The 54,243-nt window shown below is 71.3% G+C and carries 51 protein-coding genes and 1 pseudogene; 23 read left to right on the top strand and 29 right to left on the bottom strand.

What is annotated here, in order from left to right; all coding sequences use genetic code 11:
- Nucleotides 1-936: 936 nt before the first annotated feature.
- A complete protein-coding gene (locus ACIBLC_RS38830) occupies nt 937-1,380 on the top strand; it encodes a DUF4913 domain-containing protein (RefSeq protein WP_399216200.1) in 444 nt (147 codons plus the stop codon).
- A gap of 234 nt (nt 1,381-1,614) precedes the next feature.
- On the opposite strand, the gene ACIBLC_RS38825 is transcribed toward ACIBLC_RS38830, so the two are convergent.
- Nucleotides 1,615-1,764, bottom strand: coding sequence for a hypothetical protein (locus ACIBLC_RS38825; RefSeq protein ID WP_399216199.1), 150 nt, complete (start codon nt 1,762-1,764; stop codon nt 1,615-1,617).
- A 488-nt stretch (nt 1,765-2,252) separates the two neighbouring features.
- Between ACIBLC_RS38825 and ACIBLC_RS38820 the strand changes: the two genes are divergently transcribed.
- The gene (locus ACIBLC_RS38820) at nt 2,253-4,802 is read left to right on the top strand and encodes a discoidin domain-containing protein (RefSeq protein ID WP_399216198.1); all 2,550 of its coding nucleotides are present in this window, start codon (nt 2,253-2,255) and stop codon (nt 4,800-4,802) included.
- 164 nt (nt 4,803-4,966) lie between these two features.
- Here the strand turns inward: ACIBLC_RS38820 and ACIBLC_RS38815 are convergent, their stop codons facing one another.
- From ACIBLC_RS38815 to ACIBLC_RS38805, 3 genes and pseudogenes are all read right to left on the bottom strand, one after another.
- Nucleotides 4,967-5,323, bottom strand: a complete 357-nt coding sequence (locus ACIBLC_RS38815) for an alpha-L-rhamnosidase C-terminal domain-containing protein (protein WP_399216203.1) — start codon at nt 5,321-5,323, stop codon at nt 4,967-4,969.
- Nucleotides 5,297-5,773: pseudogene (locus ACIBLC_RS38810) on the bottom strand (hypothetical protein); the annotation flags it as partial. The pseudogene ACIBLC_RS38810 and the gene ACIBLC_RS38815, both read right to left, overlap by 27 nt.
- Before the next feature lie 443 nt (nt 5,774-6,216).
- Nucleotides 6,217-7,383 (bottom strand): serine hydrolase domain-containing protein, encoded by a 1,167-nt coding sequence (locus ACIBLC_RS38805; protein WP_399216202.1) that lies wholly within the window; start codon nt 7,381-7,383, stop codon nt 6,217-6,219.
- A gap of 23 nt (nt 7,384-7,406) precedes the next feature.
- Here ACIBLC_RS38805 and ACIBLC_RS38800 point away from each other — a divergent pair, with 23 nt between their 5' ends.
- Nucleotides 7,407-7,904, top strand: a complete 498-nt coding sequence (locus ACIBLC_RS38800; RefSeq protein WP_399216197.1) for a DUF6207 family protein — start codon at nt 7,407-7,409, stop codon at nt 7,902-7,904.
- 99 nt (nt 7,905-8,003) lie between these two features.
- On the opposite strand, the gene ACIBLC_RS38795 is transcribed toward ACIBLC_RS38800, so the two are convergent.
- Entirely contained in the window at nt 8,004-8,612 is a 609-nt protein-coding gene (locus ACIBLC_RS38795; RefSeq protein WP_399216196.1) for a hypothetical protein, read from the bottom strand.
- A gap of 415 nt (nt 8,613-9,027) precedes the next feature.
- On the opposite strand from ACIBLC_RS38795, the gene ACIBLC_RS38790 reads away from it, so the two are divergent.
- Complete coding sequence (locus tag ACIBLC_RS38790; protein ID WP_399216195.1) at nt 9,028-9,687, top strand: hypothetical protein; 660 nt, start codon at nt 9,028-9,030, stop codon at nt 9,685-9,687.
- A gap of 973 nt (nt 9,688-10,660) precedes the next feature.
- Here ACIBLC_RS38790 and ACIBLC_RS38785 read toward each other — a convergent pair.
- Nucleotides 10,661-11,872 (bottom strand): hypothetical protein, encoded by a 1,212-nt coding sequence (locus tag ACIBLC_RS38785; protein ID WP_399216194.1) that lies wholly within the window; start codon nt 11,870-11,872, stop codon nt 10,661-10,663.
- 1,180 nt (nt 11,873-13,052) lie between these two features.
- Between ACIBLC_RS38785 and ACIBLC_RS38780 the strand changes: the two genes are divergently transcribed.
- Both ACIBLC_RS38780 and ACIBLC_RS38775 read left to right on the top strand, forming a co-directional pair.
- Nucleotides 13,053-13,382 carry a MerR family transcriptional regulator gene (locus tag ACIBLC_RS38780; protein ID WP_399216193.1) on the top strand — a complete coding sequence of 110 codons (330 nt, stop codon included), beginning with the start codon at nt 13,053-13,055 and terminating at the stop codon, nt 13,380-13,382.
- Between the two features lie 427 nt (nt 13,383-13,809).
- The gene (locus ACIBLC_RS38775; RefSeq protein WP_399216192.1) at nt 13,810-14,019 is read left to right on the top strand and encodes a hypothetical protein; all 210 of its coding nucleotides are present in this window, start codon (nt 13,810-13,812) and stop codon (nt 14,017-14,019) included.
- 14 nt (nt 14,020-14,033) lie between these two features.
- Here the strand turns inward: ACIBLC_RS38775 and ACIBLC_RS38770 are convergent, their stop codons facing one another.
- The 7 genes from ACIBLC_RS38770 to ACIBLC_RS38740 form a co-directional block, all read right to left on the bottom strand.
- On the bottom strand, nt 14,034-14,933 hold the full coding sequence (locus ACIBLC_RS38770) for a helix-turn-helix transcriptional regulator (RefSeq protein ID WP_399216191.1): 900 nt from the start codon (nt 14,931-14,933) through the stop codon (nt 14,034-14,036).
- Between the two features lie 172 nt (nt 14,934-15,105).
- Nucleotides 15,106-15,573 (bottom strand): cupin domain-containing protein, encoded by a 468-nt coding sequence (locus tag ACIBLC_RS38765; protein WP_399216190.1) that lies wholly within the window; start codon nt 15,571-15,573, stop codon nt 15,106-15,108.
- Nucleotides 15,570-16,010 (bottom strand): nitroreductase/quinone reductase family protein, encoded by a 441-nt coding sequence (locus ACIBLC_RS38760; protein ID WP_399216189.1) that lies wholly within the window; start codon nt 16,008-16,010, stop codon nt 15,570-15,572. The genes ACIBLC_RS38765 and ACIBLC_RS38760 overlap by 4 nt, the downstream gene beginning before the upstream one ends.
- Nucleotides 16,011-16,330: 320 nt before the next feature.
- Nucleotides 16,331-16,708: a PIN domain-containing protein gene (locus ACIBLC_RS38755; RefSeq protein ID WP_399216188.1), complete on the bottom strand. Its 378-nt coding sequence runs from the start codon at nt 16,706-16,708 to the stop codon at nt 16,331-16,333.
- Nucleotides 16,705-16,968, bottom strand: coding sequence for a hypothetical protein (locus ACIBLC_RS38750; protein ID WP_399216187.1), 264 nt, complete (start codon nt 16,966-16,968; stop codon nt 16,705-16,707). Before ACIBLC_RS38750 ends, ACIBLC_RS38755 begins: the two co-directional genes overlap by 4 nt.
- A gap of 248 nt (nt 16,969-17,216) precedes the next feature.
- A complete protein-coding gene (locus ACIBLC_RS38745; protein WP_399216186.1) occupies nt 17,217-18,029 on the bottom strand; it encodes an LLM class flavin-dependent oxidoreductase in 813 nt (270 codons plus the stop codon).
- Entirely contained in the window at nt 18,026-18,880 is an 855-nt protein-coding gene (locus tag ACIBLC_RS38740; protein WP_399216185.1) for an alpha/beta fold hydrolase, read from the bottom strand. Before ACIBLC_RS38740 ends, ACIBLC_RS38745 begins: the two co-directional genes overlap by 4 nt.
- 96 nt (nt 18,881-18,976) lie before the next feature.
- Here ACIBLC_RS38740 and ACIBLC_RS38735 point away from each other — a divergent pair, with 96 nt between their 5' ends.
- The gene (locus ACIBLC_RS38735) at nt 18,977-19,882 is read left to right on the top strand and encodes a LysR family transcriptional regulator (RefSeq protein ID WP_399216184.1); all 906 of its coding nucleotides are present in this window, start codon (nt 18,977-18,979) and stop codon (nt 19,880-19,882) included.
- Between the two features lie 358 nt (nt 19,883-20,240).
- On the opposite strand, the gene ACIBLC_RS38730 is transcribed toward ACIBLC_RS38735, so the two are convergent.
- On the bottom strand, nt 20,241-20,636 hold the full coding sequence (locus ACIBLC_RS38730) for a hypothetical protein (protein ID WP_399216183.1): 396 nt from the start codon (nt 20,634-20,636) through the stop codon (nt 20,241-20,243).
- Between the two features lie 372 nt (nt 20,637-21,008).
- Here ACIBLC_RS38730 and ACIBLC_RS38725 point away from each other — a divergent pair, with 372 nt between their 5' ends.
- A complete protein-coding gene (locus ACIBLC_RS38725) occupies nt 21,009-21,614 on the top strand; it encodes a sugar O-acetyltransferase (RefSeq protein ID WP_399216182.1) in 606 nt (201 codons plus the stop codon).
- Nucleotides 21,615-21,936: 322 nt separating this feature from the next.
- Nucleotides 21,937-22,314 (top strand): hypothetical protein, encoded by a 378-nt coding sequence (locus ACIBLC_RS38720; RefSeq protein WP_399216181.1) that lies wholly within the window; start codon nt 21,937-21,939, stop codon nt 22,312-22,314.
- Between the two features lie 347 nt (nt 22,315-22,661).
- Here the strand turns inward: ACIBLC_RS38720 and ACIBLC_RS38715 are convergent, their stop codons facing one another.
- Nucleotides 22,662-23,636 (bottom strand): GlxA family transcriptional regulator, encoded by a 975-nt coding sequence (locus tag ACIBLC_RS38715; RefSeq protein WP_399216180.1) that lies wholly within the window; start codon nt 23,634-23,636, stop codon nt 22,662-22,664.
- 135 nt (nt 23,637-23,771) lie between these two features.
- Between ACIBLC_RS38715 and ACIBLC_RS38710 the strand changes: the two genes are divergently transcribed.
- The 3 genes from ACIBLC_RS38710 (at nt 23,772) to ACIBLC_RS38700 (ending at nt 26,126) form a co-directional block, all read left to right on the top strand.
- Entirely contained in the window at nt 23,772-24,410 is a 639-nt protein-coding gene (locus ACIBLC_RS38710; RefSeq protein ID WP_399216179.1) for an HD domain-containing protein, read from the top strand.
- 335 nt (nt 24,411-24,745) lie between these two features.
- On the top strand, nt 24,746-25,672 hold the full coding sequence (locus tag ACIBLC_RS38705; protein ID WP_399216178.1) for an NADP-dependent oxidoreductase: 927 nt from the start codon (nt 24,746-24,748) through the stop codon (nt 25,670-25,672).
- A gap of 184 nt (nt 25,673-25,856) precedes the next feature.
- The gene (locus ACIBLC_RS38700; RefSeq protein WP_399216177.1) at nt 25,857-26,126 is read left to right on the top strand and encodes a GlsB/YeaQ/YmgE family stress response membrane protein; all 270 of its coding nucleotides are present in this window, start codon (nt 25,857-25,859) and stop codon (nt 26,124-26,126) included.
- A gap of 109 nt (nt 26,127-26,235) precedes the next feature.
- On the opposite strand, the gene ACIBLC_RS38695 is transcribed toward ACIBLC_RS38700, so the two are convergent.
- Nucleotides 26,236-27,762, bottom strand: coding sequence for an alpha/beta fold hydrolase (locus tag ACIBLC_RS38695; RefSeq protein ID WP_399216176.1), 1,527 nt, complete (start codon nt 27,760-27,762; stop codon nt 26,236-26,238).
- A 93-nt stretch (nt 27,763-27,855) separates the two neighbouring features.
- Here ACIBLC_RS38695 and ACIBLC_RS38690 point away from each other — a divergent pair, with 93 nt between their 5' ends.
- Both ACIBLC_RS38690 and ACIBLC_RS38685 read left to right on the top strand, forming a co-directional pair.
- On the top strand, nt 27,856-28,803 hold the full coding sequence (locus ACIBLC_RS38690) for a MerR family transcriptional regulator (protein ID WP_399216175.1): 948 nt from the start codon (nt 27,856-27,858) through the stop codon (nt 28,801-28,803).
- A gap of 31 nt (nt 28,804-28,834) precedes the next feature.
- The gene (locus ACIBLC_RS38685) at nt 28,835-29,116 is read left to right on the top strand and encodes a VOC family protein (RefSeq protein WP_399216174.1); all 282 of its coding nucleotides are present in this window, start codon (nt 28,835-28,837) and stop codon (nt 29,114-29,116) included.
- On the opposite strand, the gene ACIBLC_RS38680 is transcribed toward ACIBLC_RS38685, so the two are convergent.
- Nucleotides 29,068-30,015, bottom strand: coding sequence for an SDR family NAD(P)-dependent oxidoreductase (locus tag ACIBLC_RS38680; RefSeq protein WP_399216173.1), 948 nt, complete (start codon nt 30,013-30,015; stop codon nt 29,068-29,070). The two genes, ACIBLC_RS38685 and ACIBLC_RS38680, sit on opposite strands and share 49 nt — an antisense overlap.
- Nucleotides 30,016-30,124: 109 nt before the next feature.
- Between ACIBLC_RS38680 and ACIBLC_RS38675 the strand changes: the two genes are divergently transcribed.
- From ACIBLC_RS38675 to ACIBLC_RS38665, 3 genes are all read left to right on the top strand, one after another.
- On the top strand, nt 30,125-30,790 hold the full coding sequence (locus ACIBLC_RS38675; protein ID WP_399216172.1) for a TetR/AcrR family transcriptional regulator: 666 nt from the start codon (nt 30,125-30,127) through the stop codon (nt 30,788-30,790).
- 383 nt (nt 30,791-31,173) lie between these two features.
- Nucleotides 31,174-31,914, top strand: a complete 741-nt coding sequence (locus ACIBLC_RS38670) for a VWA domain-containing protein (protein WP_399216171.1) — start codon at nt 31,174-31,176, stop codon at nt 31,912-31,914.
- Nucleotides 31,911-32,153: a hypothetical protein gene (locus tag ACIBLC_RS38665; RefSeq protein WP_399216170.1), complete on the top strand. Its 243-nt coding sequence runs from the start codon at nt 31,911-31,913 to the stop codon at nt 32,151-32,153. The genes ACIBLC_RS38670 and ACIBLC_RS38665 overlap by 4 nt, the downstream gene beginning before the upstream one ends.
- Here ACIBLC_RS38665 and ACIBLC_RS38660 read toward each other — a convergent pair.
- The 5 genes from ACIBLC_RS38660 to ACIBLC_RS38640 all read right to left on the bottom strand — a co-directional run bounded on the left by ACIBLC_RS38660 (nt 32,134) and on the right by ACIBLC_RS38640 (nt 36,111).
- Nucleotides 32,134-32,568, bottom strand: coding sequence for an SRPBCC family protein (locus ACIBLC_RS38660; RefSeq protein ID WP_399216169.1), 435 nt, complete (start codon nt 32,566-32,568; stop codon nt 32,134-32,136). The genes ACIBLC_RS38665 and ACIBLC_RS38660 overlap by 20 nt on opposite strands.
- A 61-nt stretch (nt 32,569-32,629) precedes the next feature.
- A complete protein-coding gene (locus ACIBLC_RS38655) occupies nt 32,630-33,211 on the bottom strand; it encodes a TetR/AcrR family transcriptional regulator (protein WP_399216201.1) in 582 nt (193 codons plus the stop codon).
- A gap of 22 nt (nt 33,212-33,233) precedes the next feature.
- Nucleotides 33,234-34,067, bottom strand: a complete 834-nt coding sequence (locus ACIBLC_RS38650) for an alpha/beta fold hydrolase (RefSeq protein ID WP_399216168.1) — start codon at nt 34,065-34,067, stop codon at nt 33,234-33,236.
- Nucleotides 34,068-34,516: 449 nt separating this feature from the next.
- A complete protein-coding gene (locus tag ACIBLC_RS38645) occupies nt 34,517-35,299 on the bottom strand; it encodes an enoyl-CoA hydratase/isomerase family protein (protein WP_399216167.1) in 783 nt (260 codons plus the stop codon).
- Nucleotides 35,296-36,111: an SDR family NAD(P)-dependent oxidoreductase gene (locus ACIBLC_RS38640; protein WP_399216166.1), complete on the bottom strand. Its 816-nt coding sequence runs from the start codon at nt 36,109-36,111 to the stop codon at nt 35,296-35,298. The genes ACIBLC_RS38645 and ACIBLC_RS38640 overlap by 4 nt, the downstream gene beginning before the upstream one ends.
- Nucleotides 36,112-36,345: 234 nt before the next feature.
- Between ACIBLC_RS38640 and ACIBLC_RS38635 the strand changes: the two genes are divergently transcribed.
- The 5 genes from ACIBLC_RS38635 to ACIBLC_RS38615 all read left to right on the top strand — a co-directional run bounded on the left by ACIBLC_RS38635 (nt 36,346) and on the right by ACIBLC_RS38615 (nt 45,007).
- Complete coding sequence (locus ACIBLC_RS38635) at nt 36,346-37,452, top strand: 3-oxoacyl-[acyl-carrier-protein] synthase III C-terminal domain-containing protein (protein WP_399216165.1); 1,107 nt, start codon at nt 36,346-36,348, stop codon at nt 37,450-37,452.
- Nucleotides 37,453-37,694: 242 nt separating this feature from the next.
- A complete protein-coding gene (locus ACIBLC_RS38630; protein WP_399216164.1) occupies nt 37,695-40,367 on the top strand; it encodes a LuxR C-terminal-related transcriptional regulator in 2,673 nt (890 codons plus the stop codon).
- A gap of 186 nt (nt 40,368-40,553) precedes the next feature.
- Nucleotides 40,554-41,171: an RICIN domain-containing protein gene (locus tag ACIBLC_RS38625; protein WP_399216163.1), complete on the top strand. Its 618-nt coding sequence runs from the start codon at nt 40,554-40,556 to the stop codon at nt 41,169-41,171.
- 68 nt (nt 41,172-41,239) lie between these two features.
- Nucleotides 41,240-42,607 (top strand): calcium-binding protein, encoded by a 1,368-nt coding sequence (locus ACIBLC_RS38620; RefSeq protein WP_399216162.1) that lies wholly within the window; start codon nt 41,240-41,242, stop codon nt 42,605-42,607.
- A gap of 801 nt (nt 42,608-43,408) precedes the next feature.
- Nucleotides 43,409-45,007 carry an alpha/beta hydrolase gene (locus tag ACIBLC_RS38615; RefSeq protein ID WP_399216161.1) on the top strand — a complete coding sequence of 533 codons (1,599 nt, stop codon included), beginning with the start codon at nt 43,409-43,411 and terminating at the stop codon, nt 45,005-45,007.
- A 118-nt stretch (nt 45,008-45,125) separates the two neighbouring features.
- Here the strand turns inward: ACIBLC_RS38615 and ACIBLC_RS38610 are convergent, their stop codons facing one another.
- Entirely contained in the window at nt 45,126-46,049 is a 924-nt protein-coding gene (locus tag ACIBLC_RS38610; RefSeq protein ID WP_399216160.1) for an RNA polymerase sigma-70 factor, read from the bottom strand.
- Nucleotides 46,046-46,969, bottom strand: coding sequence for an NAD-dependent epimerase/dehydratase family protein (locus ACIBLC_RS38605; RefSeq protein ID WP_399216159.1), 924 nt, complete (start codon nt 46,967-46,969; stop codon nt 46,046-46,048). Before ACIBLC_RS38605 ends, ACIBLC_RS38610 begins: the two co-directional genes overlap by 4 nt.
- Nucleotides 46,970-47,395: 426 nt before the next feature.
- On the opposite strand from ACIBLC_RS38605, the gene ACIBLC_RS38600 reads away from it, so the two are divergent.
- Nucleotides 47,396-47,776 carry a DoxX family protein gene (locus ACIBLC_RS38600; RefSeq protein ID WP_399216158.1) on the top strand — a complete coding sequence of 127 codons (381 nt, stop codon included), beginning with the start codon at nt 47,396-47,398 and terminating at the stop codon, nt 47,774-47,776.
- Between the two features lie 66 nt (nt 47,777-47,842).
- Here ACIBLC_RS38600 and ACIBLC_RS38595 read toward each other — a convergent pair whose 3' ends face one another.
- The 5 genes from ACIBLC_RS38595 to ACIBLC_RS38575 form a co-directional block, all read right to left on the bottom strand.
- A complete protein-coding gene (locus ACIBLC_RS38595) occupies nt 47,843-48,592 on the bottom strand; it encodes a sigma factor-like helix-turn-helix DNA-binding protein (protein ID WP_399216157.1) in 750 nt (249 codons plus the stop codon).
- A 417-nt stretch (nt 48,593-49,009) separates the two neighbouring features.
- Nucleotides 49,010-49,351 carry a hypothetical protein gene (locus ACIBLC_RS38590; protein WP_399216156.1) on the bottom strand — a complete coding sequence of 114 codons (342 nt, stop codon included), beginning with the start codon at nt 49,349-49,351 and terminating at the stop codon, nt 49,010-49,012.
- 164 nt (nt 49,352-49,515) lie between these two features.
- The gene (locus tag ACIBLC_RS38585) at nt 49,516-50,586 is read right to left on the bottom strand and encodes a polyprenyl synthetase family protein (protein ID WP_399216155.1); all 1,071 of its coding nucleotides are present in this window, start codon (nt 50,584-50,586) and stop codon (nt 49,516-49,518) included.
- Between the two features lie 487 nt (nt 50,587-51,073).
- Nucleotides 51,074-52,468 carry an MFS transporter gene (locus ACIBLC_RS38580; protein WP_399216154.1) on the bottom strand — a complete coding sequence of 465 codons (1,395 nt, stop codon included), beginning with the start codon at nt 52,466-52,468 and terminating at the stop codon, nt 51,074-51,076.
- 124 nt (nt 52,469-52,592) lie between these two features.
- On the bottom strand, nt 52,593-53,864 hold the full coding sequence (locus ACIBLC_RS38575; protein WP_399216153.1) for a cation:proton antiporter: 1,272 nt from the start codon (nt 53,862-53,864) through the stop codon (nt 52,593-52,595).
- Between the last annotated feature and the right edge of the window lie 379 nt (nt 53,865-54,243).

Here is a 54,243-nt window from a genome sequence, read left to right as displayed (position 1 = left end):
GGGGGGGGGGGGGGGGGGGGGGGGGGCGGGGCGCCCCCCGGGCGGGGGGGGGGGGGGGGGGGGGGGCGCCGCCGCCGGGGGGGGGGGGGGGGGCGCCCCCCCCCCCCCCCCCCCCCCACCCCCGGCTCCTCGTGGGCGGTCCGGGTGGTTACTTCCTCCCTGGCGACTTGGGCTTGGTCTGCGTTGACGCGGTGGGGGGCGGTGTGGTGGCGGTAGTCGTACTCGTGGTGCTGGTGCGGCTCGGGGGCAGGGGGATGTTCGTCGGGTCCGCGACGGGGTTCACCGGGCCCGGGGTGGGGGACTGCTGAGAAGGGGGCTGCGGAGCGGTCTGGGTCGTACCCCGTCCGGTGAAGTAGTCCCTCGTTTGCTCACCGGTCTCGCCCACGGCCAGAGTGGTCGTCAGCACGGCGTCTCCGAGGGCCTCGTTGCCCATTGCGCTCCGGGCCACCCCTCCAAACACGTTCGCCGCGGAGGCGCCGGCGGTCTTGGCTGCATCCAAGGGGTTTTCGGTGAGCTTCTTCGGCACCTGCAACGCCCCACCGAGCGCTGTCATCTCCTGACCCGCCGTAGCAGCGTGCTCAGCACCCGCTACTCCTTGGGATTCAGCGTACTTCGCTCCTGCGAAGGTGGCTAAGCCGGCGGTGTCCACGGCCTTGCCCGTCGTGGCCAATTTGTCGACGATTCCCGGCTGTCGTGGATTGTCCCGGCCGGACTCGGGGTCCTGCGGGTTGTTCGGAGGGGTTGGTGTCGCCACAGTGATTCCTTTCGCGTAACGGGTGGATCGCCTTGCGTCAGCACAACGAGCTCGGGGTGGTTCGGGTTCACTGCGGCATGCGTCGGCCGCCGGGCACGGCCGGCGGTGAACCGCGAGCGCTACCGCGCCGTTGCTGTTCTCTACGCACGGCGCACGGCCGTGCGCAGAGAATCGGGAGAATCATGACCACCGAGATCGCGGACCAACGTGCCGGGCCGGCCGAGCAGGAAGAGCAGCTCAGCCCGTCGCACTTCCTCCTCTACAAGCAGGGTCCCGAGTACGCGGTAGAACTGCGGCAGCTGGCGCTGTGGGTGCACCTGGTACTGCTGCCGGTGTACGGGCGCGAGCCCACCTCGACGTTGCCGTGGTGCTCCTCCTGGTGGGAGCACCCTGAGGCCATCGCCCAGCTGCACGGATTGTGGCTGACCTGGGCCGAGTTGACCGGCCCCGGCTCCGGGATGAGCGGCGCCGCCAACTGGCACCGTGACTACCTGGGGCAGGTGATGACGTCGCTGCGCGATCCGCAGGGGACGTTCGCGGGCTGCAAGCCCACTCGGCACCGGGCGAAGGAGGTGTTCCCGGTAATGGAGATCGACCCCTTCGGGCCGCTCGGTTCCGCCGTGTGACCCTGGACGAGTAGATCAGAAGCTCGTTCGGCTGATCGTCTCTGGCCGCGGGCATGAAGGCCGGGCCCCCTTGGCGGCTCGGGATCGCGGAGCCGACCGGGTTCCGGAAGCCTCTGGTGACGTACCTGTACGCGCTCGCGCCGGTGGAGTTCGACTCAGCCTCTCCGTCGCGTGATTGCGCCGCTCATCGGTTCGGAAGCGCAGCCGATGACCCGGCCCGTACGCCGGTCCTGATCACCGGGATGGCGCGCCCTGCGGCAGCAGCCTCGGCCTCTTCCTCGCCGTGACGTCCTCGGCTCGGCCGAAGAGCGCGATGGCGATCCAGACCAGCACCCGGCCGATGGCGAACATGAACCACTGGCTCTCCGGGGTCAGCCACTTCACCGGCGGCGGCGACGGTCTCAGCCGGGGCGATGAAGGCTCACGGCTGCGCTGGGATGCGGGATCAGTATGTTCTCGACGCGCTCGCGGGGCTTTGCGGAGCGTCGGTTCTCCGCTGCGCGCTCTCGCGCTGTCCGACCACAGGCGTCCGCCGTCCCGCCGTCTGGCGTCGACTTCGCGTCGGAGGCCGGCGCGTTTCCGGGTGGTCGTCGGGTGTCCGGCGCGGAAGGCGGCGTCCGGCTGGGGGCACGGGGCGCGGGCGGCGGCGTAAAGAAGCGGCGTAAAGAAGTTGTGTCCGACGGGTTGCCCGACAGTTGATTCATTACTTAAATCAACATCTGAACTAAGCGTCGTCTCAATGGTTTTGGGCTTTTTCAGGCCTCCCGGGCTTCACCCCGGAGGTCTCTGCATCGCGCGCTCACCAGCCTCATGCTCCTGCCCTTCGGGTCGCCATGGCGGCCCGCCCTTCCTCACCCGCACGGAGTCAACGTATGAGACTCAGATCCCTGGGGGTCGCGCTCGCCACAGCGGCGGCGCTCGTGACCATCCCCTCGCAGATACCGGCCGCCGCGGCCGAAGTACCGCTCTCCCAAGGCAGAACCGCCGCCTCCTCCTCCGACGAGAACGCCGGGACCCCCGCCGCCGGCGCGGTCGACGGTGACACCGGGACCCGGTGGTCGTCGGCCCGCAGCGACGCCCAGTGGCTCCAGGTCGACCTCGGGGCGTCGGCCACGCTCAGCAGGGTCGTCCTCAACTGGGAGGCGGCCTACGGCAAGGACTACAAGATCCAGGTCTCCGACAACGGGACCTCCTGGGCCGACATCAGGTCCGTCACCGGCGGCGACGGCGGCACCGACACCCTCGACGTCTCGGGGCAGGGCCGTTACGTCCGTATGCAGGGTGTGTCCCGTGCCACCGAATACGGCTACTCCCTCTGGGAGTTCCAGGTCTTCGGCACCTCCGGCACCGGCAATCCCCCGGCCGGTGACTGCGCGGCCGCCAACGCCGCCCAGGGCAAGCCGGCCACCGCGTCCTCCACGGAGAACGCGGGCACGCCCGCCGCGAGCGCCTTCGACGGCAACACGGGCACCCGCTGGTCCAGCCAGGCGTCCGACCCCCAGTGGGTACGGGTGGACCTCGGCTCGGTCCAGGACATCTGCAAGGTGGACCTCAGCTGGGAGGCCGCCTACGGCAGGGAGTTCACCATCCAGGCCTCGGCCGACGGCCAGGACTGGACGACTCTCAAGTCCGTCACCAACGGCACCGGCGGCACCGTCTCCCACGACGTCAGCGGCTCGGGCCGCTATGTGCGGATCAACGGGACGGTCCGCGGCACCGGCTACGGCTACTCGCTGTGGGAGGTCGCGGTCCACACCGGCACCGGAGGCGTTCCTCCTGTCGAGGGCGGCGGTGATCTCGGCCCCAACGTCATCGTCGTGGACCCGAACACCCCTGATCTGCAGGGCAAGTTCGACCAGGTCTTCGCGCAGCAGGAGTCCAACCAGTTCGGCTCGGGCCGCTACCAGTTCCTGATGAAGCCGGGCACGTACAACGGCATCAACGCGCAACTGGGCTTCTACACCTCGATATCCGGGCTCGGCCTCAACCCGGACGACGTGAGGATCAACGGTGACATCACCGTGGACGCGGGCTGGTTCAACGGCAACGCCACCCAGAACTTCTGGCGTTCGGCGGAGAACCTGTCGCTCAAGCCCGTCAACGGCACGGACCGCTGGGCGGTGGCCCAGGCCGCGCCGTTCCGCCGGATCCATGTCGAGGGCGGCCTCAACCTCGCCCCGGCGGGCTACGGATGGGCCTCCGGCGGCTACATCGCCGACTCGAAGATCGACGGCACGGTCGGCCCGTACTCGCAGCAGCAGTGGTACACCCGTGAGAGCTCGGTCGGCGGCTGGACCAACGGCGTGTGGAACATGACGTTCTCCGGTGTGCAGGGCGCCCCGGCGACGAACTTCGACTCCGGTCCCTACACGACGCTGGACACCACACCGGTCTCGCGCGAGAAGCCGTTCCTGTACCTGGACGGCAACGACTACAAGGTGTTCGTGCCCGGCAAACGGACGAACGCCCGGGGCGTGTCCTGGCCGGCGAACGCGGGCGGCACCTCGCTCCCGCTCAGCCAGTTCTACGTCGTGAAGCCCGGTGCGACCGCCGCGACCATCAACGCGGCACTGGCGCAGGGCCTCAACCTCCTGTTCACGCCCGGGGTCTACCACCTCGACCAGACGATCAACGTCGACCGCGCGAACACCGTCGTCCTCGGGCTCGGTCTGGCCACGATCGTCCCCGACAACGGCGTGGACGCGATGCACGTCGCCGACGTCGACGGGGTCAGGCTGGCGGGCTTCCTCATCGACGCCGGTGCCGCCAGGTCCGACACCCTGCTCCAGGTCGGCGCGCCCGGCTCCTCGGCCGACCACGCCGCCAACCCGACCACCGTGCAGGACGTGTTCATCCGTATCGGCGGGGCCGGGCCCGGCCTGGCCACCCACTCGATGGTCATCAACAGCGACGACGCCATCATCGACCACACCTGGATCTGGCGGGCCGACCACGGTGAGGGAGTCGGCTGGGAGACCAACCGCGCCGACTACGGACTCGAGGTGAACGGCGACGACGTCCTCGCCACGGGCCTGTTCGTCGAACACTTCAACAAGTACGACGTGGTCTGGAGCGGCGAACGCGGCCGGACGATCTTCTTCCAGAACGAGAAGGCCTACGACGTGCCGAACGCCGCCGCCGTCACCCACGACGGCATCGTCGGGTACGCCGCCTACAAGGTCGCCGACAGTGTCGACGTCCATGAGGCCTGGGGCCTGGGCAGCTACTGCAACTTCACGTCCGACTCCTCGATCGTCCAGCACCACGGGTTCCAGGTGCCGGTCAAGCCGGGCATCAGGCTGCACAGCATCCAGGTCGTCTCCCTGGGCGGGAAGGGGCAGTACGCCCACGTCGTCAACGACACGGGCGCACCCACCTCGGGATCGGACACCATCCCCTCGAAGATCACGAGTTTCCCGTGACCCCCGGCCGTACCCGCACGACCGCACGACCGCATGACCGTGTGACGGCATGACGGCCGGCTGAACAGCGCGCACCTGTGGCCCGCCCTCCCGGCGGGCCACAGGCATGTGGTGCCCGGCCGCAGTGCACGTTGTCGTGGTGCCCGCGGGCGGTGCTCCCGCGGCTATGAAGCGGTCGAGCGGAAGGTCCAGCTGCCCGAGCCGGCCTCGTACACCGCCTCCTCCTGTCCTGTGCGCACCAGGCGTGCCCCGGCGGGTGCCCGGGCCTTTCCGCCGAACAGCGGGACGTGTATCTCCGCCGTGCTGCCCGCGGGCACGTCCACGGTGAGGCGGAACCGGCCGGCGTCCCGCTTCCACTGGGTCCGTGCGACGCCGTAGGGGGTGCGGTAGGAGCCGGACGCGGAGGTCATGCCGCCCTCGACGGCGGGGTCGATGAGCAGTTCGGCGTAGCCGACCGAGTCGGAGGTCTGTCCGATGCCGGCGACCCGGGTGGTGAACCAGGAGTCGATGGCGCCGAGCATGAAGTGGTTCTGCGACTGGCCCGGTCCGCCGTCCCAGGACTCGCCGAGCGTGGTGTTGCCGACGAGTACCTGGTAGCCGTAGCTCGGGCTGGTCGTCCGGGTGGCGATGGCGTGGACGATGTCGTCGCGGCCGTTGGCGGACAGGAGGCGGAAGGCGGCGGGCAGGGAGATCTCGCCGAGGTTCAGGTGGTGTCCGGCGTCCTTGACGGCGGTGGTGAAGTGGCCGAGCAGGCGGTCCTTCTCCCCCGCCGGGTAGGCGCCCATGTCGAGGGCGAGGGCTTCGGCGCCCTGGCCTGCGCCGCCGAAGGTGCCGGTGGCCGGGTCGTAGTACTTGGCGGCGAGGGCTTTCGCACTGGCGTCGGCCTGCGCCCGGTAGGTGTCGGCCGCGTCCTGGTCACCGAGGACGGCGGCGGTCTTGCCGAGGGCGTCGAGGACCCGCCAGTAGCCGTAGGTTCCGGCGACCGCGCGCGGGAAGGTGCGGTCGGTACGGCTTCTCCGACCTCGGGCTCACCCGAATCTTCGCCCAGACCAAGGCCGTCAATGCCGCCTCCCGGGCCACCATGGCTTCTTCCGGGCTCACTTTCACCCGAACGTTCATCTCCGCTGAGCCCGACGACAACACCCCGCCCGGCACCAAGCCGGCCGGGGTGGAATACGAGATTACTCGCACCAATTGGGAGCAACGCCAGGTTCGGCCGACCCGCGGACCGGAGTCCTGTGGCATGCCCGACCCGGCAGGGCGGACCTGACCGGGCCGACCTGACCGGGCCGACCTGACCGGGCCGACCTGACGGGCGCGGTCGAAGACCGGCACTCCCGCGGGCGGCCAGGAAACGCACCCCAGCGCCTTCTGTGCACGTCGGCCCGGCAGTTGTTCCGCCCCCGCCTCCCGCTTACTGCTTACGCAGCAGCGCGCAGACGAGGTTCTCCTCCACGGTCCGCAGCCGCTCCAGCAGTTCCGGCTTGTTCGTCTTGTTGACCTGGGTGGTGAGGGAGACGGTCAGCGACCGTTCGCCGTCCGGGGTGGCTGCGACCAGCTGCGTGTAGCCGGGGAAGTTGCCTGTGTGGCCGTACACCACGCCGCAGCGGGTGGTGTACCGGAAGATCGCCAGACCGGCGTCGTTCTTGCCGGGACCCGCGGGTTCGGATGCGCCGTTCACCCAGTTCAGCTGCTGATGGCGGGTCCGGTCGGAGATCAGCTTTCCGCCGGCGTAGCCGCGGATGAAGGCCGTCATGTCCTTCGGCGTCGAGATGATGCCGCCCGACGCCCACACGCCCGACGCACTCAGTACCTCGCTGATGTCCTCGGGCGGGTTCGGCGGGGTGACGTCGTAGCCGTGCATGTACGGCCCGGGCATCCGGTAGCCCTGCGGCAGGCTGGTGCTGCGCAGATCCAACGGGCGGTACACGAGCTGGGCGAGCAGGTCTTCGTAGCGGCGGCCTGTCACCGCCTCCGCCATCAGTGCCACGGCGATGTTGTCGGAGTTGGAGTAGGTGTACCGGGAGCCCGGGCGGAACACCAACGGCTCGTCGGCCACGAAGTCCAGCAGCCGGCGGGAGTCGAAGTGGCGGCGCGGGTTCTCGGTCACCAGGGCCAGGAACTCCGGGTCCGCGCTGAAGTCCGGCAGTCCGCTGGTGTGGTTCAGGAGCTGCCGCAGCGTAACCCGATGCCAGGCACGCGGCAGCCGGGGAAGCACCTTGCCGATGGTGTCGTTCAGACGTAGCTTCCCGCGGTCGACGAGCTGGAGGGAGACCGCGCCGCTGTACGCCTTGGCCGTACTGGCGATGCGCATGTGGTCGGTGACCTCGATCGGACGTCCGGTGCCGGTCTCGGCAACGCCGGCCCGGTAGACCTCGGTGCGGGACCCGCGCTTGAGGACGGCAATCGCTCCGGGCGGTCCGCCGGGCGCGGTGGTCAGTTCCTGCAACTGCCGTCGCAGTGCGCGGCTGTCGTCGGCGGGAACATCCGCGGCCTGGGCCGGGGCATGTACCAGGGCGGCGATGCAGGCGGCGGCCAGCAGAGCGACAAGGGGCAGGCGGACCTGCGGGGAGCTGGGCACCAGCACGGAGGGACTCCTGAGGCGTGAGCGCAGTGGGAGATCCAGCTTCACCCGCCGGTCAGGAACCCGCGCGCGGCTCTGCTCCAACCAGCGGAGCGGTACGCGGGCGACGCCGTGCAGGAAGGCCGATCAACGAAGCACCCGTGGCGGAGCCGGGGCCGGCCGTGGTGGAGACCGGCGCTGCCGACGGCGCCGCCGTGTTCGCCGTCCAGGAGGTGCTCGCCGCGCGACGGGCAGGCTCCGGGGCTTCACCGGAGTCCGTCGGGGGCAGCGCGGCCCGGGCACGCGTCATGTCGGCCCGGGCACAGGTGAGGCAGGCCATGGCCTTGGTGATCGCGGCGACCCCCGTTGCGGCGCCCGAGGCAAGTCGAGCGATCGCCACGATCACCTGCGTGGTCTCCGACGCGTCGAGGGCCTGTGCGACGGCCCGGGCATCGCACCGCACTGTCCCCGCACCCGGGCCTCCACGGCCGTCAACAGCCGCTACTGCCGCTCATCCCGATGCGGGAGCAACACCGTGAACTTCACGGCGGGTTGGTGACAAGCCTCGTCCGGGATGCGCGTATACGACACCAGCGAGCGTCAGGACGGGAGGCAGCATCTTGATTGGCTGCTAGCCCTCAGCCAATGTTGAAGTCGAGATTCGTCACGTACCAGGAGTCCTCGATCTTGCTGGACTCGACGTTGATGTCCAACTGGTCCGCCTCCAGCCCGGTGGAGTGGGACAGGACGATCGCGTCGAGGGTCTGCCCGTCGACAGTGATCTTGTCGGCGGGGATCTCCGTCTTGTCACCGGTGGCCGCGGCCGGCTCGATTTCCACCTTGGGGTCGTCGGTGGGTGGCTTGGGCGTGAACGACTCGCGGAACCGCCCGAGGTTCTCATCCATCTCCTTTCTCTCGGGCACGTCGTCGCCGCACGTCTCCTCACTGCCGACCTTCGCGGGCGTCGAGCCGGAGGCCGGTTCCGCCATCACCAGGCATGCCTCCTTGGGCTGGCCCTTGATGACGGCGGTGACCCACGCGGCGACAGCCCCCTCCGCCGTGGACTGGTCGGCGACCGAGGCCGGCGGCGACGCCGTGGCGTCATCGCCCGACTTCTCCACGTCGGCTGCGGGCGAGCCGCTCGCGGACGACTTCTTGTCCGCTGCGGAATCCGTATCGCTCGAGCAGCCCGCGAGACCCATGACCACTGCCACGGCGACCCCCGCGATCGAGCCGGTCCTTCTCACCCTCTGATCCACTAACACCACTCCGAACTGTCCTTCCTGTGAACGTTCATACGCCTCAGCGGCATCACGAGTAACTCTCGTCGTACTTCCGCTTCAAACATCAGAACGGGACAGAGGGCCAAACGGTTCTTACTCGAAACGATCATTCGAGTGCGGAACATGATCAGATTCGGGTCTGCCGCGTTCGCATCGGGGATGTCGTCTGCAGAGTTGGGCAAGGTTCACGCCCGTGACGAAGCCGGCCTGACGGCCGAGGGAAAAGGGGCCGCCTCCGCAGGGCTCGCCGGTGGTGGGCAGCGAACTCGGCTGGACTTCCGCAGCTGCCAAGGGCACAGCATCTGCAAATCATGGCCTGAATGACACGAGGTACCATCCGGCTCCAGCACCACACACTGCACGAGAAGAGGAAGCTGTCATGTCCGACGTCGAACCGACGAGCACGGAACTCAAAGCACAGTACGCCGCCAAGGTGACCGCGGATCTTGAGCTCAACGCCAAGGAACAGGAACGAATCGGCGCCGAAGTAGCCGCACTCCAGGAGCAGTTGGCCGCCCTGCACAACGACCGGACCTTGCTGGCGAACCTGCAGCGGACACTGGGCGGGCAAAGCCCCACGACAACCGGCGCAGAGCCCGAAGAGCCTGCCACGGCTGTCCCCTCCCTGCCGCGACAGGCTTCAGCGAAGGCGAAGGCGAAGGCGGCCAAGCCGAGGAAGGCCGCTGCCGCGAACCCGGCGAAAACGGTAGCCAAGAGCAGCGCGGAGACATCCACACCGACGCCGGCACCGGCACCGGCACCGGCAGCGAAGCAGCCCACCCTCGTCGAACTCATCCGCGGCCATCTCGGCCAGCAGACCGAACCGCGCTCCGCCGCGGAGATCACCGCCGCGCTGGCCCAGGAGCACCCCGACCGCGACATCAAGCCCAAAGTCGTACGCGTCACGGCGGAAGGACTCGTCGCCAAGGGATCGGTGCACCGCGCCAAGCAGGGCAGCTCCGTCTTCTACACAGCCTCCGCGACCGATCCGGCCGACACCCCGGCCGAGACAGAGCAGAAGGACCCGGCCGCCGTCTGACGGAGCGGGCATGCGCCCCGCACAGGTCGGCATGTCGATCGCACGCGCCACGCACCATCAGGGGCCCATACGGTCTGAGCTGCCGGCTGACCACCGAGCGGCCCTCCCGAACCGGGGCGCGAATCCTCCGCCGCGCAGGAGCGTGCAGGCCTGCGCGTCGCAGAGGTGCAGGCGGTCACCTCAAGTACGGGCGCGTCGGCCGGATGATGAGGAGGTAGTCCTCCACCGGTTCCATGCTGGCCTTGTCCGGGAGCGTCGCCCGTCCCTGAGCGTGGACTCACAGCCGGTACCTGCCTGCCCTGACGGGCTCAGGAGTGACGGCCCGTCCGGAAAACGGGTCCGTCTGCGAGTGACTCGACATGCAGCCGGCCTCCGGGGCATGCACGCCGACTTCGACGATCTCTTCCCAGCGGCCCCCTGCCGCCCTTCGGGCGCAGCGTCCTGTGCGACGACCCTCACCCACGTTGTGCGAGTCAGTCATCGTGGATCTCCCCGCCGGTCTCCCACCCGTCGCGGGCAGGGTGTCACGCGGCAACAGCAGCACGTGCCTGTTCGTCTGACGTTACCCAGTTCACACACCGCAGAGCGCCAACCCCGGAACAAGCAGGAGCAGTTGACGGTTCATCTGTATGTGGCTGCGGAGGGGACAGTGTCCCCGGGCCTCACCTATAGCCCATGGGGACGATCGTCCGGCTGAAGCCCCATGGAGCCTTCCGCCGCGAGGCGACCGCCCTCCGCACGCCACCACCGCCCCGGCTGGCCTCCCCCGTCCAGCCGGGGCTTCGTGTTGTCCCACTGCGGCACATCCTCGCCGTCCCGTTGGCGCCGTTACTTGGCGAGTATGTCCGTGACGAGCCCGACGCAGCACGGGAGGACGGCGGCGGGAGCCGTCGCACATCCAGGCCATGACGGACTCCTGAACTCACCGGCATCGAGCATGCCGACTGGAGCTGCGGAAACTGCGGTGGGGCTGTCACCCGCCGAGGAGGCCGGAGACGGCGTCCACCAGCCCGTCGAGAAGGCCGGTTGCGGGTGTCGCCGTCGGGGCGGGTTCCGTCGGGGTGCTCGGGGATGAAGGAGTGGCGGAGGTCGGTGCTGCCGTCGGCTCCTGGACGGTGTCAGGAGGTGTCGTCTGGCTCGGCTGTCCGGCGGCTGTTTCCGTGTTGTCGGTGAGTGGTGTCTGGATGTCGCCCGCCGTGGAGGGCGGGGTGGTGGACGAGCTGCCCGGTGAGGTGCGCGTGCCGTTTCCGTCCGGCCGTGGATCGTTCATCGCCTCGGCGGCCGTGGTGGTCTCGGTGCGCCGGGGGTTCGGCGGTTCCGCGATGGTGGAGGAGAGGTCGTCGGCTGTCGGTGTGCCGGGCTCCTGCCGTTCGGGCTGCGGTGCTTCCTTCGCGCTTCGGTTCTGGCCGGCGCTTCCGGACATGCCGGGTATGCGGAGCCAGGGCGCGGTGGAGTTGCTGTCGGTGACGGCGACGCCCAGGGTGGCGACGGAGCACACGCATCCGGCCGCTACGAGCCAGCCCATCCGGCGTATCCGGCTGGCCCGTCGGCCGCTGGGGTCGACGAATATCGGTGCGCCGCCCGCCGAGCCGGACCGGCCTGCCGGGCCGTGGCCGTCTGCGACGAGTGTCTGGGAGTCATCGCCGTACGAGGCATCGCCGTCGGCCTGCGCGGTAGCGGCCGGCACGGGCTGTGCGCGGGGGACGCTTACGGTTACCGGAGCTCCGGCGCCGGGCACAAACACGGCTTCAGCGGGCAGTTTTGCCAACTTCCACTCGGTGGCGGGCACCCGCACCGCGTCCCGCGGCTCGGGCTGCCACTGCCACTTGCCCTTCCGCTGGGCCGCCGGGCGGGCTGCGGCCTCTTCGGCCGGCATGTCTGGCGCGCCCGGCATCGCGGGAATCACCGCCGCCGCAGGATTCGTCCCGGCAACTCCAACCCCTATACGGGGCGTTGCCGCACGAGCCGCCTCGCGTGTGGCCGACCGCTGCGTGCCCGTCTCCGTGCCCGTCTCCGTGGTCGGCTCCGTTGCGGGTTTCGAGGCCTGCGCGTCGCCTGCCGGATCGACCGCGTCGCGTCGCGGTTGCCGGTGGACGGGGCCGTGGACGTCGCGCCCGGCACGGTCCATGACGTCCGTACCGCGCTTCGGGCGTATGTGCCCTTCCTCGCCCGCCTTGCCTGTCATGCAACTGCCTCTCACTGGAGTGATGTTGTCCCGACAGCACCACCGGCACCCGTGCCGGCAGCCAGGCGGTGACGCCCTGCGACCGGGACGCCGTCCGTGCGTCGTCAGCTTGCGCACGTAATCCGTTGCCGTCATGGCGTACGGATTGGTCCGAAATGGAAAATTTTGGAACAAGCCCGGTATCCGTAACGGCAGTTACGGTCGCGCGGGGTCGCCGGGCATATCGAGCGCAGGGCCTGCCGTCGGGTAGGCCGGTCAGGCGTGGGTCAGCGAGAGGCGAGCTGTCCCAGGACCAAGGCGAGCTGCTTCAGGACCAGGAGCACGGTGTCGGCGGCTCACTCCCCGGCCCGTCACCGTTCGAGGCCGGTTACCTCACTGTCGAACACACGGAAATCTGTGTTGGCCGGAGTAGACATTGGGCGGTGGTGTGGTTATGGTTTCTCTCGTAGCCAGAGATCGAGCAGGGCCCGGCAGAAACGAACTGGCGGGCAGCAGTACACAGTTGCAGTGTGCAGTGCGGTGCGGTGGTGGAGTTGCGGAGCCAGGGTTGTTGTAGGACGGCGACGGGACTGACGACCGGACCGGGTGGCCCGCGGTGATCAGGGGCCGCCGTGAGCAGGACCGCGGTTCACGCGGTGGCATTACCGGTAGGTGAAGTTGCAGTTCGTAGGACCAGCAGGACCAGCAGTGTGGTGTCAGAGGTTCCCCGGTAAAGGCGTCGGCTGCGGGCGCGCGTACCGGGAGGTTCGGCAGTGGGGTTCCAAGCCAGAGCGGACGCAGGACGGGCGACGGGGCTGGCTGCCGAAGCGTGGCGCTCACTCAAGGCCACCAGCAGTACGCATCACCGGCAGGACAGAGCAGTACCAGCAGTACGCAGTACGAGCAGTGCGCAGTACGTAGTTCCATCGGTAAGTGTTGTTCATGAGGGAAGAACGGAGGGCTTCGCGCCATCAGGATCGCCCGGGCGGAATCGCTGAGCCCGGGTACCGCAGGACATCGATAGTGAGGTGGTCTCCGGTCGAGCAACCGCGATCCCCGCGCCCCCGACAGCATGCTGGTCGGGTCCGCGGAAACAAGTAGGCCGGCGCAGCATCAGGGCCGGCAGATGGTGTAGCAGTTCCTTCGGGGCCCTGGCGCGACGAGCGCCAGGGCCCCTCCACGCGTTCCCCAGAGAGGTGCGATGACAGCAGACGACTCGTTCGGCCGGCTCGACGACGACGACTACCCCGCCTACACCATGGGCCGCGCCGCCGAAATACTCGGCACCACCCAGGGCTTCCTCCGCGCCATCGGCGAAGCCCGCCTCATCACCCCACTGCGCTCCGCCGGCGGCCACCGCCGCTACTCCCGCTACCAGCTGCGCATCGCCGCCCGCGCCAGGGAACTCGTCGACCAGGGCACCCCCGTCGACGCCGCCTGCCGCATCGTCATCCTCGAAGACCAACTCCAAGAAGCCCAACGCATCAACACCCAACACCACCACACCGCCGAGAACACGAGCACCCGATGACCTGAAGACCGAAGCACGGACACTCCCCCGCGCGTCCGCTCTTCGTCGGCGCCGAAGACGCCCCTGGCAGCGACAGCTCACGCGGGCTTCTTGGATGACGTAGTGCTCGCGCCGTCGGCTGGGGCGCCGGCCCCGGGTCCCGTGGAGAAGCGGATCCGCTCATGCTTCCGGCGTTCGCCTCACGCTGACCCGTCTCTCGGTCTGCGTCGGCCGCAGCGGCGGACTCCCCTGCCGAAAGCCTGATCGGGCTCAGGCGGCCGCCTGTCCCGTTGTCGCGGCGCCCGCGAGAGCGGAGGGCAGAGACCGTGGGTGGAGAGGTGGCGGGTGCTGCGATGCCCTCACGCTGGGCTCCGGCCCCGGACCGGCTGCCGGACGACCTTGCCCAACTCATCGGCGCCCTTTGGGCCCCGCCTTCGTCTGAGGGGCCGTGCAGCGCTTCGTAGTACTGCACGGCGCCAGCACCCGCTTCGCCGATGAGGGCAGCGTCATTGTTCGCATGGGTGCAACGCCTCAGGCGGGGTCAGCCGCGACGCAGCAGCATGACGACGAGAACGACAACGAGGATGAGGACGACGGTTCCGATACCTATGTACACGGTCTTCGCTTTCTCTCGGTGAGCGGCACCTCTGTGCCGTGAGAGTCCGAGTGCCCTCATCGCGGAGTTGCAGCCCGTTTGTTGGGTTCCTTTGCCCGATTGAGACCGTTCCGGGTGGCACGCAGGGTGTTCAGCTTCTCCGCGTCGGTGGTCTCGGCCTCGGCGGTGTACGTGATGATCCTGAGGTCGGTCCCGGCGGCCGTCAGGATGTCGAGGTCGAGAGCGATGTCGCCCACCAGAGGATGTTCGACGGTCTTGCGGTCACCGGCGTGGGTGCGGGCGGTGCCGTTGGACCACAGGCGGGCGAAGCGGGGGTTGTCTGCCCGCATGCGGTCGACGAAGGAGGCGAGTCGGGCGTCGTGGGGATGGGCGGCCGCTGTCACCCGCAGGTCCGCGACGAGGTCCTCCTCCTCGGCTTCGTCGCCCGCCCAGGACAGAACGGGCCATGCCGCGATCGGTTCCCGCGCGCGTCCGCCGCTCGAGGCGAACATGGCGGCGACGAGGTTGCGCTCGTCCCAGCCGTAGGTGCGGGGGTCGCCGACCGCGGCGGACCACATCCCGTTCCAGCCGATGATGGTCCAGTCGGCGGCGAAGACCGCGGTGGGGTTGTCTCCCAGCCGGCTCACCAGCCGGTGCACCCTCGCGGGCATCTGCCGGGACACGTTTGCGGTGGAGGGCGGTGCGAGGCGGGCGCAGCGGAACAGGTGATCGCGCTCGGACGGGTCGAGGCGCAGTGCTCTGGCCAGGGCGGTGACCACCTGGGCCGAGGGGTGGCGGGCGCGGCCCTGTTCCAGCCGGATCACGTAGTCGACCGACAGCCCGGCCAGCCGGGCCAGTTCCTCCCGGCGCAGTCCGGGGATGCGCCGGTCCTGGTCCGTCTCGGGGGCGTTGTCCTGCGGTGGCCTGCGCTCGCGCCAGCCCCGCAGGGCGACGCCGAAGTGGTTCGTCGTTGCCATGCAGGTCATCGTCGTCCCGTTGCCGTGGACCGCAGGGTGCTTCCACTGCCGTACAACAGACTCTTTGCCCGCCGCCCGCCGCCCGCCGGCTTGCCGGACGCGGCGGTGTCGGCGGCGGGGGTGTCGGCGGCGGGGGTCCGGTGCGCGGGTGAAGGCGGCGGAGGCCCGGCGGTCAGCGCGGGGGGCCGACGATGATCTGGCCGTACCTGTCGGCGGCTTCGGCCATGAGGTCGCGTGAGATCTCGAAGCCTTCGGGGCGCGGGGTGGCCAGGTCGCGTCCGGCGTGGCGGAACATGCCTTCGATGCCGCCGGGGGTGCAGATCATCAGCAGGTCGGCGGTGTCGGAGGTGATCCGGTAGCCGTGGGGAACGTTGCGGGGGAGGTGGACGATGCCGCCCTCCGACAGTTCCATCTCCTGGTCGTCGCACCACAGCAGCGCACTGCCCTTGATCAGCATGAAGACCTCGTCCTCACGGGTGTGCATGTGGTACGGCGGTGCCTCGCCCCTGCTGACGGAGAACCGTCCCACGGTCAACTGTCCGCCGGTGGCCGCGCTGTCCAGGAGGACGGCGAACTCGCCGCCGTCGAGCCATTCGAGCCTCTGCTGCTGCTCGGGCTGGGCGAGGTAGGCCATGGTCATGACGGTGTCCGTTCTGCGCGGCCGGCGGAGTCGGCGCCTTCGCCGAGGGGGATGAGCGCGATCACGGGGATGAGTCGGTCGGTCCTGCTCTGGTATCCGGCGAAGCCGGGGTAGCGGCGGGCCTGTTCGGCGTACGCGGTGTCGCGCTCGGTGCCCCGCAGTTCGACGGCGCGTACGGCGCGGATCGTGTCGCCCACCTCGATGCGCGCTTCGGGATGCGCGAGCAGGTTGTGGTACCAGTCCGGGTTGCGGTCGGAGCCGGCCTTGGAGGCGAAGACGAGGAAGCGGCCCTTGTCCGCCAGGTACATCATCGGATTCACCCGGAGTCTGCCCGAGCGCGCGCCGACGGTGTGCAGCAGGAGGAGGGGCGCCCCGCTGAAACCACCCCCGACCTCTCCCCCGTTGGTACGGAACTCCTCGATGACGCGTGCGTTCATGTCCGGTTCATCAGTCACTGCTGTCTCCGGTTCGGGCGGTGACGCGGCGGGCCCCGGCCGCGGTTCGCTTGTCCGATCATTCCCCGGGCGGCACGCCGGCCGCCAGCGGCCGGGGTAGGAACAGCAGTACCACTCCCGGGCCGGCGCGCCGCCGGTGTCCCGGTCCCCCGGCGCCGAAATTGCCGTGAGATCGGCGAGCGGCCGTTTGCCGCAACAGCAGCGCCTGCCGGTTCTGGTGGCAATAGCTGGCCGGAACGCAGACGAACCCGTCTGTGGCTGGGTTGTGAAACCCGTTGCGCAGACCGCGGTTGTGCCGCGTGTCAGGGGCTCATGGGGTTCAGGGGGCTGACGCCGGTCCCGGCGTACAAGTCGACGTCCAGGGACAGCAGGGCGGCATCGTCACCGGCCTGGCGTGCCACGATGATGGCGGCTGCGGGGTGCAGGATCCGCCAGTCCGCCTGCCGCCAGCTTCCGGCGACCAGGGCGTGGGCATGGGTGAAGTTGGCGACCGTGGTGAAGCGCCGTCCCAGGATGTCTGCCCCGGCTCCGGGTCTGTCGCGGTCGGCGACGGTGGCGGACAGAGCGGGGATCACGATCTCCGCATGTCCGTAGCTGGCCTCCACATACAAGCCGTTGAGGAATTCGTCGCCTTCGGCGAGGGCCCGGATGCAGGTGTGGTCGAGCAGAACACGCATCACGCGGCGTGGTGCTCCTGTCCGAGGCGCTGCAGGAGAGAACGGGCCCGGGCTCGGGCCTCGTCGGACACCGTGACGCCGGTGGCCTGCCGCACTTCCTCCAAGGCCTGCTGGACGCGCTGCTGCTTCTCGGCCTCGGTCAGCTCGCGTGCGACGAGTTCGGCGAGGAGGTCGTTCATGGTGGTATCGCGCTCACCGGCCAGTGTCCGCAGCCGGTCGCGTACCTCTCGTGTGGTCTTGATGCTGGTGTCCTGATCTCCCATACCCTCACTCTACCAGCAGTAGAACGACAGCCGCCCGGCGGCGCGGAGCTCTGGGGACGGCAGGGCCGGGCGTGGGTGACAGAACCGGCGCTGACGCGAGGGGAAGGGCGAGGACGGCCTGCACGAGGCCGGTGATGCGGGAGACGCGGCAGCGGAGTTCGCGCAGGAGATGCCGGTCTCGGGGGCTCCCACGGCCGCTTGTGACCGTGAGCGGGTCCCAGTCGTGGTCGGACCGTGCGACCGTGTCCTCACGCCGCCGGGCCGTCGCGGAGTACGCCGCGCACGGTGTCGAGCCGTACACCCGGGTCGAATTCCGGCAGCCACCACGTCGCGCCGGCTGTGGCGTACGGCTCGGGACGGACACCGAGCGGCAGGCTGACGGCGATGTCGTACGAGGCCATCTCGCCATGGCGCAGTTCGGTGAGGGCGCCGACGACTTCGGCGAGCTGGTCCGGGTGCTCGAGATTGGCGGGGAAGAAGCCGTCGAGCCGGGCGGCCCGGCGGACCGGCTTGACGTTGCCCGGGAATCCGGCGGCCCACACCGGCACGCCGTGCCGCTGAACCGGCCGCGGCAGGAACGCGAGGTCGTCGACGGTGTAGTGCTCTCCGCGATGGCGCACCGGTTCGCCGGACCAGGCGGCGGCCAGGATCGCCAGGGACTCGTCGAGCATCCGTCCGCGCCGTCGGTCGTCGAGCTGCTCGCCGGTCTTGGACAGCTCACCGGCGAACCGGTCGCTGCCCAGGCCCACGCCGAGGGTGAGGCGGCCGTCGCTGAGCCGGTCCAGTGTCGCGGTCTCCCGCGCGACCTTGGCGGGCCGTCGACGGGCAAGGGGCGACACCATCGGGCCGAGCCGCAGCCGTTCGGTCACGGTCGCGATCGCCGCCAGCGCGATCCATGGGTCGGCGACCTGGCGGACCGGGGCCCGCCAGGCCAGTTGGTCCCATACGAAGCAGCCGTCCCACCCGGCTTCCTCCGCGTCGGCGGCCAGGCGCGCGACCACCCGCGGGTCGGCGAGTTCGTCGAAGAGCGGCAGCCAGAGTGCCGAACGCAGCCGGTTCATGCGCGGCCTCCGTCCGTGTGCCGCACCAGGGCCGCCACGAAGTCGTCCCACACCGGCCTGGGCAGGTCGTGTCCGGCCCCCGTGAGGACCAGCAGCTCCGCACCGGGGATCGCGTCGCGCAGCGCCTCGCCGTGCGCCAGGGGCAGGAGTGGGTCGTGGTCGCCGTGGACCACGAGCGTCGGCGCCGCGATGTCGCCGAAGCCGCCCCGGGCCGGCTCATCGACCTCGATGGCGTAGTGGTTGACCAGAGTCGACGCGTAGTTCCTGGCGCGTGCCACGTCACGTTCGACCAGCGCTCGGATCGCGGCCTCGTCGAAGTAGGGCGAGCCACCGGCGTACGCCCTGGCACCGGCGACCACGTACTCGACGACCGCGGCCGCGCCGGGCGGATCAGGCTCGGCCGGCATGACCAGGTCACTCGACGGCGGCGGCAGGCCGTCGGCCCCGGTCGAGCTCGAGAGGAACGTCAGCGACGCGACCCGACCGGGATGGTCCACCCCGAGGATGTGCCCGATCCCGCCGAACATCGACTGGCAGACCATGTGGGCGCGCTCGATGCCCAGGGTGTCCTGGATGCCGAGCACGTCCAGGGTCAGGTCGGTGAACGAGTACGCCGGCTGTCCCGGCGGGTAGCTGGTGGACCGGCCGGTGTCCCGGTGGTCGTAGCGGATCACGAACCGGCCGCGGGCGGCGATCCGTTCGCACAGTTCGGCGTCCCACCACAGCATCGAGGCGGCCGACCCGGCGACCAGCACGATCGCCGGGGCCGCGGGGTCTCCGAAGGTCTCGGCACACAGCTCGACGCCGTTGACTGTGCGGAGCTGCTCGCCGTGGGATTGATGAGGAGTCATGTCCGGCACGCTAGAGCCCACCACTCCATTGTGAAAAGCGATGATTTCCGATCGATTCGATCGCTCATGGCGATTGACCTCGCTATATTGGGCCTTGTGACCCATGTCGAGCTGCGCCACCTGGCGGCAATGGCCGCCATCGCCGAGGAGGGCTCGTTCGGCCGGGCGGCCGCCCGCCTCGGGTACACCCAGTCGACGGTGAGCCAGCAGATCGCCGCGTTGGAGAGGACCGTCGGCGGGCCGGTGTTCGACCGGCCGGGCGGGCCCAAGCCGGTACGGCTCACCCCGCTGGGCTCCGTGGTCCTCACCCATGGTCGCGAACTGCTGGCGAGGGCAGGGGCGTTGGCCGATGCCGTGGAGCGGTTCAGGGCGGGAGACGGCCGGATCGACATCGGCACGTTCCAGAGCGTGTCCAACGTGATCCTGCCGTCAGTCGTACGCCGGCTGCGGGACGAACACCCCGGCTGCGACATCCGGTTGTCCGAGGAGGAGCCGGAGCAGCCGCAGATCGGCGACCTCGACCTGCTGTTCTACGACGGCCGCGTCGACGGCGACGTCGAGTACCTCAAGCTGCTCGACGACCCGTACCTGCTGGTGGCCGGCGCCGGCGCCTTCCCCGAGGGCCCGGTCCCGTTGGAGAGGCTCGACGGCGCACCGATGGTGGCCTGGCCGCTGACCTGCGACCAGCCCCTGATGGAACAGGCGGTCGCCCGCAGCGGCGCCCGTCCGCAGATCGTGTTCCGCAGCGCGGTCAACGACACCCTGCTGTCGATGGTGCGAGCCGGCCTGGGATCGGCGGTGCTGCCCTGGCTCGCCATCCGCGGTGCCGACGTCCCGTCCGACGACAGGCTCCGTGTCCACGAGCTACGGCCGTCCCCGCCGCCGCGGGAGATCTACCTGCACTGGCGGGCCGGACGCACCCACTCACCACTCGCCGGCCGGGCCATCGAGATCGCCGTCGACGTCGCGGCCGAACTCGCGCCGCCGCCGGCCAGTGCGTGACGCCTGCGGGTTGCAGCCGCGGATCCGCGCGGGCATCCGGGACGGGGTGCTCGTTCCCCGCCGGGCGGGGCAGCCGGGAAAAGCTGAACGTCGCGCCGGCGGAACCCGAGCGGGTGGCGGAAGCCGTCGTCGGCATCGCCCGCGACGCATCCGGACGGCGGCGCCACCCCGCGCGCCGGCACCGCGTCCGCCCGGCCTCTCCCCCGCCGGCATCCCCCGCCGGCCGTCAGCGGCGCGCCCGCTGACGGAGCCTCAGGATCGACGGGGCAGACCGTCCGCGGTGGTCCCTTCGAAGGCCACCGGGATTCGGCTGCGCGTCCCGAAGATCGGCTGGGTGTCCCGAAGACGGGACCGCGCGCTACTTCAGCGCGTGCGCCGCAGCCTGTGCGAGGGTGCTCGCCGCGTCGGAACGCTCCGCCTTGGTCGACTTCTTGTCGGCCAGCACCTTGGCCGCGGCGGTGAGAATCTTCTTGCCGGGCCTGCGCGACGACTTGGCCGGAGCCTGGGCCAGAGCGCTGCCCGCGGCCCTCTTCTCCGACTTCGACCGGTTCTTGGCCCGCACCGTCTTACCCGCGGCGGAAGCCGACTCGGACTTGGTCGTCTTCGCGTCGGCCGCGTCCGCCTTGCCGGAGGTCTGCGACAGTGCGCTCGCAGCGGCCGTCCTGCTGCTCTTCGACTTGCCGCCCTTGGCGGCCCGGCCTGCCGCTGAGGCGGCCTTCGGATGCGTAGTACCAGTTGCCTTCGTCTTCGCCATGTCGCTCTCCAAGCTCGTCCGTCAGTTCTGTCGTCCCAGCCGGGTACCCGAACTTCCCTGCATGCAACGGCCGGAGGCCCGACCTCCGGGGACGTGATCGTGCCGGGCGTTGCGCTGATGACCACCGGCACCACCGCCGTCGGCGCGTACGGCCCTGCCCGGGTGTCCGCCACGGGTGACGCCGCCGGGGCCACGAACGCAGGCCGTCAGCCTCGCGAGACGCGGAGTCGACGCGTCTGTTCACCCGCGGCGAACCCGCGCACCCTCCCGTTGCTCATGGCGTCTTCGCGGCGCACGTAGGCTCTCGACGCGCGGTTGACGGGGAGCGCGTCACGCCTGTGCTCGAGGGCTCGATGAACGGAGTGTTCTGCTGTGTCGCAAGCTCATGAGGAGGAAGTCCTGGCCCGGATCGGCAAGGGTCTTGTCTACACCGAGCCGGAAGCAGCCTTCCAGGCCCCTCGACGCCGCACCGAGCAGATCTTCGAGTACAACCACACCCCGCCGAGCGAGACGGAAAAGCGCCGGTCGCTGCTCGTCGCGATCTTCGGATCGGTCGGAGAACGCACGGTGCTGCTGCCGCCGTTCCACGCCGGGTTCGGAAGCAACGTCCACGTCGGTGACGACTTCTTCGGAAACGTGAACCTCACGTGCGTCGACGACGTCGAGATCCGTATAGGCAACGGGGTCATGATCGCCCCCAGCGTGACCCTGACCACGACAGGGCACCCGGTGCATCCCTCCCGGCGCGTGGACTTCGCACGGTTCTCGGAACCGATCGTCATCGAGGACAAGGTGTGGATCGGCAGCAACGCGGTCGTCCTCCCCGGCGTCCGTATCGGATACGGATCGGTCATCGGCGCCGGCAGTGTCGTCAGCCGCAGCATTCCCCCCATGACTGTCGCGACCGGAACCCCCTGCCGTGTGCTCCGCCCCATCACGGACGACGACCTCACCACACGTACGGCGGGCGGCAGTTAGCCCCGCGCTTCCGCGAGCCGCCCGGTCCACCGGCCGGCCGAGAAAGCGGGAGGCCCGGGAGCCGGCGTCAATGGCCTCGACGGAGACGTTCTCTCCGGCCTCGGTGGCGGTGGCGTGGTCCGCGATGACAGAGCGGGAGGAGTGGCCGAAGCCGGCCTGCTGAGCGGCGGGTTCCCCACCCCTGTCATCTGTCAGGGACGCGACGTGCATGGCGCGATCTACCGTTCGGGGCGCCGGCCGGCGCCGGCGCGGGACGACACCTCGGCCGCTACGGCGGCTGGAGCCGAACCCTGTTCACCTTTCGCCACGTTGGGAGATCATCATGCGCAAGCGGAGTTCCGCGGCCCTTGCTGCCTCTGCCGCCATCCTCGGCGTCATCGCCATCGCGCCGAACGCGTCTGCCGAGCCCAGCCCTCCGGACTGCCCCACAGGAAACGTCTGCGCCTGGAATTCCTCAGCCACCAACAGTCCGACGATCCTGAGGACAGAGGGCAACTGGTCCGGGTCGCTGAAGGTGGGCTTCATCATGAACAACGGCTTTTCCAGCCCCGGATCCGATCACATCCAGGCCACCTGGGTCTTCGACGGAGGCACCTACAACAGGTGTCTGCACTTCAACCCGGGCCCCGGTGAGTACAAGCTGGCCTTCGGTCCGCAGGGAGTGGAGCTGAAGAGTCTCACCTGGCGTGGCGAGTGCTGATCGGGAGCGAGGTGAACGCTCCAGCCGGGTGACCGCGGCAGTCGTCATGACGTGATGCCGGCGGACGGGTGCTCCATCAGGAGTCCCGATCGACTGAGGACTCGCGCCAGGTGCCGCCGGTCGGTACGCCGCCGGTCGGTACGGCGCTGGTGCCTGGCTCTCGCGGCGACGGCTGTGGACGCGGCACACCGCGATGCTCCGGATGCCGGAGGAACTGCCGGCCCGGGTCGACGACTTCGCCGGAGCCACAGCTGAACCGGGCCGGCCATCCGCTTCATGCCGGTCTCTCGTCGTGGCGTCAGTACCTGACCGGCACGGTCACGGACCAGCGCAACGCCCGCCGGACGCTACTCGGCCTGCGTGCGGCGGGCGGTGGCGAACCGGCTCTTGTAGGCGGCAGGGCTGATGGACATCTCTCGCGCGAAAACGCGGCGCAGACTCTCGTAGCTCGGGAAGCCGGCCAAGGACGCCGTCTGCGTCGCGGTGTAACCCTGGTCGAGCAGCGACTTCGCGATGCCGAACCGGATCGACTCGACGTACCGGGCCGGCGTGGTGCCCATCTCGTCCTGGAACAGCCTCGTGAGGTGACGCGTACTGATGTGCAGACGCGCGGCCAGTTCGGCGAGGGAGTAGTCGCCGGCGGGATCCGCCGTGACCAGATCGACGACTCTGCGCAGGGCGGGCGACCGGGGCGGCGGACCCTGCAGGGGCGCGGAGAACTGTGACTGACCGCCCGCCCGTTGCAGGTAGACCACCAGGGAACGGGCCACCTCCCGGCTGACGTCGGGGCCGTGATCCTCCTCGACGAGGGCCAGCGCGAGGTCGATGCCGGCGGTGACACCCGCGGAGGTGTAGACAGTGCCGTCGCGCACGTAGATCGCATCGGGTTCGACGCGGGTCTTCGGGTGCCGGGCGGCCAGTTCGCCCGCGATCTTCCAATGGGTGGTCGCCCGTCTGCCGTCCAGAAGTCCGCTCGCGCCCAGGACGAAGGCACCGGAGCACACGGAGGCGACCCGGCCGGAACGGGCTGCCAGATCCTTGGCGGCTTCGGCCAGATCGCGCGTCACAGGGGTTCTGGGATAGATGTCTCCGCCCGGCACCAGGAACGTGTGGGGGTCCGGCTGCGTGACGGCTCTGCCGTCGACGGCGATCCGCATCCCGATCGAGGAGGCGACGTCGGCACCTGTCGTCGACACCAGGGCGATCCGGTAGTCGGCACCGAGCAGATTCGCTTCCCCGAACACTTCGGCGGGGCCGACGACGTCGAGCAGTTTGACCCGGTCGTAGACGAGGATCGCCACCCGGTGCACGCCGGAGCTCACAGACCCATCCTGAGATGACTGGATTCGAGTGGTTCACGGCCGGACCGAGGCGGCGCCAGGGACCGCACGGTCGGCACCGTGGAGAACGGACGCCCACTCCCCCCGTCGTACATCGCACCAGAAAGCACGGACACCATGACCGACATCATCGCAGGGGTGCAAATCCCCGAAACCTCGGCTGTCACGGAAGCCACGGACTTTCTTCGGGAGAAGACGAATCCCCTGATCTTCCACCATTCCCGGCGTGTATTCCTCTTCGCCTCCCTCCACGCGCGAGAGCTGGACCTCCGGCCGGATCCCGAGTTGCTCTACATCTCGGCGATGTTCCATGACGCGGGCCTTTTGATCCCGTTCTCGGACACGCAGCAGCGTTTCGAGCTGGACGGCGCCGACCACGCGCGGAAGTTCCTGCGCGACCGCGGGTTCTCCCCGAGCGCCGCCGAGGTGGCCTGGACAGCGATCGCCCTGCACACGACCCCGGGGCTTCCCGGCCGGATGGGCCCCGAGACGGCCGCCACCAACTACGGCGTGCTGACCGACGCACTCGGCTGGGGGCTGGACCGGCTGGACGGCGACCAGGTGGACGAAATCGTCGCCACGCATCCGCGCGGTGAGTTCAAGAAGGAGTTCCTGCAGGCATTCGTCGACGGCCTCAGAGACCGCCCGGACACCACGTACGGAACCATCAACGCGGACGTCCTGGAACACTTCGTTCCCGGATTCCGCCGTACGTCGATGGTCGAGCGCATCATCGCTGCGCCGTGGCCGCGGTAACCCGGCAGCAGCCGGGACCGAACCGACGCAACCGCCCGCGACTCTCGCCACCCCTCTCCTCGTCCGGGTTCACGCGCCGCCTTCGGCATGCTGACGGTCCCGGTCCCCCATGGTGACGGTCCTCCGCACCATGTACGGCGTGGGACCGCTGGGAGCCCAGCCGGCCCTGGGACCGGTGAGCGACACCCGATCCCCGAAAGGGCCGACGGTCGCACCACCCGGAGGAGGGCGGCTGATCCATGCCGCTCGCTCTCCAGTGGCGACGGCTCCCCGTCAAAGATCCACTGAGTGTCTGCGTCCGGAATCTCTCAGTCCACGACACGAAGGGAATGCTCGTGCAAGCCATCACTGTCCGGGATCGCGAGGCCGGGGTCGCGGGGCTGACCCTCGACGACCTTCCCCATCCCCACGCCGCCGAGAACGACGTCATCGTGCGCGTGCACGCCGCGGGCTTCACCCGAGGAGAACTCAGCTGGCCCGCGACCTGGACCGACCGCGCGGGCCGCGACCGCACCCCGAGCGTGCCCGGACACGAGGTGTCGGGGGTGGTGACGGAACTCGGCTACGGGACGACCGGCCTCACCGTCGGCCAGCGGGTCTTCGGACTGACCGACTGGGCCCGCAACGGCTCGCTCGCCGAGTACGTCGCCGTGGAAGCCCGCAACCTCGCCCCGCTGCCCGCCGATGTCGACCACACGGTGGCAGCCGCGCTGCCGGTCTCCGGCCTGACCGCCTGGCAGGGCCTGTTCGACCATGCCCGTCTCGCCCCCGGCCAGACCGTCCTGATCCACGGCGCCGCCGGCACGGTCGGCTCGATCGCCGTCCAGCTCGCTCACGAAGCAGGAGCCCGGGTCATCGCAACGGGACGCTCTGCTCACCGGAACACCGTCCTGGATCTGGGCGCGCACGCGTTCCTCGACCTGGAAACCGGCCGACTCGAGGACACCGGCCAGGTCGACGTCGTGTTCGACGTGATCGGCGGTGACATCCTCGGCCGCTCGGCCGCCCTCGTGCGCCCCGGCGGCACACTCGTCACCATCGCCCACCCGCCCACCGTGCGCCCCGACGACGGGCGGGCCCTCTTCTTCGTGGTGGAACCCGACCGCACGCGCCTCGCCGACCTCGCCCAGCGAGTGCGGGAGGGCCGACTCCGGGTAGGAGTCAGCGCGGTCCGGACGCTGGCCGAGGCAGCCGCCGCCTTCGCCCCGCGACAGCACGTCCCCGGCCGCACGATCATTCGCGTCGTCGAGGACAACGGGTAAGAAGGCCCCCGCTGGTCACCTGGACGATGCGCAGCGTGCCCCAGTGCGCCAACTCCTGGCGCGCGCTGCCGGTTCGCGGATCCCGCGAGGTCCGCCCCACGCGTGTGCCGAGTTTGAAATCGCAGAAACGGAACACCCGGGTTCCTGACACGGTTTTTATACGACCAGGTAGGAGACACACATCATGGGCATCATCGCCTGGATACTCATCGGTCTGCTCGCGGGCATCATCGCCAAGATGCTCATGCCCGGCAAGGACCCGGGCGGCATCATCATCACGATGCTCATCGGCATCGCGGGAGGCCTCCTCGGCGGCTGGCTCGGCAAGGTCCTCTTCGACGTCGACTCCATCGACGGCTTCTTCGACATCTCCACCTGGATCGCCGCCATCGTCGGCTCCCTCATCCTCCTCGCCCTGTACCGGGTCGTCACCGGAAACCGTCGCCGCGCCTGACCGAACCACGCACACCGGCGAAACGGCTCCGTCCTCCATGGAGGACGGAGCCGCCCCCTTTTTCGGCCCGCAGCCCGGAGCGAACTTCGGCGTACCACAGCGGCCCGGATCAGGCCGTCAGGTGGGCCAGTACCGAGCGCATCGCGCGGTGCACGGCCTCGCGCGACTCCTCGGTCGGGTCCAGGCTCTCGAAGCCGTGACGGCCGTGCGGCACATCGACCACCTCGACGTCCACCCCGCAGTCCTTGGCCGCGGCCAGGAACTCCTCGACCGTGGCGGCGATCTCGGGGATCTCGAGCCCTGTCCGGGTGAGCACGATGGGCAGGGCGCCCGCATGCGCCACCGTCGCCGCCGGGTGGAACCGGCCGGCGGCCATCCCCCAGTTCGGCAGCGGCGCCAGGACCGGGTAGGTGGCCGCCAGGCAGCGCAGCCACGGCGGGGGCGCCCCCAGCCAGTCCGCCGTGATCGGACCGCCGCCCGAGAAGAACCACAGCGCGACCCGGTCCGCGTCCACGCGCGGATCGGCCCGGACGACCTCCACCGCGGCGGCCACGTCCGCGGCGGCGCGCTCGTAGTCGGCGACGTCGTGCAGGCGGTGGTCCAGGGTCACGCCCACCACCCCCTGCCCGGCCGCGTACCGGGCGTACCCCATCAGGGTCGGCCAGTCCCGCGGGGTCGGCCGGGCCTCGGCGGGCAGCGGGCCGCCGTGCACGAACACCACCGCGGGCCGCGGGCCCTGAGTACCGGGCAGGTACAGGTCGACGTTCCCCGTCCGCTCACGAGGGAGGTCGGGCACGTCCAGCAGGAACGGCCGCAAGTGCGCGGGCGGCCGGCCGGCGCCGGCCGGCTTCAGCCGGTGCCCCTCACCGGCCGCGGCCCGCAGCAGGACCTCCGCCAGTTCGGCGGGGCAGGACAGCATCGGCCAGTGCCCGGTGGGGAGTTCGAAGAAGGTCACCCGGGCGTCGGCCAGGGCCTGCAGGGCACGGTCGCCGAAGTCCACCCGCATCTGGACCATGTCGATGCCCGCGCCGTTGCCGTTGCACAGCACCCCCGTGGCGGGGAGGGCGGCCGCCGCGCCGGTGAGCCGCAGCGGCTGAAGCAGGGTGCCCAGCGGCTGCGGCGCGGCGAGGGCCGTCAGCCGGTCCAGCGCCGCGTCAGGGACGCCCGCCGTACTGCCCCAGCGCCGCCACTCCTCGCGGGCCGGGGGCGACAGCTCCCCGTAGGCCCCCGCTCCGTCCACCCCGGCGCGCTCGCCCACCCGTGTGCGCAGGGACTGGTCGGGCACCGCGGCCAGGGCCGGTACGCCGTCCTGCGGCATCCCCGCGTCCAGGTGGACGATCCGGGCGATGTGATCCGCGCGCCGGTCGGCGGCGCCCAGCACCGGGTGGATGCCGTAGTCGTGGCCGACCAGCACGATCTCCCGGCCGGCCGCCGCGCGGACCGAGTCGATCACCGCGAGCACGTCCGCGATGTGCGTCTCCAGGTCGATGCCGGCCTCCGCGGCGGCGAGGGGCCCGTCGAGTCCGGTGAGGGTCACCGCGTGGACACCGGCGCCCGCCGCGGCCAGTCGCGCGGCGGTGTCCTCCCACACGTGTGCGCCGGTGAACACGCCCGGCACCAGGATGAATTCGGTCATGGCCCTCTCCTCGTACGCCGTCGTCCGCGGACCGGCTCGATCACCCGTCCGCGCCTGCCCGTACGGTAGGAACTCCCCCTGAGGGAGGTTCAAGTGCCCACGCCACACGACGGTCTGTGCACGATCGGTGAACTCGCCGAGCAGGCGGGGGTCACCGTCAAGACCGTCCGCTTCTACTCCGACCGCGGCTTGTTGCCGGAGGCGTCCCGCAGCGCCGGCGGGCATCGCCGGTACGGCCCCGACGCGCTCGGCCGGCTGCGCCTGATCCGCTCCCTGCGCACCCTCGGTCTGCCGCTGCCCGAGGTGCGGCGCATCCTCGACGAGGAGGACGAGGCGGGCAGCGCGCTGGAGGACGCCGTCGCCGGACAGCTGCGCGGACTCGGCTCCCAACTCAGGGCTCTGCGCTGGCGGGAGGCGGCGCTGCGGCTGGTGCAGGAGTGCCCGCCCGGGGAACGGGCCGGCCGGCTGCGCCTGATCGGCGCGGTGCCGGCCCCGCCGAGTACGGCTCCGCTGGCCCGGTTCTGGCGCGGCTGGCTGCCGTCGCGGATGCCGACCCGGTCGACCGCCGCGTTCCTGGAGGTGGCGGTTCCGCAGCCGCCCGAGGACCCGGCACCGGCCCAGGTCCTCGCCTTCGCCCGGCTGAACGCCTTCGTCTGCCGTCCGTGCACGGGCGCCGAGCGGCCCCAGCCCCGGGCGCACGCGATTGCGGGGGCCGGCGGGTCGGCCGTGCTGTACGCGGGGCTGGCCGAGGCGTACGAGCTGGCGGGCACGCAGCTGCGCGGGGACCGGGAACCGCGCCCGGGTGAGGCACTGGACAGTTTCGTGGCCGCGTACGTGAGCGCGTACGGCACCCGGGACACCCCGGACTTCCGCCGCATGCTGGCCGGGCAGCTCGCGGCCGACCCGCGGATCGACCGGTACTGGGAGTGGGTGGCCGAGGTGATCACCCCGCGGGGCGGCCCGACGGAGCCGACACCCGGTTCCGCACACGACTGGCTGCGCGCGGCACTGGAGGCGCAGACGGCCGCCGCGACTGCCTGAGCCCGCGAGCCGTACTCCGCCGCGCCGCCGGGTGCTTCAACGAGAGGCAGGCCGCCGGACCCCGAGGGCGTACGTCCTCGGATCTTCTTTCAGCAGGTCCCCGGGGCAAGACCGCCAAAAGCGCCTGCACCTGGACGTACGCGCCGCACCCGGCCTGCACGGCGACGAGCCGATGGCCGCCCTCGGAGCGGAGTGCGAGTGCCTCGTCGGTCTCGGCGCCACCCGCTTGCGCCGCGACGAGCCGGCGCCTCCTACCAGCGCGGGCTACATCGCGATGGCCGATCCGGAGGGAACCGAGTTCTGCTTGGACTGAACGGCGGGGAACTTCACCCCGGTGAGGTCTTCGGAGACGGCCCACAGCCGCTGCTGGACGGCTACCTCGTACGACTCCGGGCTGGAGGTGACCAGCCGGGGGTGGCCCATGACCTCGTTGCGTCCGCCGGGACCGTAGTACTGGCCGCCGAGCGCGGCGGGGTCGGTGGCGGCGCGCAGGGTCGGCAGCGCGCCCATCGCCGGCGTCTGGGTGATCAGCGGCGCAAGCCAGGTGAGCGGAAGCCGGAGGGCCGCGGGGGTGTTGCGGGCGAGCTCGGTGCTGGACACCCCGGGGTGCGCGGCCACCGCGACGGTGGTGCCGTGCGTGGCGAGCCGGCGCTGCAGCTCGTACGTGAACATCAGGTTGGCCAGCTTGGACTGACCATAGGCAGCGACCCGGCTGTACGACCGCTCCCACTGCAGGTCGTCGAAGTGGATCGCGGCCCGGATGCGGTGGCCGGTGCTGCTGACCGTCACCACGCGCGAGCCGGGCACCGGCAGCATCAGGTCCAGCAGCAGCCCGGTGAGCGCGAAGTGGCCGAGGTGGTTGGTACCGAACTGCATCTCGAAGCCGTCCCGGGTGCTCTGCTTCGGGGTGTACATCACGCCGGCGTTGTTGATCAGCAGGTCGATCCGGCCGAGCCGGGACCTCAGCGCCGCCGCCGCGGTCCGGACGGAGTCGAGCGAGGTCAGGTCCAGCGCCTGCACGGTCACGTCGCCGGTCATGCGGGCCGCGGCCTGCTCGCCCTTCTCGACGTCGCGCACGGCGAGCACCACGGAGGCCCCGCGCTCGGCGAGCGCCTTGGCGGTCTCGTACCCCAGTCCGGTGTTGGCCCCGGTCACCACGGCCACCCGCCCACGCTGGTCCGGAATATTCGCCGTTGTCCACTTCTCGCTCATGCCAGGCTCCTAACTAACTAACGTACCGAAGGTATCTTGTGCCGACGACGTTAAAGTACTCGCGGTACGTTGTCAACGTACCGCAGGTACTTAAGTTAGGCTGGTGATCGTGACTTTCCAGCGGGCGCGAACCGAAGAGCAGCGGGAGATCCGCCGACGGGCGATCCTCGACATGGCGTCGGCGATGCTCGACGAGATGCCTGTGGCCGCGGTCACCCTGAACGAGCTCAGCCGCCGGGTAGGCCTGGCGAAGCCGAACGTGCTGCGCTACTTCGAGTCTCGCGAGGCGGTGCTGCTGGAACTGCTGGACCACTTCCTGCAGGAGTGGCTGACGGAACTGGCAGGCGAGCTGGCCGCCGGTATCGACGAACATCTGCCCATGGCCGAGCGGGCGGCAGCGGTGGCCGAGATCCTCAGCCGCTCGCTCTCCGGCCGAGTGGTGCTGTGCGACCTCTTCGGCGCGCAGGGCAGCGTCCTGGAACACAACGTCTCCGTCGAGGTCGTAGCACGCTACAAGCGCGCCTCCCTGGACCGCCTGACAACCATGACCGCCCTGATCCAGAAGTACCTGCCGGAGCTGGGCGAGAACGCGACACTGTTCAGCCTGCAAACCATGGTCATGGCCGGCGCGCTGTCGGCGTACAGCACACCCCCGCCCAGCCTGCAGGCGGCCTACCAGGCCGAACCCGACCTGGCCCGCTTCCACTTGGAGCTGAAGGACTCCTTGAAGCTGGCCCTGACCGCAACTCTCCTGGGCGTGCTGCCCCGCCGCTGACCTGCGTTGCACTGGACAGGCCAGAACCTCGGCATTCCGCTGGCCCTGACCACTTCGGACTCCGCGTCAACGCTCTTCCTAGGGCCCGGCGGCGGCTGAGCCGTCACGCCGACGACGGCGGCAGCGCCCGGCGGACCTGGTCGACCGAGGTGTGCAGAGCCGCGGCGAGTGCGGCCCTCTCGGGCACGCTAGCCGCCCGCTTACCTGCTCGACGGCGGCGCAGGGGGTGGCGCCGGGCCCGGATCTGGGCCGGGGTCCACCGGCGTTGAGCCTGCTCACTGTCACGTCACCACGTACGCATGAAGAAATCCTCTACCGGCCTCGAGGTACTCCCCGAGCACGCACAATGGCCAGCGCCCGCTACAGAAACGGCGACCACGACCATGAGCGACGTGCGCGACGCAGCCCCGGCGATCGGCCTGTCCAAGATGCAGGCCAAAGCTCCGGGCCTCGTCAGTCTGTACAAGAGGGCCGGTTCCAGCCTGCGTGCGCACGGCCTCGAGGGAGTGCGCGCGGCGGTGTATCTGGTCCTGGACCGGTCCGGCTCGATGCGGCGCTACTACACGGACGGCACCATGCAGCACCTGGGCGAACAGGTCCTCTCCCTGTCCGCCCACCTCGATGACGACGGCACCGTACCCGTCGTGTTCTTCTCCACCGACATCGACGGGTCCACCGACCTGCGCCTCGGCAACTACGCGGGCCGCATCGACAAACTGCACGAGAACCTCGGTCACATGGGACGCACGAACTATCACTGGGCCATGGACGAGGTCATCGACCACTACCTCGAGTCCGGCAGCACCGACCCCGCCCTGGTGATCTTCCAGACGGACGGCGGACCCCCCAGCAAGGCGGCCGCCGAACGCTATCTGTGCAAAGCCGCCCGCCTGCCGCTGTTCTGGCAGTTCATCGGCTTCGGCGACCCCGACGACAATGAGTTCACCTTCCTGCACCGTCTTGACACCCTGGCCGTACCCGCCTGCCGGATCGTCGACAACGCGGGCTTCTTCCATGCCGGCCGCGACCCCCGCGCGACCAATGACGGGCTGCTGTACGACCAGCTTCTGCAGGAGTTCCCTCATTGGCTGTCCGCGGCGCGCACCGCGCAGGTCATCACGTGAGCGCGAAAACGTCCTCACGCTGGGCTCCGGCCCCAGACCAGCTGCCGGGTGACCTCGCGGAACTCGCCGGCCCTGTTGCCTCGCCGGCCGAGTTCAACGCGCTGGTCGGCCAGTGGGATCTCGGCGATGAAGGCCGCCGGCTGCGTTCGCGCACCCGCATGATCGGCGAGGACGGTGACCGCTGGTGCAAGAGCGTTGTCCTGGCAGGTGGGGGCGTGGTCAGCGTGTGCTGTCGGTGAGTCCTTCGACGCGCTGCTTGAGGCCGTTGTTGAACGCGGCGTACCCGTCGCGTTTGGGCGTTCTCACCAGCCGCCGGGTCAGGGTGACCAGGGCGCCGGAGAACTCCTCGTGGTTGGTCAGGCGGGTGGTGCCGTCGTGGTTGGGAGAGAGGACGAAGGAGTGCTGGCCGTGGAACAGGTGCTTGGTGCCGAGCGTGCCGGTCCACCGCAGCTCCTGGCCGGGTGTTGCGACGGTGACCGTGGGTCTGAAGGTCATGCCCGGCATGCGCATGGTGAGTCGGCTTCCCACGTGAGCGGTTCCCTCGGCTGAGGTGAAGGTGCTCCACTCGCCGTAGGCGGCGAAGTCGGTGAGGACGTCCCACACCGCTTCCGGGGTGGCGTCTATGTCGATGACGGCGGTGAGCACTGCGTCCATGACGGTTTCCACTTCTGACGGGTGCGGGGAGGAGGGGTTGGCAGTCCGGTGGCCCAGTGGTCTACCGGTGAGGATCGGCAGGGTCTGCGACGGCGGTGGGATCCGTGGCCGTGGTGGCGCGAAGGCCACGGTCGACGAGGTCGATGAGGTATTCGAAGCTCTCGCCGAGGTCGGCGGACCACTGGAATCCGCCGGATGCCTGCAGGTTGGCGAAGCCGTGGAAGACACTGCGCACCGCCCGCAGCGCGTGGGTCATCTCCTGGGGGTCGATGTCGTATCCCCGCAGTACCGCCTCGAAGGGTCCGATCCCTCGCCTGGAGGCGAGCATGATCGGGTCGTCGGGGCCGGTCGGCGTGAGGCCGAGGGTGGCCGCGTAGCGGCCGGGGTGGGCGAGTACGAAGTCGCGGAGCGCGCCGGCCGCGGCGGCCAGGGCGTCGCGTCCGGCGCGGCCCTGGATGGCCGTGCCGATCGCGTCGGCGGCCTCGTCGAAGGCGAGCGCCGCGATGCGCCGGTGGAGGTCGTCCTGGCTGGCGATGTGTTTGTAGAGCGACGGGGCGCGCACGCCGACCCGCTCGGCCAGCCGGCTCATGGTCAGCTCGCTGAAGCCGATCTCGTCGGCGAGGTCGGCGGCGGCGACGACGATCGTGGCCGCGTCCAGGCCCGCCCTAGGCACGGACGCCGGCCAGGAAGGTCAGGACCGGGGCGAGGGTCTGCTGAGGGAACTGGACGTGCGGGTAGTGACCGGCCCCCTCGATCATCTCCAGCCGGCCCAGTCCGGCCGGCAGGTCGGCGACGATCGCCTCGCCCTCGGCCTGCGGTGAGGCCCAGTCGGGGTCGAGGGTGCCCTGCACGATGAGCACCGGGCAGGTGACGTTGCCGAGCTGCTCACCGGCGTCGGCGGGGGAGATCTTGCCCATCGCCTGCAGGACCTTCATCCGGCCGGGCTCCTCCAGCATCGCGGTGATCTGCTGCAGGCGGGTGTCCCAGTCCGCGGGCTTGGGGCCGGGGTAGGCGGCGTCCAGGTACTTGGCCCACTGCCGGGTGCTGCCGAGGATGGTGGTGCCCATGAGATGGGTTGCGCCGCGGCGGTAGCCGGCCACCCGCAGGTCACCGAGCCGGATCTGCTGCTTGCGGGTGAAGGGCGCGAGTTCGACCAGTGCGGTGACGAGGTCCGGGGCCTTGGCCGCGGCGATGGTGACGGCACCGCCGGCGATGGAGTGGCCGACGAGTATCGCCGGCCCGCCGAGGTGCTTCACCAGGGCGATCAGGTCACCCGCGAGGTCGGTGCGGGTGTAGGACGCCCAGCCGACGCTGGACTCGCCGTGGCCGCGCAGGTCCACCGCGGCGACTCGGTACCCGGCTTCCACCAGGGCGGGGGTGAAGAACCGGTAGGCCTCGCGGCTGTCGCCCATGCCGTGGGCGACCACCACCAGCGGCCCGGCGGTGCCGCTCATCTCGTAGGCGATGGTCCCACCGTCGACGTTCAGGAACTCGGTCACGACTACCTCCATGTGGTCCGCTAGCCCGGCGGCTAACTGCATTAACTAAAAGCTATCAGCATTAGCCGAGAAGTCAATCCGATGATGGAACCGCGGGCAGGGCTGTGCGCACCTGGAGGCCACGTGGCACGCCGAAGATGCGGGCACCCTGCGATCTCCCGCACTGCCCGCACACGGGCCGGGGGCGGCGACCGGCACCGACACGGCCAGATGAGACGAGCATGTTCGAGACCGGGAGAGCCGTGCCGTCGCACGCAGCAGCGCTGCTGATGCCATCGCGACAACGGCGCCGGGCGGAGTGGCTCTCCGCTGCCGAAGGACCTCGACCTGCCCGGCGGCGGCCGCGGTGGTGGGCGCCCACGGCGCCGACAGCACGGTGTCCGTGGAGCTGGCCTGCCCGGCGTCGGCCGTGTCACAGGTACCGGCGGCGGGCGGGCTGTTCGGCCGGGTCAGGCCAGGGCTGTGGGCTGCCGGTCGGGCTGCGAGTGGGCTGGTTTCTGGAAGCGGTGGAAGTGGGGGGTGCGTTGGCCGGTGGTGAGGAGGGGGGTGAAGAGGGTGAGTTCGAGGTCCAGGCCGTGGTCGAGGGGGCCCTCGAAGGAGGCGTCCGTCGCGCGTTTGGCGGCGGTGAGGGCGGCGGGCGGGCCGGCGGTGTAGCGGCGAGCGCGGGTGCGGGCCGCGTCCAGGAGGGTGTCCTCGGGGACGATCTCGTCGACCAGGCCGATGCGTTCGGCCTCGGTGGCGGTGACCTGGCGGCCCGAGAAGAGGATGTCCTTGGCTCGGGAGAGGCCGATGAGGCGGGGCAGGCGCTGGGTGCCGCCGGCGCCGGGGATGAGGCCCAGGGGGATCTCGGGCAGGCCGAAGCGGGCAGTGGGGGTGCAGATGCGGATGTCGGCGGCGAGGGCCAGTTCGCAGCCGCCGCCCAGCGCGTAGCCCCGCACGGCGGCGATCACAGGGACGGGCAGGGCCGCGACCTCGCGGGTGAGGCGGCTGATGCGGGCGGCGTAATCGGCGACCTGGGCCGGTGTCAGGGTGCCCATCTCCGCGATGTCGCCGCCCGCGGAGAAGTGGCCGCCCGCTCCGGTGAACACGACGGCGCGTACGCCGGTGGCCCCGCGCAGTTCGCGCAGGGCGGCGTCGGCCTGGCGCTGCTGGGCGGTGTCGAAGAGGTTGAGGGGCGGGCGGTCGAGGCGTACCCAGGCGAGTTCGTCCTCGTAGTGGACCTCGACGCTCACAGCACGCCTCCGTCGACGTCGAGGATGTGGCCGTTGATGTAGGAGGCCGCGGGGCTGACCAGGAACACCGCCGCGTCGACCGCTTCCCGGGGGGTGCCGGCCCGGCCGGACAGCAGGCGTGGCCAGTACAGCTGCCGCAGCCGTTCGTCGGCCGCGACCGCCTCGCCCATGCCGACGGTGAGGATGCCGGGGGCCAGGCAGTTGACGCGGATGCGGCGGGAGGCGAACTCGACGGCGCAGCAGCGGGTGAAGGCCTCGACGGCGGCTTTGGAGGCGACGTAGGCGCTGGCGCCCGCGGTGGGGTGTGAGGTCATCGCGGAGGACACGGTGAGGATGGTGGCGCTGTCGCTGCGTTCGAGGTGGGGAAGGGCCTGCTGGACGGTGTGGAAGACGCCGTCGACGTTGGTGCTCATCACCTCGCGCCAGTGGTCGGCGCTGAGGCGGCGGACGGTGTTGTTGCGGGTGATGCCGGCGTTGGCGACAACGATGTCGATGCCGCCGAGGCGGTCGGCGGTCTGCTCCATCAGGCGTTGCAGGGACTGCGGTTCGCGGACGTCGCAGGGCAGGTAGGCGGCGCGGTCGCCGTAGGGGTCCAGGACCTCGGTGACGCCGTGGTCCTGTCTGGCCGCGCACACCACGTGGGCGCCGGCGCGCAGGAATCCCTCGGCGAGGTGGCGGCCCAGTCCGGTGGTCCCGCCGGTGATGAGGGCTCTGCGGCCGGCCAGTTGGGCCGGTGCCGGCTGCTGTGGGACCGCCCCGGCCGCGGGGCCGGGGGTGCCGGGGCTGTCCGTCTGCTGTGTCGTGACCGTCACTGGGCCGCGCCTCTTCTCGCTGTGGGCATGGTTGTCGGCGGAAACCGTGAGTGATCGTTTCACCGGTTCGGGCGGGAGACCGCCTCGATGTCCGCGAACGGGTGAACTCCCGTGGTGTTCCACTCCGTTGGCGCAACTGCCGCTGGCCCGGTGCGGTGGCCGGGTCCGATGATCCCCACGTTCTTGGCGCGCGCCCGCGGTCGGGCGGACGCGCATCTCTTTGGAGGTCTCCGCGTGCAGGTCCGCCCCTTCCCCTACGAGATCGGCGGCGTCTGCGCCGAACTCGGCACAGTGATCGACATGGAGTCCTGGGCGCGCCTGGCGCGGGTTCCCGACCGGCGCAGGCCCGGGGCGCAGCTGTCCGGGGAGACCATGACCCGGCTGCTGGCGGTGGAGTCCAAGGCGTGGGATCCGAAACGTTTCGCCGATCTGGAGGCGGTGGCGCGGGTGGGCCGCGGCGCGCTGGACAGTGCCCAGCTGGCCGCCGGTGAGGTGACGGCGGTGGTGCTGGTGACGTGTACGCCGTATCAGGTGATGCTCGACCAGGACGCTTTCGCGCTGCTGCGCATGCTGGGGATCGCGGACGATGTGCCGCCGGTGCAGCTCGGGGCGGGCTGTGCGGGGCTGGCGCGGGCGGCGGCCGTCGTGTCGGCGACCGCGACGCAGCGGGCGCTGGTGATCGCCTACAACGTGGCCAGCCGGGTCAGCACCGCGCCCGACGGCTCCCTCCTGCCCCACTACGCGGACAACGCCGTACACCCGTACGGCAGGAATCTGTGGGCGTCGCCGGCGCTGTTCTCCGACGGTGCGGGGGCGCTGGTGCTGCGGCGGCGTGAGGACGCGGGCGGGGCGGTGCTGTACTCGCGTGACAGCCAGTCCTTCGGCCGGGAGCCGGGGCTCACCGATCCCCTGATCCATTTCCCGGGCGGCGGCAGTCTGCATCCCGCGGGTTCGGCCGGCTCGTGCGAGCTGTCGGGCTACGGCATGAACGCGCCCGAGATCCAGCGCTACTACAGCCGGGGCATGACCCTCAACCACCAGGCGCTCGAGGAGTCGCGTCCCGGTTATCTGAAGGAGATGGGCCGGCTCTACACCCATCAGGCCAATCCGCGGCTGGTCGATGCCTTCCGTGAGGAGATGGGGCTGTCGCCGGAGCAGGCGCCCTCGCACGTGCGGACCGTCGGGAACACCGCGGCGGCCTCGACGATCGCGCTGCTGCACGCCGATCTCGCCACAAATTCGGTTGGCGCGTCCGAGGAGGTCTGCTTCTCTGTGGTGGGTTCCGGGCCCGAACGCGGGGCGCTCATCACGCCGGTGCGGGTGCCCGCGCCGCGCCGCTGAGACGTGCCTCCCCGGACGGACGCGGGTATGCCCGGAGATGGCTGCCTATCGAATATTTATCTTCCTCTGTGACCCTTCTGACGTGTCGTCGGCCGTTCGTGGAACTGCCGGTGGCCGCCGCTCCCGCGCACCCGGGTGGGGGCCTGCTCCGGCCGAGGTGGCGGAGCAGGAGCCGACAGGGGTGCGGGAGTCCTCTGGGGCCGTGAGGCGGGGCAGTTGAGGGGGCCGGGGTGCAGGGTCGGGTGGGGCGTTGGCCGTTGGTGGGGCGCGGGCCGGAACTGGAGGCCTTCGCTTCGGCGTTGGCGGACCGGGAGTGCCGGGGGTTCGTGGTGGGCGGGCCGGCCGGGGTGGGCAAGACCCGCCTGGCCGAGGAGTGTCTGGAGCGGGCCGCGGCGGCGGGGCTGCGGGTGGGGCGGGCGACGGCGAGCGCGGCGGCGGGCGCGGTGCCGCTGGGGGCGATCGCGCATCTGCTGCCCTCGGGGGTGGACCTGTCGGATCCGGTGGCCGGGTTCGCGGCGGTGGCCCGGGCGCTGGCGACCGGGCCGGGGCCGCGCCGGTGGGTCCTGTCCGTGGATGACATGCATCTGCTGGATCCGGCTTCGGCGGTGCTGCTGCGGCAGTTGATGGACACCGGGGTGCTCGTGCTCGTCGGCACGGTCCGCAGCGGTGAGCCGTACGGGAAGGCGGTCGCCGCGTTGTGGGGCGGGGACGCGGTACGCCGGGTCGATCTGGGCGTGCTGAGCCCTGGGCAGGTGGAGGAGCTGCTGCAGGCGGTGCTCGGGGGGCCGCTCGCCCGGCGCGGCCTGCTCGAGCTGTCGGCCGCCAGCGGCGGCAACGTGCTGTATCTGCGCGAGCTGGTCCTCGGCGCGCTCAGTGGCGGGGAGCTGGCCGAGGACGGGGAGATCTGGCATCTGCGGGAGGGCCGGCTGCCGGGCACCGCGCGGCTGGCCGAGGTGATCGGCAGCCGGCTGGCCTCCGCCGACGCGGCCGGGCGGCCGGTGCTGGAACTGCTCGCCCTGTGCGAGCCGTTACCGCTGGCCGACGCCGAAGTCCTCGCGCCGCCGCACGTGCTGGCGGCCCTGGAGCAGGCCGGGCTGATCCGGGTGGTCCAGGAGCGGCGGCGTACCGCGGTGTCGCTGGCCCATCCGCTCTACGGCGAGGTGCTGCGGGCCGCTCTGCCGGTGCTGCGCCGCCGGGTCCTGCTGGTGGAGCAGGCCGCGCGGGTGGAGGCCCGCGGCGCGCGGCGGCGCGGTGATCTGCTGCGGATCGCCGGCTGGCGGCTGACCGCCACCGGCACCGCCGACCCCGCGCTCCTGGTCCAGGCCGCCGCCCTGGCCCGCCATGTGCACGACTATCCCCGGATCGTGGCGTTCCTGGAAGCGCTGCCCGGGACGCACCGCACCTTTGCGACCGCGCTGATGCTGGGCAACGCCTTCTTCGAGATGGGCCGCTGGAAGGAGGCCGAGGAGGTCCTCGCGCCCGCGCAGGAACACGCCGCCGGCGAGGAGGAGCGGATCGCGGCCGTCCTGGTGCGCACCGCCGCCCTGCTGTGGAGCAACACCCCCTCGTCGGTGGCCCTCGCGGTCAGCCAGGCCGCGCTGGAACAGATCGGCACGCCGGCGCGCCGGCGCAAGCTGCGGATCAACGAGGGGTTTTTGAGAGTCGTGGCCGGCCTGCCCGCTCAGGGACTGGCTCTGCTGGAGGACCTGGAGGCCGACATCGCCGACGCCCCGGACATCAATGTCTGGATCCGCGGCGCGTGGATGAAGCCGTTCGCGCTGGCGCTGGTGGGGCGCACCGGTGCGGCCGCGGTGTGGGCGCGGCGCTCCGACGCCGGCCACCGCGAGGTCGACGAGCACGCCCTGGTCTCCCACCCGGCCGTCCAGCGCATCCCGCTCGTGCTCGCGCTCAGTGAGGCCGGGCGGCCGGCGCAGGCGCTGGCCGAGGGCGAGCGCGGCTATGGCGAACTCGTCGCCGCCGATTCCATGGTGCGGGTGTGGATGGCGGTCTTCCTGGGCCGTGCGCAGTGGCTGGCCGGGCATCCGGTGACCGCGCGGCGCTGGTGGGCCGAGGGCGCGGCGCTGGCCCGGTCCATCGACCACGCCATGGCGCTGCGGCCGGCGCTGGGCGGTCTGGCCGCGTGTGCGGCCGTACTGGGGGATCTGGAGGCGGCCGAGGCGATCCTGGCCGAACACCGGGCGCTGGCGCCGACGCCGCCGGGGCTGGTGTCCGCCGGGGAGGAGTGTCTGGGTGAGGCGTGGCTGCTGGCCGCCCGCGGGCACCTGGGGCAGGCGCGGGCGGTGCTCACCGCTGCTGCCGGTGTCGCCCGCGGCAGTGGTCACCTCACCGGTGAGGCGCTGCTGTTGACCGATGCCGCGCGGCTGGGCGGGGCCAGGGAGACCGCGGGCCGGCTGGCCGAGCTCGCGCACCGCTGCGACGGGGAACTGGCGCCCGCCCGGGCGCAGTTGGCGGCGGCGCTGAGCGCGGAGGATCCGGGCCGGCTGCTGCTGGCCGCGGACGTCTGCCAGGCGGCCGGTGCGGACCTGCTGGCCGCGGAGGCGGCGACCGCCGCCGCGACCGCCTGGAGCCGTGCACACCATTCCCGCCGTGCCTCGGCGGCCGCCCACCGGGCCGCCCTCGCGCTGGCCCGCTGCGAGGGGGCGCGTACCCCGCTGCTGGCCACCGCGCCGGCCACGGCCGCGCTGACGGCCCGCGAGCGGGAGATCACGCTGCTCGCCGCGGCCGGCAACGCCAGCAAGGACATCGCCCAGGCGTTGGCGCTGTCGGTGCGCACGGTCGACAACCATCTCCACCACGCCTACACCAAGCTGGGCGTCACCACCCGGCGCGAGCTGGCCCAGACCCTGGCGGCGGCGCCGGGCGGAGGTCCGGAGCGGGCGCGCCGTCCCTCGTAGCACCCGCGGTGTGCCCCTCCCCCGGTGCTCAGGACCGGGCGCCGTCGCCGCCGCCCACCGTCCTTTCGGGGCTCAACGGGCTTGGTTCGGGGGGCGGTTGAGTACTGGCTGCTCAAGCCAGGGCGGGGTGGCAGCGGCAGAGTCTCTCCCGTGAACATGCCAGCCACGATGTGACGGGGGAACAGCATGCGCAAGCGGATCTTGTTCGCGGCTCTGGGGGCCTCGGCGGCCCTCGGTCTGGTGACGGCCGGCACCGCGGCCGCCACCAGTGCTGACGCCGGCAGTGCCGGCGCGGCCGCGCCGCGGGTGATCGACGTGACGTCGGTGTCGCAGATCCCGGCCGCAAAGGAAGGCCTCGCGGCCTCCCCGGCGGGGATCAACGCGATCTTCCGGCTGACCATGACCAACAACGAGGGCGGCCAGTGCCTGGACGGGGACGCCGACACCATCGGGACCAACGGGACCGTGGTGCAGCTGTGGGGCTGTAACGGCGGGTCCAACCAGACCTGGCTGTGGGCTCCCGCGGCCGGGCAGCCGGTCGGCTACTACACCATCCAGAACGCCCGCGGGAACCAGTGCCTGGACGGCAACGCCACCCAGATCCCGGCCAACGGGGCCGGGGTCCAGCTGTGGGCCTGCAACGGCTGGAGCAACCAGACCTGGGTCTGGCACGGGGCCACGCTGACCAACCTCCAGGGCGGCCAGTGCCTGGACGGGGACCTCACCCAGATCCCGGCCAACGGTTCCCGGGTCCAGCTGTGGGCCTGCAACGGCTGGAACAACCAGAACTGGACGACTCACTAGCAGCGGCGCCGACCGGGCGCCGCGTCAGGAAGGGCCACATGGGCGCGAGAACACGGGGGAGAAAGCTGATGGAGCGCGGAACGCAGCGAAGAGCGGCGGCCTTGGTCGCGGTCCTCGCCGGGCTGGTCCTGGGGGCTGCGGGGCCGGCCACGCCCGCCTACGCCCTGAGCACCTGCAACGGGGTGGAGGCCAACATCGTGGGTACGGCGGGGGACGACACGCTCTCCGGCACCGAGTTCGCGGACGTGATCGTGGCCGGTGACGGCAACGATGTCGTCTCCGGGCTCGGGGAGGCCGACACCGTGTGCCTGGGGGCGGGCAGGGACGTCTTCTTCGGCGGTGACGGCGACGACGTACTGCTCGTCGAGGCCGCCGCCGACGGCAAGGACGCCTTCTTCGCCGGGGCGGGCCGGGATCTGGTGGACTACAGCGCCCGCACCACGGCGGTGAACGTCAGCCTGGACTCGGTGGACGACGACGGAGCACCGGGTGAGGGCGATCTCAACGACGCCGGCGTGGAGTTCGTCCGGGGCGGCAGCGGCGGTGACACCCTGACCGGAGGTCCGTCCAACACCTTCGAGGACATCCGCGGCAACGGCGGCGGTGACACCATCACCAGCGGGGCCGGCGGCACCAGCCAGCTCGTCGGCGGCGCCGGGGACGACACCATCAGGGCCCGTGCCGGCGCGGGCGCTGTCCGTCTCTTCGGGGAGGCGGGCACCGACACCCTCACCGGGGGCGGCGGCAACGACGTCCTCAGCGGCGGCGCCGGCGTCGACACCCTCACCGCCGGAAGCGGCAACGACTCCCTCAACGGGGGTTCCGAGGCCGACACCCTCACCGCGGGACCGGGCGACGACACCCTCGCCGGGGACGACAATCCCAACACCACCATCGGCGACGGCGACACCCTCAACGGCGACGCCGGGGACGACACACTCCGCGGCGACGTCGGCGTCGACATCATGCGCGGCGGTGACGACAACGACCGGCTGAGCGGGATGACCGGTGACGACATCATGGCCGGCGGCGCGGGCAACGACCTCGTCGACGGCGGCGACGGCGACGACACCTCGATCGCCGAAGCCACCTCCGCCGACGGGGCCGACACCTTCTTCGGCGAGGCGGGCACCGACACCATGTCCTACAGCCTGCGCAACACCCCCGTCGCGGTCACTCCCGACGACCGGGCGGACGACGGCGCGCTCACCGAGGGCGACAACATCGCCACCACCGTGGAGAACATCACCGGCGGACAGGCCGGCGACTTCCTCTTCGGCAACGCCGCGGCGAACAAGCTGTTCGGCGGCTCCGGCAGCGACCGCCTCGACGCGGTCGACGGCATCTCCGGCAACGACATCGTCGACGGCGCCCAGGGCGTGGGCAGCGACGACTGCACCGCCGACCCCGGCGACAGGGTCGACAACTGCCCCTGAAACAGGGTCAGTTGCCCCGAAGGGCCGGGGACGGGACGGCCAGGACACGGCGCCGCCCCCGACCCGGCTTCCGGGACGGGCACGGCATGCCGAGCAGGCGGGTTCACCCCCACGGCCACGGGGGTGAACCCGCCTGCTGCCCGTTTGCCCCCGCCCGATGCGCGGCGAGCCCGGCCACGACGGCGCAGCCGGGCGGAGGCCAGCCGCGCCGGCCCCCGCCCACCCGGTCACGGTGGGCGCGCGGGGCGGGGAGGCACCGCGGGATGCGGTGGGAGGTGCTGACCGCGGCGATGACCGCGGCGGCGCTCCGCTCTTCGCGGTCAGCAGTACATCGAACAGCAGAACCGGGCCGGAGCCCGATGCACCGCGAATGAATCCCGGCGGCCCCCCGGCCAGGTGACTCCGCCCCGCGGGAGGCGGGCATGAGCAGCCGCGGCGTTCCGCGGGGCGGCGGCCGGCGGCGCAGCGGGCTCTACCTTCCGGTAGAGGCACGGTTCCTGCCGGTGGCCGACGATTCGTCATCCGTCCGCCGGAATGCTGATGGCCATGGACTCCACCGCACAGGCCGGCGCCGCCGCCACCGTTTTCTCCGTCAGCGGCGGCGTCCGTGCGCGGACGGTTCCCGTCATGCGGCCGGCCGCTCGGCGCCGCGCCGCCGGCCCTCTTCGCCGTCAGAGCCGGACGGAGCGGGCGACGCCGCAGCCGCAGCGCCGGCTGAGCTCGCGCGGTAGGCCTCCAGTACGCCGCCCAGCACCACCCGCCGGTCCCAACCATGCTCAGCCACAAGGGGAGTTGACCCTCATGCGTCTCCAGACCGCCAGTGCCCTGTCCCTCACCGCCCTGCTGCTCGCGGGCACCACCACCGCCTGCCGCACCGACCAGGACGCGGCCGGCAGCGGCCTGGCCGCCCTGCCCGCCTCGCTCACCGGCCAGAAGCTGAGCTGGAAGGCGTGCCCGGCGCCCTCCGTCCTCCAGGGAACCGACGAGAAGCCGCAGCCGCTCGAGGACGGCACCGTGTGGCAGTGCACCACCATGCAGGCGCCGCTCGACTACGCGGACCCGGAGGGCGAGAAGATCGCCCTCGCTCTGGTCCGTGCCAGGGCCAAGCCCGTGAAGAAGACGAAGGGCGCGCCCAAGACCCGTATCGGCTCACTCGTCTTCAACTTCGGCGGCCCGGGCGGCTCGGGAGTGGCCACCCTCCCCCAGTACGCCGAGGACTACCTCAAGCTGCACGAGCGCTACGACCTGGTCAGCTTCGACCCACGCGGCGTCGGCGACAGCCAGGGCGTACGGTGCCTGGACGACAAGGCCCTGCAGAGCTGGTTCGCGACCGACTCCAGCCCGGACGACGCCACCGAGGCGCGCCAATACCGGGAGGGGTGGCGGAAGTTCGCGCGGGGCTGTGCCAGGAACTCCGGCAAGGTACTGCCCCACGTCGACACCGTCAGCGCCGCCCGTGACATGGACCTGATGCGTCAGGTGCTCGGCGACCGCAGGCTCAACTACCTGGGCATCTCCTACGGCACCGAACTGGGCGCCGTCTACGCCCACCTGTTCCCCCGCCGGGTCGGCCGCACCGTCTTCGACGCCGTCGTCGACCCCACCAAGAACGACGCGGCCGGCGCGCTGGGGCAGGCCCGGGGCTTCCAGCTCGCCCTGGAGAACTTCATGAAGGAGTGCGCCGAGGTGCGCGACTGCCCCACCGGCGCCGGCGCCGAGGCCCGCAAGGACACCACCGCGGGCACCCGGAAGATCGCCGCCCTGCTGGAGCGGATCGACCGCAAGCCGCTGAGGACCGACGACGGCAGCGGCCTCACCCAGGCCGAGGCCGCCACCGGCATCATGGCCGCGCTGTACGGGAAGGCGACCTGGGGCTTCTTGAAAGCCGGCCTGCACGACGCCCTGGTCAAGGGCGACGGCGAGTGGCTCCAGCTGTTGGCCGACGGCTACTACAGCCGCGACGACAACGGCCACTACAGCAACCTCCACGCCGCCAACACGGCGGTCATCTGCGCCGATTCCAGCGACCGCTACACCGAGCGGGACATACGCGGCCGGCTCCCCCGGTTCCGCAAGGCCTCGCCCCTCTTCGGCGAGTCCATGGCGTGGTCCCTGCTCAACTGCGCCGACTGGAAGGTCGGGCCCGGCTCCTCCCCGACGGTCGAGGCCGGCGCGAAGGGCGCCGCGCCCATCGTCGTGGTCGGCACCACCGGCGACCCGGCGACACCCTACGAGGGCGCCCACCGCATGGCCGAGGAACTCGGCGAGGACGTAGGGGTCGAGGTCACGTACAGGGGCGACGGCCACGGCGCCTACCCGGGCAGCGCCTGCGTCACCGCCGCGGTGAACGGCTATCTGCTCAACGGGAAGGTGCCCGCCGACGGCACCGTCTGCTCGTAGCGCTACGTCCGCACGCCGGCCCTCGGGCCCGTGCCAGGGTCGAGCGGCATTGTGCACCAGGCCGCAGACCGCGGTCGGGGCCGCGGGCCGTGGTCGGACCGTGGTGCGGCGGGTGCTGTCAGTCCGTGGTGCGGCGGCCCCGGGTTGCCTCGCGGTTGACCGCCCAGGCGTCGGCGACCGGGCCCAGGTGGCCGAGCTTGTCGGGGTTGCTCACCGAGCGGATCGTCTGGATCTGGCCGTCGAGGACGTCGAGGGTCCAGGTGTTGATCACCTTGTTGTCCCGGTCGCGGAAGACCGCGCCGGGCTGGCCGTTGACCTCGTGCGGTTCCATCGTGGCCTCCACCCGCGCGACCATGGGGAAGAACGAGACGAGCAGCCGGGCCACCTTGTCGGCGCCGATGACGGTCCTGGCCAGCTGCGGGGCCTTCCCGCCGCCGTCCCCGAGCAACTGCGCGTCGGCGGCGAGCAGTTCCCGCAGGCAGTCGACGTCGCCCTCGCGCAGGGCGTCGAAGAACCGCTCGGCGAGCTTCTCGCGCTCCTGGCGGTCGGCCTCGAACCGCGGACGGCCGGCGTCCATGTGGCGGCGGGCGCGCACCGCGAGCTGGCGGCAGGCCGCCTCCGAGCGTCCCAGCGTCGTGGCGATCTCCGGGAAGCCGAAGGTGAACACCTCCCGCAGCACGAACACCGCCCGCTCCAGCGGGCTGAGCCGCTCCAGCAGCAGCAGCGCCGCCATCGACAGCGAGTCCGCGAGCTCCGCGGAGCGCGCCGGATCCTCGTACGGGTCGGTGAGCAGCGGTTCGGGCAGCCACTGTCCGACATACACCTCGCGCCGGACCCGGGCCGAGCGCAGGACGTCGATCGAGATCCGGGTCACCGTGGCCGAGAGGAAGGCCTTGGTCGACGTGGGCTGTGTCGCGGAGGCGTCGAAGCGCAGCCAGGTCTCCTGGACCGCGTCCTCGGCCTCGCTCACGCTGCCCAGGATCCGGTAGGCGATCGAGAACAGCAGGGGCCGCAGTTCCTCGAACTCCTCGGTCCGCCTCACGCCGGCTCCTCCTTGAATCCCTGGCGCCACGAGGGGTGGCGCAGTTCCCAGCCGAGTTCCCGCCTGGCCTTGGCGTTGGAGAAGCCGCGTCCCTCGGTCATCATCGTCACGGCCGCCTGTCCGGCCAGCAGCCGGGCCGCCCATACGGGGATGCGCGGCGGCCGTTTCGCTCCCGCGCAGGCCGCCAGGTGGGGCAGCCACTCGCTGACCGGGGCGGGTTCGTCGTCGACGATGTTGAACACCCCGGCCGCCTTCTGCTCCATGGCCAGTACGGTCGCCTCCGCCGCGTCGTCCAGATGCACCCAGGAGAAGTGGCCGGTGCCCTTTCCCACGAGCGGGAGCCTGCGGCGGCGTACGAGTGTGACCTGGTCGTCGGTGGCGCCCGGGCCGTAGAGGCCGCCGTAGCGCAGGGCCGCGCCGCCGGCCCGCAGGACCCTCTCCACGAGGTGGCGGACGGCCTGTGCCGTCCCGCGTGCCGTCGTCCCCTCCTCCGGGTCCAGCGGGTCCTCCTCGGTCTTGACCCAGCCGCCCTCGCGGATGCCGCCGGCGACGGCGGCGCTCTGGGCGAGGACGTGCGAGACGCCGGTCGCCTCGGCGGCGGCCATCAGGTGGTCCGTTCCCTCCGAGCGCAGCCGGTTGGTGGTGCGAAACCATCGGTCGGGGTGCTTCATGTCGGCCTTCTCGGCGTCGATCGCGGTCATCTGGTGCACGATCGCGTCCGGCCGGGCGGTGGCCACGGTCTCGCCGACCGCCATCGCGTCCAGGCCGTCCATCACGACCCCGACCGCGCCCAGCCGCTCCAGCAGGCCCAGCCCGGCCGTGCGGGTCGTCGTCGCCGTCACCTGGTGGCCGCGGGCCAGCAGGCGCGGCACCAGCCGCCGCCCCATGACCCCCGTACCGCCTGCCACGAACACGCGCATGACCACCGCTTCCCGATGCCGGAGCCTGTCTCCGCAACTGAGACGAGACAGCCCCGCCGTCTGTGACATGACCGGGCGGAACCCGGGGAGACGAACCCGGCGTCCGCCGTGCGGGTGCCCCCGCGCGGCCCGGGGATGTCACGGCGTGCGCCCGCGCACCGGCGGGCGCGCCCGGTGCGGGGTCCTGGTGAATCCGGGGAGCGGCCACCCGTGTCGAAGTCCGCCGCCGTCCGTTGTCGCTTCAGGACGAACTGACCGATAACCGGGCTCTTCACCTCAACCCACCCGACGGGGACCTCTCTTGAGCGCACTGACCGGCAACCGCGTCCGCCCCCTGGGGCCGGCCGGGCCCAGGAGAGGCCGCCGGGCCCCGATCGAGGCTCCGCCGAAACCGGAGCCGGCTGCACCCTTTCAAGGAGAAACCGAATGAACCTCGCCCTGTGGATCGTTGCCGGGCTGCTGGCTGTCGTCTTCCTGGTCTCCAGTTGCTCCAAGCTGTTCATGTCCAAGGAGAAGCTGGCCTCCCAACCCGGCGCAGGGTGGACGCAGTTCTTCAGCGCTGGCGCCATCAAGGCTCTGGGAGTCGTCGAGGTGCTGGCCGCGGCGGGTCTGATCCTGCCCGCCGCGCTCGACATCGCCCCCGTGCTGGTGCCGGTGGCCGCCGTCGGTGCGGCGCTGCTGATGGCCGGCGCGGCCATCACCCGTTTCCGCCTGCGCGACAAGCTGATCGCGGTGGATCTCCTCTACCTGGCCCTGGCCGTCTTCGTGGCGTGGGGCCGCTTCGGTCCTGAGTCCTTCACCGGCTGACCGCGCGGGAGTCGAGGAGTCCGGGATACGGGCGGTGCGGCGCCGGTGAGGTGTCTTCCGGGCGGGTCAGGTGGTTGCGGGGGCGTCCGTCACCGGGCTGCTCAGACCGTGAGGGCCGGTCAGCCAGCGGATCGTCTGGACCCGCCCGTCGAGGATGTCGAGTGCCAGGGCGCTGAGGACGGTGCCGTTGCGGTCGCGGAAGACGGCGCCCGGGTGGGAGTCGACCTGCTGCGGCTCCATGGTGACGCCGATGCGGACCAGGGCCGGGACGATCGCGGCGAGCACCCGGGCCACCCGCTCCGCGCCGACGATGCGCCGGGGCCAGGGCAGCGTTCTGCCGCCGCCGTCGCTCGCCATCGACACGGCGGCGGCGAGCCGGCGGCAGGCCGCTTCCGAGCAGCCCACGGTCGCGGCGATCTGGGAGAGGCCGCACCCGAAGACCTCCCGCAGCACGAACACGGCGCGTTCCAGCGGGGACAGCCGCTCCAGCAGCAGCAGGGCCGCCGTCGACAGCGACTCGGCCAGCTCCGCCGGACGTTCCAGGTCCTGGTAGGGGTCGCCCGCCGGCGGCCCGGGAGCCCACGGCCCGGCGTACCTCTCCCGCCCCGCGCGCGCCGAGCGCAGCACGCCGGCCGAGATCCGGGTGACCTCCGCCGACAGGAACACCCGGCCGGTGGCGGGCACCGTGGGGGCGGCCTCGTAGCGCCGCCAGGTCTCGCGCACCGCGTCCTCGGCCTCACTCGCGCTGCCCAGGATCCGGTAGGCGATCGAGAACAGCAGGGGCCGCGACTCCTCGAACTCCTCGATCCGGCTCACGCACGTCCTCCTGTCCCCGCTCGGATCCAAGCCGCCACGGCCAAGGGCGCGGCTCCCGGCCGGACTCCCCCTTTGACGGGCGGGAGTCCGCTCGGCTGTCGCCGTGAACGAGGAGCCTCTCGCCTCAGGCTCGCCGCGTGCCGGGGAAGACCCCGGCCACCGTCACCGCCTCACCGAACGCAGCGCACCGGCGCTCGCCTTCCCGCCTCACAAACGGCCGTCAGTTACGAGACGAGACAGCCCTGGCATCAGTGACACGACAAGCGAAGAGCATCGGGACGAGAACGCCGGCAGGGCGTATACCGTCACGCCCGCCCGCCCCGGGGGAAGGGAGGCGGGCGGGCGCGACGGCCCGCGGCCCCACCCCATGACAGGGCGGAACCGCAAGTCCCTTACATGCACCGGCTCTTGACGCTGTCAGCCGGAGTACGGCCGTGGCGCGGGACGCGTTCGGGCAGCGCTGTCCGGGCCGCGCGCGTCCTGCTGCTCGTGCCGGCCGGCGTACACCGCGAGGAAGGCGGCGAGTGTGCGCACCCCGCCGCCGCCCGGGCCCAGCCCGGTGAGCGGGATGCGCTGCCCGAAGCCCGCCGACAGCGCGCTGTGCGCCCGCAGCGCGGCGGCGGCCAGTTCACCGCACGGGCGGCGGGCATGGGCGTGCGTGGGGTCGGCGCAGGTCATGGAGAGAGCCTCGGCCCAGGCCCGGGGCACGAGTTCCGCGTCGTACGCGGGCGGCTTCACGGCAGGTACGGCAGCGCTCATCGGCTTCTCTTTCCTTCGCCGGGGTCCGGTGGTCTCCTGCTCCGGTGCGTGCGCGGGGGCTGTCGCCTGCCGCTGTGCGGGAGTTCACGCGGCCCCGCCCGCCACCGCCGTGCCGTGGGAGGCGGGGGGGGCCGGCGGGCCGGTGGAGTTGGGGTGTGGGGGTGTCAGTGGCTCCGGTAGGCGACCTGGGTGGCGAGGCGGGAGAACTCGTGGCGCCAGGCCTCGTCCAGTCCCGAAGTGGCCAGCGAGGCGCAGGCCTTGTCGACCAGGCCCGCGATCGTGCGCTCGACGGCGGCCCGTACGCCGGTCTCCTCCAGGATCTTCCGCAGCAGTGCGACGTCCCACGGCTTGCCGTCCCTGCGGTCCAGGAGGTCCCGCACCCGCGGGTCACGCTCCGCGGCCAGTGCCAGGAGCAGCGTCATCTTGTGTTCGGCGAAGTCCAGTCCGGTCGGCTTGCCCGCGTCCTCGGTGGAGCCGAAGGCGTCGATCAGGTCGTCGCGCAGCTGGAACGCCTCGCCGAGCGCCAGGCCGTAGCCCTCGAAGGCGGCGGCCATGTCGGGCCGGCCGGCGAGGGTGGCGCCCAGCACCAGCGGGCGGTGGATCGTGTAGCGGCCGGACTTCTGTACGGCGATCCAGCGCGAGAGCGCGGGGTCGCCGATGCCCTCGGCGGCGACCACCATGTCCAGGTGCTGGCCGATGACCAGTTCGGCCCGCAGTTCGTTCCACACCCCCCTGGACAGGGCGGGGAGTCGGGCGGCGAGCTGGTCGGCGTACACGAAGGCCAGGTCGCCCGCGAGGACGGCGACGCCCTCGCCGTAGCGGCGCGACTCGCCCTGCCAGCCGCGTGCCCGGTGCTCGGCGGCGAACACCTCGTGGACGGTGGGTTCGCCGCGGCGCAGCGAGGAGTTGTCGGCGATGTCGTCGTGGATCAGGATGAAGGTCTGCAGCAGTTCCAGGGCGGCCGCGGCGTCGACGGCGCCCGCGGAGGAGGGGCTGCCGCCCGCGGCGAGGAATCCGCTGAGGCAGAACTTGGGGCGCAGCCGCTTGCCTCCGCTCGCGATGAACGTGGCGATGGCGTCGGCGCCTTGGGCGGCCCGGGGGTTGATGTCGAACCAGCGGGACTGTTCCTGCGCGATGAAGCTCCGCAGCCGCTCCTCGACACGGGCGAGGAGTGCGGCGCGGGTCTCTTCGATCGAGGAGAGGTCAGCGTCGTGGGGCGGGGACGTGGTCGTCATGGCAGGCCTTCTTCGCTGGATGGACGCGTCGGATCGGTCATCGGGTTCATGTGTTCCGGGCAGCCGGGGCCCCGGGAACGGGTGGCGGCCGCTCTGGTCAACTGCGGTGCGGCGCGCACCCGGTGAGGCCCGGGGTGCGGGGCGTCCGGGCGGTGACCGCCGGCGCCGTCTCGCGGCCGTCACTGCCCGGGGCAGCGGCATCGGCCGGAGGGGCTGTGGAAGCGGGGCGTCTCCCCTGGTTCCGCTCGCCGTGGCGGGAGTGCGCCGAGGTGTGCTCCGGCCGGCGTAGGGGCTTCCGCGCGGCGGACCCGATGCGCCGGGTCCCGCGCGCCCTGGTGGACGCCGTACTCCCCTCCACCACCGTACGGCGGGTTCTGGGCAGGGAGGACGTGCCGAGATAGTGACACGCTCGGCGTCCCCGCGCCAAGGGCACCTCTCAGCGGCCGTCTCCGGCCCTCTCCGTGCGCGCAGAGAGGGCCGGAGGCGCTCACACCTGTTCGGGGGCGGGGGTGGAAGCCGGGAGTGGGCGGGGGGCGGGCTGCGGCACCGGCGGGGGGCCGGAGCGGCGGGCGTTCAGCGTGAGGGTGGCCACGATGCCGACTCCGACCGGCACGGTGAGGGTGAGCAGGACCGTGGACAGCGACCAGCCCGCGTTCGCCATCAGGCCGCCGAGCAGACCACCGGCCACCGGGCCCAGCTTTCCCGCGCTGTTGGCCCAGCTCATGCCCGTGGCGCGGGCGGACGGCGGGTAGGCGACCGCGGCGGTCGCCTGCAGCGAGGCGTTGGCCGCCGGGAGGCAGAGTCCCAGGACGAACGCCCCGGCCAGCAGCGTGGGGAACCGCTCCGCCCACAGGCCTGACGCGGCGAAGCAGACCAGGGCCAGCCCCCACAAGCCGAGCAGTGCCCTGAGCCGGTCCAGCCGTTTGAGGGCGAAGGACACCGCGAGCTGTCCCATCAGGCCGCCCCACCCGAACACCGCGATGGCCACCGCGGCCTGTGAACCCGTCAGGCCGGTGCCGGCGCGCTCGGCCAGCAGCGGCAGATAGCTGAGGATCACGAAGACGACGCCCTGGCCCACGAAGAAGCACAGCCACAGCAGGAGGGTGGTGGGGGCGAAGTCCCGGGACAGGATGACCCGGGCCGGCGGCCGCGGCTGCTTGCGCAGCACGGTCTGTTCCAGGGCCACGCCGGACAGGTCCCGGCCCGGAGCGACCGCGGTGAGAGCCTCGCGCAGCTGTGCCGTCCGCCCGCGGGCGGCGAGCACGCTGACGGACTCCGGGACGAACCGCAGCACCGTGGGGATCAGCAGGAGCGGGGCGATCCCGCACACCGCCAGCAGCGTGGGCCAGCCGAACGCGGGGATGAGGACCGAGGCGAGCAGGCCGCCCACCGCGGTGCCGGCCGTCACCCCGGTGAAGGCCAGCGCGACCATCTGGACCCTGCGCCTGACCGGGGTCCAGTCGGCGACCAGCGCCATCACCGTCGGCAGCACCGCACCCAGCCCCAGGCAGGCGACGATCCGCAGCCCGGTGAAGGCGACGATCTCCTGCGTGAGTGCCATACAGGCCGTGCCCAGGCCGAAGACGGTGATGCCGGTGACGGTGACGACCTTGCGCCCGTGCCGGTCGGCGAGCGGGCCGGCCACGACACCGCCGACGATCATCGCCAGGACACTCATCGTCACGGTGATGGTCACCGTGGAGGTGTCGGTCCCCCAGTCGTCCTCGATGCGGGGGTAGACGAAGGCGGCGACGGCGGCGTCGAGGCCTTCGGCGATCATCATAAGCAGACCCAGCACCACGATGAGCCGCTGCCGACGGCTCATCGGACTCTGGTCGATGAACTCTTGCGGACTCAGCTTCGCTGAAGCGTCCGTGGTCATGGGCGAACCCCTTTCGTTCCGAAGGTGCGGGGAAAGACCGTGCAGGCACAGGCAGGGCCGCACGCGTGTCGCGTGCGGCCCTGCAGCCCTGCGGGAGATGCGGTGGCCGGGCGTGGGGCGAGGGCTAGCCGGCGGTGCCCGCCGTTCCCGCCACCTGCTTGGGGACGTCCAGGGGCCGGGGACGGTCGTCGTCGGTGGGCCGGCCGATGAGCCAGGTCAGCAGCGGGCCGGCCATCGCGGTCGTGACGACAGCCATCACCACCATGAGGGAGTAGAGGTCCTGCCCGATGAAGCCCAGTTGCAGGCCCACGTTCAGGACGATGAGTTCGGTCAGGCCGCGGGTGTTCATCAGGGTGGCGAGTGCGGCGGACTGCCTGACCGGCATCCGGTTGAGGCGGGCGGCGGTGAACGCGCCGGTGAACTTGCCGCCGACGGCCACCAACAGGATCAGCGCCAGCGCCCCCAGGCCGCCCAGGTCCAGTCCCGAGAGATCGACCTTGAGACCGGCGACCAGGAAGAACACCGGCAGCAGCAGCGCGCCGTTCATCTGCCCGAGGCGGTCGTGCACTTCGGTGCGCAGCTGCTCGCTGCCAGTGCGCGGGAGGATCATGCCGAAGAGGAAGGCGCCGAAGATGTAGTGCAGACCCACCCACTCGGTGGCGGCGGCGGACAGCAGCAGACCCGCGAGCACGCACGCGAACACGGTCGGGGTCAGGCGCAGTCCGGGCCTGCGGGCCACGAAGCGGTTCAGCAGGGGCCGCAGTATGAAGAGCATGCCCAGCAGGTAGGGGACGGCGAACAGGATGTGCCACTGGTCGGCGCCGGCCGAGCCGCTGATGGCGACCACGGCGGCGAGCACGGACCAGGCCAGGACGTCGTCGATGGAGGCGCAGGCCAGTGCGATCACACCGAGCGGAGTACGCGTCATGCGCCGGTCGGAGAGAATGCGTGCCAGTACCGGAAAGGCCGTGATCGACATGGCGATGCCCATGAAGAGCATGAACGCCGTCCGGTCGCCGGTGCCGTAGTCGTCCATCAGGTAGAGCGCCAGGAGCGTGCCGAGACCGAACGGCAGCACGATGGAGCTGAACGAGACGGTGGCGGCAAGGCTTCCGCTGCCCCGGATCATCGCGGCGTCCCACTCCAGGCCGACGATGAACATGAAGACCGCGACACCGACCGCGGCCAGGGCACTGAGCAGGGGCCGGATGGTGTCCGGGAAGAGGAAGTCGGTGACCGCCCCGTGGAAGAGGGTCGGTCCCAGCGCGATGCCGGCGAGGACCTCACCGATCACCGCCGGCTGGCCCAGCCGCCGGGCCAGCGCGCCGAGCATGCGGGCCAGGAGCACCATGACGGCGAGGCCGACGAGAAGTGACGTGGTCTGATGCGTATCCATGACATCCGTCTCCGTAGATCGCGGTCCGTCCTGTGCCCCTGTGCGGTGCACGAAGCGCGGGCGGGCAGGGGCAGGCAGCATGAGAGGAAATACCCGGGCAGCGGAGCGATACGTGATGTCCTGGCCCGCTGTCGGGCGTCGGCCATGGTCCACACCGTTGCGGTGGCGAGCTTCCAACTGCGGTGCCGCGGGCCCCGGGAGGGGCCGAACAGCAGTTTTCCGTCACGCAGTTGAGGCAGACCAGCGTCTGCTTCGAGCCCTCCTCGAGACAGCGGCTTCTCAGCCGGTGACTGTCCAGGTGTCGTTGCCGGTGAGGAGGGTGGCGAGGTCGCCTTTGCCGTTCTGTTCGATGGCGGTGTCGAGTTGGTCGGTCATCTGG

It is taken from the genome of Streptomyces sp. NPDC050535, assembly GCF_044457665.1.
Classification (GTDB): Bacteria; Actinomycetota; Actinomycetes; order Streptomycetales; family Streptomycetaceae; genus Streptomyces.
Note: the sequence above shows the minus strand (reverse complement) of the source record. Positions and strands in the feature narration are given on the sequence as shown.

Coding starts and splice junctions, on each gene's coding strand:
- ACIBLC_RS38830 (WP_399216200.1), top strand. CDS start 937: ATGACCACCGAGATCGCGGACCAACGTGCCGGGCCGGCCGAGCAGGAA.
- ACIBLC_RS38820 (WP_399216198.1), top strand. CDS start 2,253: ATGAGACTCAGATCCCTGGGGGTCGCGCTCGCCACAGCGGCGGCGCTC.
- ACIBLC_RS38815 (WP_399216203.1), bottom strand. CDS start 5,323: ATGCTCGGCGCCATCGACTCCTGGTTCACCACCCGGGTCGCCGGCATC.
- ACIBLC_RS38790 (WP_399216195.1), top strand. CDS start 9,028: ATGTCCGACGTCGAACCGACGAGCACGGAACTCAAAGCACAGTACGCC.
- ACIBLC_RS38785 (WP_399216194.1), bottom strand. CDS start 11,872: ATGACAGGCAAGGCGGGCGAGGAAGGGCACATACGCCCGAAGCGCGGT.
- ACIBLC_RS38780 (WP_399216193.1), top strand. CDS start 13,053: ATGACAGCAGACGACTCGTTCGGCCGGCTCGACGACGACGACTACCCC.
- ACIBLC_RS38770 (WP_399216191.1), bottom strand. CDS start 14,933: ATGGCAACGACGAACCACTTCGGCGTCGCCCTGCGGGGCTGGCGCGAG.
- ACIBLC_RS38765 (WP_399216190.1), bottom strand. CDS start 15,573: ATGACCATGGCCTACCTCGCCCAGCCCGAGCAGCAGCAGAGGCTCGAA.
- ACIBLC_RS38760 (WP_399216189.1), bottom strand. CDS start 16,010: ATGAACGCACGCGTCATCGAGGAGTTCCGTACCAACGGGGGAGAGGTC.
- ACIBLC_RS38750 (WP_399216187.1), bottom strand. CDS start 16,968: ATGGGAGATCAGGACACCAGCATCAAGACCACACGAGAGGTACGCGAC.
- ACIBLC_RS38745 (WP_399216186.1), bottom strand. CDS start 18,029: ATGAACCGGCTGCGTTCGGCACTCTGGCTGCCGCTCTTCGACGAACTC.
- ACIBLC_RS38740 (WP_399216185.1), bottom strand. CDS start 18,880: ATGACTCCTCATCAATCCCACGGCGAGCAGCTCCGCACAGTCAACGGC.
- ACIBLC_RS38730 (WP_399216183.1), bottom strand. CDS start 20,636: ATGGCGAAGACGAAGGCAACTGGTACTACGCATCCGAAGGCCGCCTCA.
- ACIBLC_RS38720 (WP_399216181.1), top strand. CDS start 21,937: ATGCGCAAGCGGAGTTCCGCGGCCCTTGCTGCCTCTGCCGCCATCCTC.
- ACIBLC_RS38710 (WP_399216179.1), top strand. CDS start 23,772: ATGACCGACATCATCGCAGGGGTGCAAATCCCCGAAACCTCGGCTGTC.
- ACIBLC_RS38700 (WP_399216177.1), top strand. CDS start 25,857: ATGGGCATCATCGCCTGGATACTCATCGGTCTGCTCGCGGGCATCATC.
- ACIBLC_RS38695 (WP_399216176.1), bottom strand. CDS start 27,762: ATGACCGAATTCATCCTGGTGCCGGGCGTGTTCACCGGCGCACACGTG.
- ACIBLC_RS38680 (WP_399216173.1), bottom strand. CDS start 30,015: ATGAGCGAGAAGTGGACAACGGCGAATATTCCGGACCAGCGTGGGCGG.
- ACIBLC_RS38670 (WP_399216171.1), top strand. CDS start 31,174: ATGAGCGACGTGCGCGACGCAGCCCCGGCGATCGGCCTGTCCAAGATG.
- ACIBLC_RS38660 (WP_399216169.1), bottom strand. CDS start 32,568: ATGGACGCAGTGCTCACCGCCGTCATCGACATAGACGCCACCCCGGAA.
- ACIBLC_RS38625 (WP_399216163.1), top strand. CDS start 40,554: ATGCGCAAGCGGATCTTGTTCGCGGCTCTGGGGGCCTCGGCGGCCCTC.
- ACIBLC_RS38620 (WP_399216162.1), top strand. CDS start 41,240: ATGGAGCGCGGAACGCAGCGAAGAGCGGCGGCCTTGGTCGCGGTCCTC.
- ACIBLC_RS38615 (WP_399216161.1), top strand. CDS start 43,409: ATGCGTCTCCAGACCGCCAGTGCCCTGTCCCTCACCGCCCTGCTGCTC.
- ACIBLC_RS38605 (WP_399216159.1), bottom strand. CDS start 46,969: ATGCGCGTGTTCGTGGCAGGCGGTACGGGGGTCATGGGGCGGCGGCTG.
- ACIBLC_RS38600 (WP_399216158.1), top strand. CDS start 47,396: ATGAACCTCGCCCTGTGGATCGTTGCCGGGCTGCTGGCTGTCGTCTTC.
- ACIBLC_RS38590 (WP_399216156.1), bottom strand. CDS start 49,351: ATGAGCGCTGCCGTACCTGCCGTGAAGCCGCCCGCGTACGACGCGGAA.
- ACIBLC_RS38585 (WP_399216155.1), bottom strand. CDS start 50,586: ATGACGACCACGTCCCCGCCCCACGACGCTGACCTCTCCTCGATCGAA.
- ACIBLC_RS38580 (WP_399216154.1), bottom strand. CDS start 52,468: ATGACCACGGACGCTTCAGCGAAGCTGAGTCCGCAAGAGTTCATCGAC.
- ACIBLC_RS38575 (WP_399216153.1), bottom strand. CDS start 53,864: ATGGATACGCATCAGACCACGTCACTTCTCGTCGGCCTCGCCGTCATG.